A 47,018-nucleotide genomic window follows, 5' to 3' on the forward strand; every position below is an offset into this window, starting at 1 on the left:
GATCGCCTAACTCACCATTGCCATATCCTGGAGACCGGAAACGACAGCTTCCGCTTCAGGAACAGTTCGGCAAAACCCGTCAAACCCGCGAAGGAGAAAACCAAAAACTTGACCCCGACCTGACCCAGACCCATCATCCACCCGGGTCAGTTCTCAGTGGAAACCCCGGGTCAGTTCTTCGCGGAAATCAACACCAATACTGAACCAATGCCGTTCAATTTTCCATCCTTGCTTTGACATATCGAAGTAATAAGGGCATTCACGCAATGGCCGAACGATAGACATGGTTCGACGACATTCTCTCCCCCGGCCGCGGTGTCCCGTCCCACACGTATGAAGGAACATAATGCATAAATTTGGCACGTTGCGGCGGCCGTGATCGGTGTCGCTGGGCCCAATGCTCCATCCGGCAGGACAATCCTCATAGGCCTCGTAGCCCGGTCCGCCGGTCCCAGCCTCGGGGCAGGTGGGCCACGAAAACCCCCAGCCCTTCATCGCCGAGATCAAGCGATACATCGGGGGGTGACATGCTGGCACGCCTCGCCATGCCGGGTTCGAGGACGACGCGCACAAAAGCACCTCGGATCCCCACTCACTCGCCTCAACATCGTACGTGAACAACATCCACGTCGCCGCGGAGACCATTGCCGCAGTCGCGGCCAGCCCGACTCGATTCATAGGACGTCTCCTTCGGTCAGCCTTATCTGTCTGTTCGCTTCGGGCGCCCGCGCGCATCCTCGAACGGCGGTGAGATCTCGCTCTCGCGTTCGGCGAGTAGGTTGAAATCAGCGACAGGCCTCCTGGTCAGCGTTCGGTCCACCGCCTTGCGTCGCCATTCAGGCATGTCGAGCACATAGGTGGCCCACATCCCGTGCCGGGCAGAGATGGCATAATTCTGCCAGGTCAGATATTCGGCCGGCGCCGGTGAGTTCACTCGCGCCCAACCGACGCGCAGCATTCCCAGCGCCAAATCGCGACCGCGCACCGAGCAATGGCCTAAGAGCGCACCATCGGCATCATAAGACCGAACGATACAGGTCACTTGCGCGCTGCCAACCGTGCGCTTTAACCACGCTTTTGCCAGCGGCCCGCACGGCACTGGCTTGGGGATTTCGATCCCGCCGTGGCGACGAGGATCGTAGGACCATTGCGGCAGTTCACAGGCGTCGATCGAGGCCAGCCGCACCTTGTGACGGCCCGTCGGGAACCAAAGCGTTTGGCCATCGATGACAGATGTCCGGCCGGAGATTTTTGTTCTCGGGCTCGAGTCTGGAACCGATCCTGCCGCGACCGAGGACGATCCCTGATCGCGCAGGATGTCCGCCGCATGGACCGGATAGGGCAGGGCGGTCAGCAGCAAAGCCGCGACGATCGACCTGACGGCAACCGTAGTCATGGCGAGGTCCCTCCATCGTCTGCACGCTGACCGAGCAGGAGCGCCGGATGCTGGACATCGTCGAATTGCCACAGCCCGACCTTCTTTTCCCGCGCGGCCTGCTCCACCACAGCGTAGGGGATGTGATGGGGCAGGCCGCGTCCGTCGAGGGAGGCGAAGGCAAAGCCCGAGGAGATCATCAGATTAGCGAGATCGAGCCGGTCGGCGCCGATCGTGGCATAGCAGGACACAAAGACCGTTCCGGCCGATTGCCCGACCTGCGCACAAACGGGATGCGTATCTGCGATGTAGGCGGCAAAAACCGCCAGGGATGCCTCCCCGCAGTCACGACGAGCGCCCGACCTATCGGTGTAAACTGTACCACGCAGGCAGGCCTGCACGCCGAAGAGACGGAAGTGTCTGCCGCCGTCCTGCCAGCTGTCTCCGCTTTCGAGCGTCACGCCTGGTTTCAATTCGAAGTAGCCCTCCGGCAGCGCGGCCGTTGCCGGCGTCAAGCCGATAGTCAGCGACACGAAGAGGGCAGGGGACTTCATTCGGCCGCAACCCTTGGATCAGCCCACATCCCGTAGCCGCGGCGACCGATGTCCTCGGCCTCCTTCAGATCGGCTCGTGTCGGTGTCCCGTCCGATCGCTTCGTAACGCGGTGAGTGCCGAGCGAGACAAGCTGCTCCTCGAACATGTCGATCGAGTCGAGGCTGCCTGGGTAGTTGTAGTAACCGTAGCAGGTTGCGTCCTGCGCCTTCGCCCCAGTCTCGCTGACAAACGCGCGGCAGTAGATCACACGGGGCGACTGGAGCAGCGTTGCAAGTCCCTGGCGAGCGTAGTCGTCACAGGACCCCGCAAAACCCTCCTTGCGGTTGACCATCTCACCCTTGCACGGCTCGATCCCGTAAAGGTGTACCGTCAGATTCGCGTCGACGCGGAAGTCAGTAGTCGAGACCGCCTTGAATCCGGAAGCTGATACATAGCCTTTGCGCTCCGACACTTTCCCCTGGCCGTCGTAATATTCCATGACGAGGACGGTCTTCCCGGGCGCCGCGAGCGAACGGACATAGGCTTCGTCCACCGGCCCGGCCGCATAGGCCGGCAAGCATGCGCTAATCGCTGCCACGCAACCGACCGCTCGCTTCATTTGCCGTCGCCTCCAGGTTGTCACTTTGGTCGACATTGAACTGCGTCCCTCCTTTTTGCAAGAAAAATAACAATCAAATTGACATTGTTTTTTCTGTCGCCTAATCATTCCAACATCTGCTGTCACAAGGCTTTGGATGCGGACCCATGTCGACACAAGCAAAATCATCATCGATAGCGCCGCTTCTTGTCGTGACAATCCTCACGAGCATGTGCGTTGTCCCGGGCCGGCCAGCATCGGCGTCCGAACTGGCTGCACCCACACTTCTCCAGCACCAAGAGGCCTGGAAAAATCGGCAAGGGGAGGATGATTTCCCGTCCTCGGCCGACACGGTTGCCGAAGCCCGTTGGGCGCGGATGCCGGACGACTATGTGCTGGGGGAGAGTGGTCAGATCGCTCCCCAAAGCCAGGCGCCCAAGCCGATCGGCGTGCCGGTATCCGAGGCGGTCGGGCTTGGATCTGACGACAATCATTTTGATAGTGGCGTTCAGTCCGGGATGCCGGAGTGCGGGCCGTCGCCGGCAACGCCTGCTGAGATCACCAGCCTCGTCATCGAAGCGGCGCAGCGGCACGATGTCGACGCTGAATTCGCCGTCGCGGTCGTGACCGCCGAAAGCAGGCTCGACCGGCTGCGCAATTCGCCCAAGGGCGCGCGCGGACCGATGCAGCTTATGCCGGCGACGGCCGAGCGATTCGGTGTGACCGATATCTGCGATCCAGAAGAGAACATCAATGGCGGGGTCCGCTACCTCCGCGAGCTGACCGACGAGTTCCGCAATCCGCTTCTCGTCGCGGCCGCCTACAACGCCGGCGAGGGACGCGTGCGCCAGCATGGCGGCATTCCGCCGTTCAGGGAAACTCTTCGGTACGTCGCCGAAATCCTCAACATCCAGCTGGGTCTTGAGGGTAACGGCGCGGCAGCCGAACCGCATAGCGGAGCCGACAATCCGCGGCCGCCTTCGCATGGAGCGGGAGTCATCACGTCGCGCAAACGCCGCCAATGGGTCGGCGGGGTCATGCATTTTTAGCCGGAGGTCACCATGAACAACGTTTGCCATTCGCCCGCAGCTCGATCGGTGAGTCTGCCGATTGCCTTCGGCACCACATTCGCCATTTGTCTGGCGCTTGCTGAGCCGGCCCTTGCGCAGTCCTCAGGTGCTTTCGCACCGCTGGAAACCGCGGTCCAGATAATCGTCGATTTTATCACCGGCCCTTTTGGTCGACTGCTGGCGATCATCGCGGTGATTGCACTCGGCTTCCTCGCTTTCGCCGGACGCCTCTCCTGGTTCACCGCCGGCGCGGTCGTGCTGGGCATCGGCCTCGTCTTTGGCGCGCCGGCGATCGTCGACGAGATGATCGCGGCCGTAGGGAACTGAGCTATGCTCGAGTTCACCGACGAAAAGCCCCATCTGACCCCGCTCGTGATCGGCCTCACCCGACCACCCATGATGTGGGGCATCCCGCTCAACGCCTTCTACATCATCGTCGGTTTCACGCTGATCGCCTTCCTGGTCAGCACAAGCTTCTGGTCGGCGCTGATCGCGCCGCTGATCTATCTCGCTCTCTTTGCCTTCTGCAGCCGCGATATCCGGATCCTCGATCTTGCTCAGGTTGTCGGCCGTCGCACACCGCGCACGCCGAACCGGTTGTTCTGGCGCACCAACTCGTACGGGCCATGACCATGTTGAACGTCGTCGTCGAAGAGCTTGGATTTGGACGTGAGTGCCGACGCGAGCGGCCGACGTCGACTCACATTCCGTATCTTCGCCATGTCGCCGACACCGTCATCGGGCTCGAAAGCGGTGCGATCCTGTCGGTGATCAAGGTGGACGGTTTGTTCTTCCAGACCGAGGATCAGGCCGAGCTCAATATGCGTGCGGCCGTCCAGAACACACTGATCCGAGGGCTCGGTTCGAGCCGCTATTCGCTCTGGTCGACTGTGATCCGCAAGCAGGTCAAGCCCTCGATCGGCGGAGCCTTCTCTGATCCGTTCTGCGATCTTTTGAACACACGCTACATGGCGTCACTGCGCGACAAGCGCATGTTCACCAACGAACTTTACCTCACGATCGTCCGTTCCGGAATGCGTGGCGCGCTTGGCGCCGCTGAAGGATTTTCGCGGCTACTCGATCGCTCCTCCGGCAGTGAAGTTCTTGAGCAGCGCCTGCAGGAACGCGTCAACGCACTCGAAGAGATCGTGGGCAACGTCACGCGTGAACTGCAAAAGTACGGCGCGCGTCCGCTTGGCGTCGTTTACCGCGACGGCGAACCATATTCGGAACCCTGCGCCTTCATCAACACGCTGCTCACCTGCGGAGTCGCGCGCGAGATGCGCCTGCCCCGCATGGGCATCCGCAGCTATGTCGGGACGTCGCGTCTGCATTTCTCCAAGCGCACGTTGCAGGCGCAGGGTCCGACCGAGGCGGAGAACCGCTTCGGCGCGATGCTGTCGATCAAGGAATATCCGCCATTCTCCGGGCCTGGGATGCTCGACGGTCTCCTGCAGATGAATCACGAGTTCATCTGCACCCAGTCATTCACGCTTGCCGACAAGCCGATCGCCCAGGAGCGCATTTCCCGGCTGCAGCGCCAGATCCACGCCTCTGATGAATCAGGCAGCACCGTCGAGACCGATATCGATTTCGCGCTGAACAGTCTGCTCAACCAAGAAGCCGTCTTCGGCTATCACCATTTCAGCCTGTTGTGCCTTTCGCGCGACCTCGCTGGCCTCGACAAGGCAGTCGCCGAACTCGGCTCCTGTCTCACCGACATGAACATCAACTGGCTGCGCGAGGACCTCAACATGGAAGCCTCGTTCTGGGCACAGCTGCCGGGCAATCACGCCTACATCGCACGCTCCTGCATGCTGTCCAGCGCGAACTTTTCCGGCTTCTCGTCGCTGCACAATTTCGCGACCGGTTCGGTGAACGGCAACCACTGGGGGCTGCCGATTTCGATCCTCGAAACGACGTCGCAGACACCCTACTGGTTCAATTTCCATCAGCGCGACATCGGCCATTTTTTGGTTACCGGTCCGACCGGGTCGGGCAAGACCGTTGCACTGACCTTCCTGCTTGCGCAAGCCTTCCGGATCTCGCCGGAACCCCGCGCCGTTTTCTTCGACAAGGACCGCGGCGCCGAGATTTTCATACGCGCCGTTGGCGGGGACTATGAGGTGCTCCAGCCGGGCGTGGCGACCGGATTCAATCCGCTGCAGCTCGAGAACAACGCGACCAATCGCGAGTTCCTGCATCGCCTCCTCAAGGCCATGCTCGACCCGGCCGACGGCCACGGGTTCAGCCAGGAAGAAGAGGACACGCTGGAGCGGGCGATCGGCCGCATCTGCCAGGAGCCGGTCGCACAGCGCACGCTTGCCAATCTTTCCGGCCTGTTGATGGGCCGCGCGCGTTCCGACGCCAACGAACTCCAGTCACGTCTGCGTCCTTGGTTCGAGGGCGAGAAAGCCTGGCTCTTCAACGCGCCCCAGGACGTTTTGTCTTTCTCGGGCAGGCGCATTTTCGCTTTCGACATGACTCATACCCTCGACAATCAGGATGTTCGGACGCCGGCGCTGATGTACCTCTACCATCGGCTGGACGAGCTGCTTACCGGCGAGCCGGTTCTCATCTTCATGGATGAGGGCTGGAAGCTTCTCCAGGATTCGGTCTTCTCCAACTACATCGTCGACAAGATGAAAACGATCCGCAAGCTCAACGGGATCGTGGGGTTCGGCACACAGTCGGCCGCCGACATTGCCCGTTCGCCGCAATCGCACACGCTGATCGAGCAGTCCGCGACCAATCTGCATTTCCCCAACCCGCGCGCGGATGAGGAAAGCTACATCCGGCGCTTTGGTCTTACCGCCAAGGAATATGCCTTCATTCGCAATACTCCACCCGAGCGACGCACGTTCCTGATCAAGCACGGCAACGACTCCGTCATTGCCAGGCTCGACCTCGCCTCCATGCCGGACCTCGTGCGCGTGATGTCCGGTCGCAAGGAGACGATCGAGCAATGCGCGATACTTCGCGCACAGCTCGGCGACGATCCGAAAAAATGGCTGCCTGCTTTCTGTGGCTGGGAGGTTCCAGCATGATCCGGCGTCTTTCCCTCCTTCTGGTCTTTACGACATCGCCTGCTTTTGCCGATATCCCGACAATCGACAACAGGGTGCTCGACGAGCGCCAGGAGCGTGACCAGAAGACAGGTGAGATCGAGAAGGTCGACGAGGAGCGCAACGTCAGCAATCAGAGCGTCACCTGCTCCATGTACCGGCCGGGCCGAAAGGACGATCCGGTCGCAGCGGCGAATGCCGACCCGGCGATCGCCGGCCTGGTTCGTCGGATCGCGCGCGAGGAAGGTGTCGATGAGAACCAGTTCCTGGCGCTCGTCTACCAGGAGAGCCGCTTCAACCCATGCGCCAAATCTCCAGCGGGGGCGATCGGCCTTGCGCGCCGGGCACCGCGGGCGACCTCGGCGTCGATCCCTACAACATCGAGCAAAACCTTCGCGGCGGCGCGCGCTACTACAAGCAGCAGCTTCGAAAGTACAACGGCAACGTCTCGCTGGCGCTTGCCGCCTACAATGCCGGCGCGGGCAACGTGAACAAATATGGCGGCATCCCGCCGTTCAAGGAGACGCAGGGCTATGTCGCCAACATAACCCAAAAATGGCTGCCGGCCTTCGGCGGTTCCGACAAGTCCGGCATTCCGCTCAACTATGGCGGTGGCGGCGCCTATGCGGGCGCCCGGACCAGCACCATGAACGCCATGGGCCTGACCGCGGCGATCGGGGAGGGGTCCGGCGATGTCTCGTCTTGGCTGACGCAACTGGGCAGTATGGGTTCCGACACGATCCAGGACAGCTGGGATCACAATTCGGGTGCCCGCAACGCCAACATCGAGCTCATCAACCGGCTGATCCTGCTCGGAACGGCGTTCACCGATCTTACAAATTCCAGCAATGTCATGACGCTCGGAAACCTGTCCGGCACGAACCAATCAACCCGCTACGAGACGGGCAACGATGACGACGATCGGCCCGTGGCCGGCTTCTGCGACGAGCGTGAAGGCTTCGTCTGGGATGCCGGCGCGAAGGCATGTGTCCAGCGCATCGACCGCCAAGCGGACCTGCTTCTCGAGACGCAATGATGGAGATCGACATGAAACGCTCATTGGCAATCCTGACTTTGATCGGCGCCGGCATGACGCCAGCGGCAGCCGATATCCCGGTCATCGACAAGACGAACTACGCGGTGGCTCGGGATACGGCCGAAAAGACCGGCAAGATTCTCGATACGAACAAGGAGATCCTCACGACGGTCGAGGACACGCTGAAAGCCGTCACGGGTGACCGCGGCGGCGACGCCGGCCCGCTCAAGGATATCGCGATCGGCAACGGTTTTAGCGTCTCCTCCATGCCGTCCTTCGACAGCATCCTGAAGAGCGGGTTCGCTGATTTTGGCTCTCTCGATCCCAAGGTGGTGGAAGCGGCGACGCTGTTCATCGATGGCTTGCAGCTCGTGCGCTCCCTCTCCGGCAAGGATAACAGCTCGCTGGCCAGCGACAAATCCTATGAGGAGCTCATGAAAACCGTGATGGGCGTCTCGGCTCTGATCACTGGTTCACAAGCTGCCGTCGAAACGCGCCGCTCCGCGCTGGAAACCGCCGGCGGCGACATCGGCAAGGCCGAGGACATCAAGGGCTCGATCGACCAGAACACGCAGCTTCAGGTCCAGACCGGACTGACGCTGAACGAGATGATCGGTGTGCTGAATGCCGGCGTTCAGTCGCTGCACGCCGAGAACCAGCGCAAACTGGCCGACATGTCGAACACCAAAAAGGCGCTGCGGTACGAATGAGAGGGCGGCAGTGCATCTCGAACGCTCTGGTGTTCGCATTGGCCGTTATCGCCAGCGGGTGCGGCACACCGCGCGAGAAGACGGCGCCCTGCAAACGACCGGCCAATCTGTCGAGCTATGCCAGCACGGGGGACGAGTGCGGGCCGATGATCTCCGTCAATGTGGACAGGGCGGCGGCATTGGCGGCTATCCAGGACTTTGTGTCCACCGAAGAGGAGTAGGTCAGGGCAGTGGATGACTTCATTGGGGAACTGCTGGATCGAATCGACGCTTCGGGACAGAACTTCTCCCAAAGTGCCTATGAGGTTCTTGGACAGGACCTGGTGCCCCTGCTTCGCATGCTCTTCATTCTCGCCGTCCTCTTCTACGGCGTGCAGCTCCTTCTGGGAGCATCACGTCTTAGTGTCGCCGAGGTCGTGGGCAGGCAGGCGCGTGTTCTGATTATTTTCCTTTTGGTTTCCTCTTGGTCGAACTTCAACGATCTTGTCTATGACTGGCTGACCACGGTGCCGGAGGCGGCCGGCCGCGCCATCCTGGCGGCATCGGGCACCGGCGTGACCGAACCCACCAATGGGCTGTCGCAAATCTGGAAAACCGCTAACGTCGCCGCTGCGGCATTTTCGGAGCAGGCGGGATATCTCTCCGTTCTGCCAGCTTTGATCGGCATGACCATCATGGTTTTTGCCGGGTTGTTCGTCGCCATCGCGCTGGGCATTCTCGTGCTGGCCAAGGTCGTGCTGTGGGTGCTGCTGGGCACCGCTCCGATCTTTATTGGCTGCTTCTTTTTCGATGCGACCCGTAGCTATGGCATGGGATGGCTGAACCAGTCGTTGCTCTATGCGATCATTCCGCTGTTCGTCTACGTGATCGCCGCATTCCTGATCGCGGCGATGGAGCCGGAACTGACGACGATCGATAGCATTTCCGGCAATCGCGAGCTGAAGCTCAGCGACTTCGCTGCTTTCATCATGTTGTGCATCGCCGGCGCGTTCGTGCTCTTCCAGGTCCAATCCTTGGCGCAAGGCATCGTTGGGGCGTTTGCAACTGCGATCGGTCACGAGTCGCGTCGGCATGCTTATCGCGGCGTCTATCTCGGCCGCGAAGCGATTGGGCAATCGGCACGCCAGACGCAGGCGGCGGTCCATCGCGTCCAGGCCCAACTTCACGCACCACGGCAGGACGGCGCCGGTGCGTCCATGCAGCGCGCGATCACGTCAAACGGAACGCCGAGGCAACCCTGATCGGCGAGACAATGCACGATCTGACACGACAGGAACAGGGCAGGGATGGCCGAAAAATCCGAATCCGCGCTGCGGTCCTATTTCCAGCAAGGCGATATCTGGGAGCAAGAGATCATCAAGCGAGCGAAGCGCTCGGCCCGCGTTGCCTGGTTCTTCTCGATCGTCTTTGCCGGGATCGCCCTGCTCAGCCTGCTTGCCGTGGTGCTGATGCTACCGCTGAAGAGCTTCGAGCCCTATCTCGTCACCGTCGACCAGACCACGGGCTACATCGAGGTGAAGTCTGGGCTGACACGGCCGGCCAATCTCACCGAGCAGCAGGCGATCACTCAGGCCAATGTCGTGCGCTACCTCCGTGCCCGCGAAGGCTACGATCCCTACGCCATCACCGAGAATTTTGGTATCGCGGCGCTTCTTTCCGCGGACGAGGCGGCACGCGAACTGCAGACACTCTACAGCGCGGCCAATGCGCAAAACCCCACAAAAGTCTATGGCCGGCTCAAGCGGGTCCTCGTCGACATCAAATCGGTGACGTTCCCGAACGCCAGCACGGCGATCGTCAGGTTCTCCACCAAGGAACGCAGCGATGCGGAATCGATCGTCCGTCACTGGATCTCCGTCGTGCGCTTCCGCTACACCGACACCCCGGTCCGCAACGAATGGCGCTTCGAGAACCCTCTCGGCTTCCAGGTCTATTCCTATCGCCGCGATCAGGAGACGGTTACGCCCGGAGATACGCAATGAGGGGCCGCTCCTGGGCCGTGATGCTCATGCTGTGCGGTTCTTTCTGGCCGGCATTTGCCGCGCAGACCCCGAAGGGCGGTTCTCTCGATGCGCGGGTGACGAGCGTCACCTATCAGGAAAACAACGTCGTCCAAGTCTTCGCGACCTATGGCATCTCAACGATGATTATCTTCGACGAGGACGAGAAGTTCGAAACGATCTCGCTCGGCGACACGGAAAGCTGGCAGGTCGTCCCGGCCGAGAAGGGCAACATCCTCTTCGTCAAGCCGATCACCAAGGACGTCGTGACGAACATGAACGTCGTCACCGACAAGCGCATCTACTATCTCGAGCTCCACGATTTTGCGCCCGAAGCCGGCCGCAAGGTATTCGGAATCCGCTTCCACTATCCGGAGAAGAACCTCAACGCCGCCTTGCGGCAGGAGGCCGAACAGCGAGCTGCCTGGCCGAACATCTCCGGCATCGACAAAGCCAACGTCAACATCGACTATTCGTTCTCTGGAGACGCCCGGCTGAAGCCGCTGATGGTCTTCGATGACGGCAACAAGACCTTCTTCAAGTTCGACCGCCGCGTCCCGGCGATCTTCGCGGTCAACTCGGATTTCTCCGAAACGCTTCGGAACTTCCGCAGGGAAGGGGAGTACATCGTCGTCGATGGGACGGCGACCCAGTTCACGCTGCGCGACGGCCACCAGTGGATCTGCATCTTTAATCTCAGGAAGCCGGATTTCGCAGCACCCGACGCCGCAATCCTCGGTCCGGTCGAAGATGACAAGGCCAAACGCCGGCGTCGGAGCGGAAACTGATGAAGCGCTCCCCTGAACTCGAGGCCCTTGGTCAGAGCGACGACCCCATCATTGCCGACAATGCCGTTCGTCGGAAGCAACTGGTCGGCGGCGCGGTTCTCGTCCTTCTGGGCCTGGTCGCCGGCTATATCGTTCTTGCCGGTCGGCAACCGCCGGTTCGCGACATGCTCGACGGCGACGAGGAGTTCACGACGACGACGTTCCGTCCTCCATCTTTCGTGCGGGAGGGCGAGCCGAAGCCGGAACCGCCGGCACCGGAGATTGTCCAAATCCCGCCGCCACCGCCGCCACCGCCTCCTGCCGAAGAGCCCGATACGACCGAGTTCGACGTTCCACCACCGCCTGTTCCCGGCGCATCACCGCCTCCGGAAGCTGTCCAAGCGCCGGCCGACGAATTTCCCGAGCGATACCGCTCGAAACTGGTTGTGGTCGACAATGCGTCCACCGGCGAGCAAAACAACTTGACCGGAAACCAAGGGGAGGGGCTGACCGTTGCCGGTGAGGATCGCAGCAGCAAGTTTCTGGCCGCGGCAGCCAGCATTGGGGACCGAAGCGCCAAGGCAAAAAAGATCGAACGCATCGATGCGATTGTTCCTGAGGGAACGCTGATCCCCGGCATCCTCGAGACGGCCATCGTCAGCGATCTGCCGGGCCAGGTGAGGGCAATCGTTTCGCAGGACGTCTACTCCTTCGACGGCCGGCGCATTCTGATTCCAGCCGGCACGCGCCTTATCGGCGAGTATCAGTCTGAGATCACCCGCGGCCAGACGCGGATCTTCGTGGTCTGGACCCGAATGCTGCGTGACGACGGCGTGTCGGTCCGTCTCAACTCGATTGGCGCCGACAGCCTGGGCCGTGCCGGTCTGTCCGGGCGCGTCGACAAGAAGTTCCGCGAGCGCTTTGGGGCGGCCATTCTTCTGTCGATCGTCGGCGCCGGCGCCAGCTACCTGACCGGTTATGGCAGCGAGGCCGCCGCCGGAGACAGCGATGACGCGCAGGACGCGGAGGAGCTCGCCCGTGAGACGCTCGCGCAGACATTCTCCGACATGGCCAACCAGGCATTGGGAGATTCCCTGCGAATTCCGCCAACGATCAGCGTCAGTCAGGGCGAGCGCATTTTCGTCTTCGTTCGCCACGACCTCGATTTTTCCCCCATGTACGAGGATCCTGTCACCGAGGCACTGAGGGAGATCCGTCGTGAACGCGGTCTCAACTGAGCTTGCCTCCGACAATCGGCACTATTTCCTCTATCGGGCGCTCGCTCCTCTGAAGGCGTTCCTCAACGCTCGCGATGTCGTCGAAATCTCGGTCAACCGACCGGGTCAGGTCTATGTCGAGCGTCTCGGCACCCCCCATATGGAACTTCACGAGGTCCCGCTTCTCACGACGGCCGAGATCGTCAATATCGGCGAACGCGTCGCGGCGAGTACAAACCAGTTCGTCAGCCCGGCAAATCCTATCCTCAGTGCCGCACTGCCCACCGGCGAGCGCATTCAGGTCGTCTTGCCACCTGCGGCACCCGATGGCGGCACGCTATCGATCCGCAAGCAGGTCATCAGCAACTTCACCCTGGACGACTATCGTGACCAGGGATCGCTCGATCAGGTGACGGTTGCCGTCGGGGGCTTAAGCGAGACCGATGAAGCCTTGATCGAACAGCTGTCAGCCAAGGACATCTACGGTTTTATTCGAACGGCCATCGTCAATCGCGTGTCCATCCTCATCAGCGGCGGCACGTCGAGCGGCAAGACGACGTTCCTCAATGCCTGCCTCAAATCGGTCGACCCGCATGAGCGGATCATCACGTTGGAGGATACGAGGGAGCTCTTCCCGCCGCAGAGCAACGCGGTGCATCTGCTTGCCTCCCGCGGCGACCAGGGAACCGCCAGCGTGACGATCCAGTCCCTGCTGGAGGCATCGCTACGCATGCGGCCCGACCGGCTTTTTGTCGGGGAGGTCAGGGGATCGGAGGCATTTGCGTTCCTGCGGGCCATCAATACCGGTCACCCAGGCTCAATGTCGACGGTCCACGCCGACACGCCGCTGGGCGCCTATGAGCAGCTTGCCATGATGGTCATGTAGTCGGGTCTGTCGGCCGCCTACCCAAAGGCGGATCTGATCTCCTACATCCAGAGCGTCATCCCGATCGTGATCCAGTTGCGCAGGGAAGGGGGGCGACGCGGCGTCTCCGAAATCTTCTTCGCGCGCGGCCGCACGGATGCGCCATGACCGGGTCGCTGCGCGCCTTCTATCTCGGCTTTTGCCTGACCGTCGCCTTTGCCGTCTGGCTGTTGGCCTATGGTCTGGGTTTGCAGTTGCTATATGGCGATGGTCGGATCCTGCAGGCGACGATCACGACGAATCCGTTTGCACCATTCCAGCAGCTTCTCACCTATGGTGACAGCGGCGTCCTCCGCGTTGTGGCGCTTGGCGCTTTGGTGCCAGCGGCTGTTGTCGCGGGGATCGTCGCGTATGCAGGCCTTCGGCCGAATGCGAGCCCGCTCGGAGACGCCCGATTCCAGACGACAATGACACTCCGACGAGCCGGTTGGTTCAGGAGGAAGGGGAAAATCCTCGGCCGGTTTGGGCGCCAGCTCCTTCGCGTCGACGACGATCGGCACCACCTGATCATCGGGCCTACACGCTCGGGGAAGGGGGCCTGCTACGTCGTCCCGAACGCACTTTCGCATGAAGGCTCGATGATCGTCACCGATTTGAAGGGCGAGGTCTTCCGCAGCACGGCCGGCTATCGCAAGTCGAAAGGCAACCAAGTTTTCCTGTTCGCGCCGGGATCGGAAAGGACGCACCGTTACAACCCGCTCGACTTCATCCGGCCGGATCGCGGCGACCGTACCACGGACATCCAGAACATGGCCGCGATCCTCGTCCCGGAAGTTACCGAATCCGAGAATTCGATCTGGCAGGCCACCGCCCAGCAGGTCATCGCCGGCGCAATCAGCTACATCAACGAAAGCGTCTACTATGAAGGACATCGCACACTCGGCGAGGTCACGTCATTCTTCAACAATGGCGCAAACCTCCAGGCGATGATGACGCTGATCAAGGAGCGAGAACCCTACCTGTCTCGCTTCACGATGGAGAGCTTCAACGCTTACGTCGCTCTATCCGAGCGCGCCGCCGCTTCTGCGCTCCTCGATATCCAGAAAGCCCTTCGGCCATTCCGCAACGAGCGCGTCATGGCAGCGACATCGGTGACCGACATGGACCTGCGCGCTTTGAAGCGCCGTCCAATCTCGATCTATCTGGCTCCCAACGTCACCGACATCACGCTGCTACGGCCGCTGCTCGCATTGTTCGTGCAGCAGGCTCTCGACGTGCTGATGCTCGAGCATGCGGAGCGTTCGATCCCGGTCTACTTCCTGCTCGACGAGTTCCGCCAGTTGAAGAAGATGAGCGAGATTACGACCAAACTGCCTTACGTCGCCGGCTACAACGTCAAGATGGCCTTCGTCATCCAGGACCTGAAGAACCTGGACGAGATCTATGGCGAGACATCCCGGCACTCGCTGATGGGTAATTGCGGCTACCAACTGGTCTTCGGCGCCAACGACCAAGTAACGGCGGAGGCCGTGTCAAAGGGCTTGGGCAAGCGCACCGTGCGCTACAAGACCGAATCCCGCACGATCGAGCTGATGGGTCTTCACCGCCGCACCAAGGTGGAGCAACTGCGGGAGCGCGACCTCATGATGCCACAGGAAGTGCGGCAGATGCCGGGAGACAAGATGGTCATCCTGGCCGAGGGGCAGGCGCCGATTTTCGCCGACAAGCTGCGATTCTTCCGGACAGCGCCGTTCCGGGAGATGGAGAGTTTCTCACAGGCCCATGTGCCGGACGTGCCGGCAACCGAGTTCCTGCCACAGCGGCCGGTTCCGGCGACGACCGTGGCGTATGCTGGTGTAGATGCCGGGACCGCCGACGTTGAAAGCAAAAGGGGCGAACCGGAGAAAGGGATAAAGCCTGTCGGCAAAAATGCATCTGCTGCCTCGGGCGCCGCAGTCAGCGGTCGTGACAGGCAATCCTCAATGCCTGCCGTCAAGAGGAGTTTGACAAGGACGGGCCGTTCGGGCCGCGATGCGCCTCACGGGCTCGACATGGACTTCGCAAGGGCTGCCCTGCGCTTGAAGACGCTTACGACGACCGCGGCCAAATCTGGAAGCCAGTGCGGCAGGTCGAACAGCTGGGCGCGCATATTCGATGAGACCATTCCTGACGAAATGGAGATTGCCGAGGCGGGTGTCGGTTGACAGTCCTGTGCCTGCCCATTGAAAAGCTGACGTAGCCAATATATATTCCGATGCGTCGGAAGAATTAATTGGGAGCGCCTCATGCCCGCAGTTGCGGAAATGCTGAAGGCAACGGAGGCTGCGGTGGTCTCGCGCGTCAGCCTGCGCGACGTCAATCGAGTGATCGACGAACGCATCCTGCCGGATGCCTTCGTTTCGGTGGACAACGGCCGACACGTCCTGGCGGGAGCCTGCTCCTTCATCAGCTTCTATTTCGAAAGTGCCAAGCGCCTGACACCGGAAGAACGACTATTCGCCATTAGGACGTTCGAGCCGAAGCTCGCGCGCGCCAGATCGCTTGCATGGACAGCGTTGTTGAAAGAAGACTGGACCATGCGCGACGACTTCCTCACGATCGACCTCGCGCCATTCCTGAAGAGCGCAAGCGAGCGGCTGTCGGATCTTTCGGCCGCCCGCGAACTCGTCACGACCTCGCAGGACATTCTCGGTGGCACTCCGGTCATTAAGGGCACCCGTGTTCCGGTCTATGATGTCGCGGCATCCGTCAGCGCGGGGCATACCGTCGAGCGCATACTTGAGGCCTATCCCGGCATTGATGCCGGGAAGGTCCGGCTTGCGACAATTTATGCGGACGCGAACCCACCACGCGGGCGGCCTCGTGCAGCCACCGACCTTCCGGAGGGCTCCGTCATCATCCGCGATCACCGCGTCCCGCGTCTCAGGAAGGCGGGATGAAGCTCCTGATCGACGAATGCCTCAGCCCGGAACTGACCAAAATCGCGCATGAGAGGGGTTATGGCGAGGCCAGCCATGTCGTGTGGCTCGGCCTCGCCGGCCTCAAGGACTGGGAACTCAAACCAATTATTCTCAACGGTGACTGGACTTTCGTGACCAAGAACTCCGCTGATTTCCGGGGACCGAAGGACAAGCCCGGCACCAAGGGACAATATGCGGATGTTGCCATCCATGCGGGACTTGTCTGCCTCAATGGCCCGCCTGGCATGGATCTCGATATGCAAGTGGAGCTTTTCGAACAGGCTCTGCGCGAGCTCGATCACGATGGGGATCTTGTCAATCAAGTCCTCGAAGTGACACTTGAGGACGCGGAGACGCTGCGCATTATCCGCTACGCGCTTCCAAAAGAGTGACCGGCTACGGATGCGTAGCCGGTCACTTTATTTTTTAAAATCAATAACTTAGTTCCATAAGCTATGTTATGCGACTTTTTGTTGTAGCAGCTATATAGAGATGCGACACTTGAGCAATTTAGAGATGCGACAGTCCCCGACTTTCACAGCTCTGAAGGCTCGCCAACACGAAGCTGGAAAGGAAGGCTGTCGACTTCACAACGCCGGCGTGGGACCGAGCGTATTGCGGAGCCGCCATCCCTTTGATCACGTTGTCGCAAAACGAGCTCAATCGTCTTGAAGCCATCCAGAAGATCCGCGATCGTCGGCTTACCGTCGTTCGGGCAGCTGAGGTTCTGAACCTCAGTCGAAGTCAGGTGCATCGGCTCTTGCGGGCCTATGATCAGAATGGTTCGAGCGCTCTGACTTCGAAGAGACGCAACCGACCAAGCAACCGGCGACACGCTGAGGAGTTCCGCAATGCCGTGCTGGACCTGGTGCGTGATTACTACAGGGATTTCGGGCCGACCCTCGCAACAGAGAAGCTACTCGAACGACATCAGATCGCGGTCAGCAAAGAGACGCTACGCCAATGGATGACGGAAGCCGGCATCTGGACGTCGCGTCGGGAGCGTAAGAAGCAACTGCATCAGCCGCGCGGCCGGCGCGATTGCTTCGGCGAGTTGGTACAGATCGACGGCTCGCATCATTGGTGGTTCGAGAACCGCGGCCCCAAATGCGCCCTGCTCGTCTATATCGACGACGCCACCGGCAAGCTGCTGCATCTGCGCTTCGCCGGTTCCGAGAACACGTTCGACTATCTAATCGCCACAAAGATGTATTTGCAGGAATGGGGCAAACCGATTTCGTTCTACAGCGACAAGCATGGGGTTTTTCGCACGACGCATGGATCCGAGAAGGATCGAACGACCGGCCTGACGCAGTTCGGTCGAGCGTTATACGAACTGAACATCGATATCATCTGCGCCAACAGTCCTCAGGCCAAAGGCCGTGTCGAACGGGCCAATCAGACGCTACAGGACCGACTTGTGAAGGAACTGCGTCTGCGCGGTATCAGCACGATCGAGGCGGCCAATGCCTATGCGGCCGAATTTGCCGCCGATTTCAACGCCCGCTTCGGCAAGGAGCCACGTAATCCGAAGGACGTGCACCGCCCCCTTGCAGACCATGAGAACCTGGACGGCGCCATGTGCCGCAAAGAGTTCCGCACGCTGTCGCAGGCCCTAACGCTACGCTATGACAAGGTGCTGTTCATCCTCGAGCCGAGCGTCTTTGCGAAGAGTCTGGCGGGCAAGAAGGTCGTCGTCTGCGACTATCCTGACGGTCGGCTTGAGATCATGGAAGGCAGCACCTCCCTGCCCTACAAGACATTCGACAAGCTGCGCTCAGTCCACAGATCAGAGGTCGTCGAGAACAAGCGCCTTGATGAGGCTCTTTTGATGGTGGCCGAGATGCAGGCCGGCCGCGACCTTCAGCGCAGCCAGCACGGGCCGCGCCGCACGGGCCAGGCGAACCATATGTTCGGCATTCCTGACGGTAGCGAGAGCAACGGTTATGTTAAGCGCGGCAGGAAGCCTGGCAGGCGGACGGATTTTATAAACGATCCTGCTGTCATCGCACGGCGGGAGCAGGCGCTGGCGAGGCTGGCTGCTGCCGAGTGAAGCGGCTTTCAAAGCTAGAGCCCAGAGAAGTTCGACTGGATCGCCCCCGATCGGGCTGAGCAACCCCGACCAGCGGCGCCCGATCGGGCGCTCACGTTAGCGCCAGGAAGGTGGGTTCGCCGTCGATGCGACATTTCTACTTTGCAGAGATTGGACCGCCCTGCCCGACCAATGTCGCATTTCTAACTTGCTAAGCCTGTCGCTTCAGTAACTTGCCAGAACAAGGGTTGCTGCATACTGCGGCCTACCATCTCCGGTAAATAAATCTGTGGCTGCGGTTCGCGAACCCAACATGGCGCGATGCCATCACAGGCGACGGTGCTCTTGCATTCTCGGCAATTTGCCTTAGATGTGATAGGCAGATTGCCGGAGATCGAATATGGCCACGTCAACCGCCGTCATTGAAAATGTCGTCCGCAAACTCGGTGGGGCGCCTATCCTGGGCACCGATATCCGCTCGCAGGCCGATCTCGCGATGGCTGTCCAGCGTCGATTGCCGCTGGCTTCGCTGAAAGGGCTCTCGTCGGCAGGACTGAGCGAGCAGGAGATCGAGCGGTTCGTCATCCCGCAGCGGACGAGGCGTCATCGCGCCGAAAAGAACCAGCCGCTCACAATTGAAGAATCCGACCGTGCCGTTCGCCTGGCGCGGATCCAGTCGCTTGCCGAAGGGACCTTCGCCGACGCCGCCAAGGCCAATCTCTGGCTGCGCAAGCAGCTTGCGGAACTCGGTGGAGAGATGCCGCTTAGCGTCGCGCAGACCGAAGCCGGCGCGCGCGTGATCGAGACGATTCTTGGCAAGATCGCCTGGGGCGCCGCCGCTTGATGCGGCTCTGGCGGCTTTCGGGCGACGAGTTTGCTCGCGTTTTCGACGGTGGTTACGGATTGCGCTTCGACGGCCGGTGGAACACGGTCGGCCATGCGACGACTTATGTCTCCACGTCGCCGTCGCTGTGCGTCCTCGAGAAGTTGGTGCATGTAGAAGATCCGAATTTGCTTCCTGCGCTCGACATGGTCGAATACGAGGTGCCGGATACCGCGCCGGTCATGCGGCTGACGCTGGACGACCTGCCGGGTGACTGGCGCAGGTGGGAATCAGAAACGCAGCGGATCGGCGACCAATGGCTCTCCAGCCTCGAAGCCGCTGTGCTCTTCGTCCCGTCTGCGATCGTACCCTTGCCCGACAGCCCCGATGAGAATGCGATCATCAACCATCGCCATCCGGCGGCCTTGACAATACAGATCGCAAGGTCGCAGCCCTTCGATCTGGACATTCGACTGTTCTAGTGGACCCGATACTCGACTAGGGGCACACGTGGCGGCACCGCTGCACTAGGTCGCTCCGCAGGGCTGCCTGCGTCCATTTCTTTACGCGGACGCCGTCACACCTGCCGGCATCATCGAAAACCGCGGCCGCCGCTGCGCGCGAGCCCGGTGGATTTCCTGTAAGCACTCATTATACTGCGTCGCTGTTTACTGCGCACTATGTTCCGTCTCAGTTATGAAGCTGAGGACGGTGGTAGCGCAAAACCTGCGACGGATGCGCTACGGCAAAGGCATGTCGCAGGAGGAATTGGCCGCACAAGCCGGCCTGTATCGAACCTATGTCGGCCATCAGGAGCGTGAAGTCCATTCTCTCACCGTCGACATGCTGGAGAAGTTGGCAGAGATCCTCGACGTTGCCCCGACCGACTTCTTCATCGATCCGCCACCGCCGATCCCAGACCGTCCCGCGAGAAAGCGAAGACGGCCGTGATCCCGTGGACGTTGTCCTGGGGCACCGTCTGTTCACCCGACGCCAGTCGCTCGGCATGAGCCAGCGGAAGCTGGGGGAGCTCCTCGGCGTCAGCTTTCAGCAGATTCAAAAATATAAGCGTGGGACGAACCGGATTGCCGTGACCACATTGGTGCGTGCTGCCACGGCACTGAACGCACGCATGTCGTTCTTCTTCGAGGGCCTCGGCCCTGAGGTCAAGAAATCCGTGCAACCCCTGTTACATGGAGGCGATATCTTGGTTGCGCAGGCGCTGGCAAGAATTGAGGATAGCAAGGTCCGCGCAGCGTTTCGAACCCTCATTCGGGCATTGGCACAGGAGTGACTATCGGGCGGCCGGCGTTCGCGACCTCTCCCGGCTATGCCTGCGAGATTGCCCAGCCCGATGCGTCGATCGTGATGACGTCGCTTGCCGCGTAGCGATTGTTGGTGAGAGCCATGCGGGTCACGCTTTTCCCGTGCTCGACCTTCTGCCAGTAGCCAGCGCGAGGACGTGCTATTTCCGCACCGTCACAGGCCCTGGCGATGTGTTGGTCGCGCACACCGGACTGCCGGGCAATCTCCGTTATGGGGCATCGACCAGACCAGATCGTGCAATTGCTCGCGGGTCATTTTCATCGACTGTCCCTCAGACGCTCCCCGTGCCTGATCTAGCCCAACACGAGCTCTCTGATGGGAGCCATCCAACGATCGGCCCTATGGTAGAGATCGACAATCCACGCTTCGACTTTACCAAGCTGGGGACCGAGATAGATGAGGGGAGCTATCACCAGAAAGGCAAGCAAGAGCCAGGTCCCTGGCCAGCCGCTATCTTTTTCCGACAAATCCTCCGGAGGAGGACCGTACTTGTATGCCCAGTTGTCATTCTTCATGACCGACTCCTACCTCTCGCGATCGTCGCGATCGCGGTCTTGTCGCTCATCGAGTTCCAGTTCGATCTGACGAAGACGCGGTACATGCTGCTGCGGTGGATCCGATCTGGCAAGTTCCGCGTCGAGGGCCGGCTTCCGTTCGGCGGAGCGGTCATCGGGATGCCGGGTTCGTTGCTCGGACGGCATAGTCGCCTGCTGTTCGATGATCTGGTCATCGTGCTCGGGCGTCGAACGACCCTCCCGACCCGGATCGCGATGCTGCTCGGATTCGGCAGCACCCTGGAAACCAACTGGTGCGCCATCGGTCCGGCGATTTGCGCCCGGATCGAATGAAGGAGCTTCCTGATCGCCGTCCTGGCCCCTGTCGCTTGGCGCTTGCTCTGCGCGTCGTAGCTCGACTTGATCGATCGTAAGCCGCAGCTCCTGATCCGATTTCGCGGCCTCGCGCATATACTGGTTGTCGCCATCGATCGCCATTTCGGCAGCCCTGTTGATTTCCCGCTCGAAACCTGCCCGGTAGCTCGCTGTGAAGGACTGCGGCAGCTCGCCCGCTTCGATCCGCTCAAGCCCATCGCGATAGTGACTGACCTGAACGAGAACCTCGTTCGCTGTTTCGACCGCCTCCAGTCCGAACCGCGCCACGGCTGCATTCCACTGCGCATTGGCGTCTTCAAACCGATCGTCAACGGAGCCGCGCGGTTCCTGCCCGCCCTCGCGGTCGACCTGGCGTTCGGTGAGCTCGAGATACTCCCGGCGGATATCGACCACCTCGCGCGCTGCCGCGGCGATCTCGTCGAAGTCGGCACGATCGGTATCGTCGAGGGTCTGCTCCACGGACGAAAGGACCGCTTCAACACGATTCTCGTAAGCCTCGAACTCCGGACGCGTCATCACTCGCATCTGTCCATCCTCACCGTTTACGAACTCGGTCAATGCTATCATATTGGTTATGTTTTTGACAGGTTCGTTTGCGTTTCGTACGAAAACACGCTCATTTTGAATGTCACCCGTTGTTGCTTCCAAGCGACCACTCTGAAGCATTGCAAACGCGCCCTCGCGCGTGCCGCCCGCCTCACTGGCAAGATCTCTCCAGGCCTCGGCCGCTGCCGCCGCGTACTGCCGGCTGCGGTCCGTGGTTGCGAGGTTGATGTCGTTCGCGCGCTTGGCCCGATAGCGGCCATGAGCGGCTGAGCTGGTCCCTTCGTGCTCGGTGCGGCCACGATAGCTGACCGGCCGTACCTGGTTGCGCGTGTACGCCGGTGCGCTGGCAAACTCGCGACGGTCGGTCAGCTCCATGTCGATGCCCTGCTCGCGCGCCTTTTCGGCCATCACGGAACGCCAGTCCCGGAACATCTGCGGGCTGGTGACGATCCTGTCGCCGGTCTCCGAGCGCATCGTGACGATCGCATGGGCATGAATGTGCGGCCGCTTGCCGCCCTCGGCCGCTTCCTTTGGATCGAGCGCCGGATCGTGAACGGCAAACACGTAGCGATGTCCGGCGAACTGTTCGCCGAGGAATTCTCGCACAGCAGCTTCGAAGGCCGCCCCATCCGTTCCGGCTCTCGCCGAGACAATCAGGTGCATGACGTCCCTGCCCTTGCGGCTGTGCAATTCCTTGCGCCATTCCTTCTGGACGAGATCGCCGGCTTGTGTGGCGTCCCGATCAGCTTGCCAGTGTCGTCGCGGACCCCTCCCTCCGCTCCAGCAATTATCTCGCGAACACGTGCCGTGCCCCATTCCACCCCATTGCCATAACAGTGAAACCGGAAGCGCGCCTCGACATCCTGCCCGGCATCGGAACCATCAAAGCGCTCCTGAATGATCTCCGCGGCTTTGCGGTCGCCGGTCAGTCGCTCACCCTCCTTATCGCGCAAGACGACGACACCGGAGACATCAAGCTCGTCCGGAGATCTCGCCCGCGCGGTGTAGACGAAGCGTCGCTCGCCAAATCCCGACAACAGGATTTCGCGCAGCTGGTCGTCCTGGTCGACGTCATCGCGGAGTGATGCCGTATCGACCGAGACGTGGAACGCAGCCATGTCCCGGCTGGCGGCGCGATTGTCGAAGAGATGCTCCCACTCTGCCCGCTGTTCGGCGAGCGCATCCTTGCCGAGCACACGCTCGCCGCGCTCATTCTCGACCGCGAGTTCCCCGCCGCGGGAGGTATAGCTCATCATCGCCCCGGCGCGCGCGCCGCCACCATAGGAGGCCAACTTGACCACGGCCGGTTGACCGCCGCGCGCCAGCGCGCCAAAGCGCGTACGCATCGAGCGGCCGGCCGCTCCCACGCCACCCCCCGACCACTGCGCGCCGTTTCCACCCTGCCGCCGCCGCGCTCGGCCGAAGCCGCCCAGCCCCTCATCGCCGATCCGCGCCGCCCCTCCCCTTCGCGGCTCTTCCCAGTCACTCTTTGCGGTTTGGCCGAGCTGCATCTCGTGCATCAGCATGGCGCGTCGGCGCTCCCATTCCCGCTCGAAGGCACCGGGGAAAAACTCCATCAGGCGCCCTCCCCGCGTCGGGCTGCAGCTGAGCGCCGAGTCATTTCTGCGAGCTCGGCAGCGAGCGTGGTCGCAACGCTGTGCGCATCCCTTATGCTCCCTGCGAAGTCGCCCTCGCTCGGTACTAAGCCGGTGTTGATGGCTCGGGCGATCTGATTGAGATTGCCGCCGATGGCCCGCATGCCGTCGGCAAGCAGGGCGAGCACCAGTCGATCCCCCTCCCCGAGAAACGGTCGCACGCCAGCGCCCTCCATCGACAGCGACCGGACAAAGGCCGAAACGGTCATCCCCGCAGCGCGCGCGGCCGCCTCCAGCGCATCGTACTCGGCGGAAGAGAAGCGAATATGCGCCACCCTGTCCTTCCGTTTCGACGCTTCGGGAATGCTGCGAACCGTCACCAGCCACACCTCTGATCGTCGTTGTTGCGGCCGCAGGCCGCGGATCGAGGGCCTGTCCCTCGATCGTCAGGAAAAACGTATCACGTTTTTCCGTATCCTGCCGACACTAATGGTAGAGATTTATTCCGCTTTTGCGGTTATGCGCATGTTTTCGATATCAATATGATTGTGTTTTTCCATGTTCGTGTGCTTCTATATCGATGTGAATCCACGTGCACACGATCATGGATTCATGTGTGAGTAGAAACACATTTTCATGGGAGATGAGCCGATGACCGTCGTGATCGCCGCCATCAACGGCAAGGGAGGCGCTGGGAAGACGACCGCGCTGATGAACATCGCCGGTGAATATGCCCTGCGGGGCGGACGGGTCGCCATGATCGATATGGATGCCCGCAACAACCTCATGAAGTGGTGGTCGGATTGCCAGGAGAAGGACAGCCAGCCCGAGGGCATCGAAGCCTATAGCCACAAGACGGCACGAGGGCTGGAGCGATGGATGGAGGACAATGCCGGTGCATTCGATCATGTCTTGATCGACACACCAGGCGAGGACACATCGATAGTCGACCCGGTGATTGCAGCTGCCGATCTTGTGATCTCGCCGATCCAGCCATCAAAACGCGAAGTGCTCGGCGCCATCGACAGTTTCGAGAATGTGCTGCGCGTCAATCAGGCGCGGGGAAAGACCTGCCGGCACGGCGTCCTGCGGACCCGGATCACGGTGACGGTCCGGCACACTGAACTCTACCGAAAGATCAGGCCGATCATCGAGGACACGGTCGGAACCTACCTGTTTCGCACCGAGGTGTTCGAGCGCAATGTCTATAAGGACATCCACAACGGGATCGGCACGCTTCAGATGCAGGAGGTGACGGAGGCGATCGCCAAAGCGCGGCTTGAGACGCAGGCGCTGGTTGCGGAAGTCGACGAACTGCTCGCGAACGAGGCGGTGTCGGGACGCGCGGCATGAGCGGGAAGGAGAGCCTGTCGCTGGACGAATTCGCCACCGCGCCGCGCCGTCAGCGTCAAGCTGCAAGTTTGACCGCGGATCACGCCGGGGATGCAAGCCTCGCTACTCCGCAGAGTGCGCCGGCATCGGTAGCGATAGAGGATAGGGGGAAAGGCGCGGCATCCACCGAGGCGAGCAAGGCCCTGCGGCAGATGAAGCGGGAGCGGATGAAAGGCTCGAGCCACCTCGTGAATGTCAATCTGGATCGCGACATGAAGCGACGGCTGAAGCTGGCCTCCTTCAACATGGAAACGTCCATGCAGGCCCTCATGGAGAAGGCCATTCGACAGTATCTGGACGCCAATGGATTCTGAAAGAAGGCCCGCCTCGTTTGGAGTACGCCTTGAGTCGAGTTGATGTCGTGTCGGTATCCCTGCTAGGAACACTGTCGATTTGGCTCTAAATTTTGGGGTTTGGAGCCAGCATAGGAATTTTCCCGTCTCTTTTGGCGGGGTTGGGGCAGCAAGCGATACAAGCGAGCCAGGCAATGGCCATCAAGGACGTACAGGCTTACATCGACAGGCATGGGCTTGTCGAAACGGAGGATTCTGAAGTCGACAAGCCGATCTGGCGCAAGCCGGGATTTGGCGGTGTTCGCGGTCTTCTCGAAATCGAGGAGGAGCTGAGCCGCTTCCTGCGCGAACGGCGAGATGCGCAAAACCTGAACCGCGAGCAGGTCGGCATGATGGTTGGCCTGCATCAAGAGATTTACGCACGACATGAGCGCGCCGGGGCCAAGCTCAGGGTGGCGCGGCTGCTGCATCTGGCCGAATTGCTCGATTTCTCGCCGATCGAGGCGATTTACGCAGCTGAACCGCAGTTCTTCGGCGAGACCGAGCAGGAGGCGGAGACCAGGTACAAGCTGGTTATGCGCATGCTGGACCTCCCGGCGGCGACTGCACAGAACCTGCTCAGACTGGTCGAGGAACTGTCGCCCGACACCGGGGCGGAGAACGCTGCGAATCCGCCGGACACGAAGCGTCGGGGCTGACGGGACGCGGAACAGACCCTATCGACCGCAAGACGCGTGCGACATGTCACGCCGTCTTCTGATTTGGAGAAAATAGAAGATCGAGGCGGCTTGCGCCGCATCGATCTTGGCCTCATGAGCGGCCGGGCACTGCGAAAACCTCGTCCCGATTGGCCCCGGTGCTTTCCCACCACGCCGCCTCGGCTTCAGCCTCGCTGTAGTAGACGTTCTCGACGCTGAACCGTACACCGCTGATGTCCTCGATCTCGGCGATGATTTTTGCGAGACCGCAGAGCTTGTCCGCTGGCACCGGCACCACGATCGGAATGTCGCTGTCTCGACGATGCCATTCCCCGGTGTTGAAATCGAAATATTCGTTCGTGAGATCGTCGACCAGATACTCGTCCAGCAGCGCAACCGGCTCAATCAGCCACGTTTCATACCAGGCGGTCTGGTAGTGGCGCAGATCGTAGAAGGCATCCTCTTCGTCCTCGGTGCCGCGCGATGCGACACGTGCCCGGTCCGCCGCGAGGATATTGCGTTGCGCTTGGATCATCTCGGCGAGCTTTGCTGCCAGCCTGTCGTGGACGGCGCGAGCCCGTTCGGTATCACAACCAAGGCGGTTGGCGAGGACTAGGATGCGCAAACCCGACAGCTGCGCGATAAGCATGAGAGTGTTGTGTGCCATGTCATGGTCTCCTTCATCTTGATGACGGAGGCCCGCGACGGGCAAGTCGAGCATCGGGTCAAGGAGCGCGGAGCGACCGCCGGAGGCGGCAAGCGGAGGAGCCGATTTTTTGTCGGCGCCCTTCTTCAGGGCGGCGGCAAAAAATTGGAGGGGCCGCGCGGTCCTTGAGGCGATGGGAGCGGACAGTACACTGGGACGTCAGAGAGATAGAGACCCGCATCCCCCTAGGGGATGCGTCCATATCCGGCGACCAGCCGGCGGGGTGCGCGAGGGGTTGCCCCCTCGTGGCATCCGGGGCCGGTCGATCCGGTCCCGGATGCCACGCGAGATGGGGGCGTTACCCGAATGGGCGGAGACCGCTTCCGGGCTCCGTGAGCGAAGCGAATAGCACCCGGTCGGCCGCAGGCCGGCTCGCCCTGATATCGCGCTGCCGACCGATGCATCAAATGCTTGAATCGATCCGGTCGAACCGATTCACAGAACTCGTTGGACAGCATGCACCACGCGCGCGACATTGCCGTCATGCAGAACGAAGATGTGATCCATCTCCATCGTATCGATCCCGCCCGAAACATGGCCAGGTTCTATCGGCTGTCATCAGCACCGAGCCTGTTCGGCGACATCTGTGTCGTACGCGAATGGGGACGGATTGGCCGGCCGGGTCGGATGCGCATCGACCTCTATGAGAAGGTCCAGGAGGCCGCTGCCGCGCAGCATGTGTTGGAACGGGCGAAACGGCGGCGCGGCTATCGGGACGTGCACGCGGTGGGATGACGTTCGAGGGTGGCGCTCAAGCTGGCGAAAAAAGGGCCCACGCCGGAGGTTGTCCGGCGCGGGCCTCTTTTTCTTGCTTGCGGCTACTTCGACTGCAGGTGTCGCAGCAATGCGGCGAGCGGACCGTCATGCGGCGGCCGGTCGGCCTCCGTTGCGAAGTGTGCGGCCAGTGAACCGGAGCTCTCGACCGGGAGCGGCATGAAGTCAAAACCCTTGGCGAGCGCCGCAACATGGAGCGCGTCGAGCGTTTCGTATTCGCGGTCGCTGGTGCCGAGCCACAGAGCGAGATCGTCGTCGGTCTCGTCCGGGAACGCCTGCAGGAAGAAGGTGCGCAGTGGCGGATCGTAGCCGATGACGGCGTCCGGATCGAAGCGCTCGTCGCCGGTGGCGGTAACGGTGATGGTGTAGCGGCTCATCGAAGCCTCCTGATCGTGGGGAACGAAAAGAGAGCCGGCCCCTCGCGGGGCCGGCTCGCTGCGGTTCACTGCGGGTTGTTCCAGAGGATCACCTTCTTGTTCTCGTCGCCGCCAGGGGCGGGAGCGAGGTTGCCGAAGATCACGCCGATCTCGGGGGCTTCCAGCTTGACCGAGAGGTATTCCTCGCCCGAACGCTGGGAGATGCGATGCCACCCGGCTCCGATCTCGAAGCCCGTGCGCTTGTTGACGATGCGGTAGTCGGGAGCATCCTCGCGGGTCTTGTTGGCGTTCGGGATCAGGGTGATCGGGGCGTTGACCCGCAGCGTGGCGAACACGCCTTCCATCGAGCCGTCGGCCTTGGCGGTGAGGTTTGCGATCGTGGTGGCCATGGTAGTTCTCCTTCGGTTGCATCGGGACCATTCCCGATGGCGCCAAAGGAGGGGGCCGTCCTGCTGCGGTCACTCGGCAACAAATTCTGGAAAATTCTATTTGCCGAAGCCGGCGGGCCGCACTTTCGAAGGGCCCCGCTTGCGGGAAGGAAAGTGCCCTGGCCCGCAACAAGAAACCGAAATCGAATTTTCCTGAATTTTTGCCGAGCGTACCCCCAACGGGGGTTGATCGCAAAAGCAGGCGGTCCACTACAAAGGCGACATAACCACGGGAATGGTCCGGATGTGAACGAAGGCGATGCCTCCGGCCACCATCGCCGATCCTTCACGCCAGGCGCAGCGGTCGCGGTCAAGCGTTCGCCTCGCCTGCGGCTCTGCCCTTCCATCACCTTGCCGCACCCGACGCCCGACCCGCCTAGGAGTTCCCTGCCCCGTCTTCCGTCACCCGCCGGTTTCGCGGGTGGAGCCGGCTGGTGATGCTCAATACCAACATGGGGCGAGGGATTCGCCGGCCAAGCGTGCAGCCGAGATGGCACTCCGTGATCCGCAACCGCCCTGCCCTTGGCGCGACGGACAGGTGGGATATCCCTGAGCAATGTCTGCGGATCGCACGGGTTGGCCTCGTCTGGGGCCGGCTTCGAAGCAACCTCGCAGATGATCGCCGCGGCGGCATAGGCGCCCGGCTCCGGCCGCTCGCTAAGGCGGTCACGACGGCTCCCCACGATCAGGCTTCCAGGGCAGGGTGTTCATCCGCCGTCAAGCGGGCTTCGACGTGGTGGCGAACATCCGGGCCGGCATGGTGGAGCATGGCGCGCCAGTCCGCGACGGTATGGACGGTTCCTACCGTGCCGCGCATCGTGTCGTATACGACGCAGGGACTGCCGATGATGGCCAGGCGCAGCACGTTGAGGCAGGTGCCGGGCGAAATGCCGTCCCACACCATCAGGCCGAAATCGGCGCGGTTAGCCATCTCGCGGTCTTTTTCGGCGTGGACCGCAAAACCCTTCGCGCCGGCCGGCGGCGGAATGTGGTAGGCAGCCCAGTCCCCGAGATTGTTGCGGGGTTCGGCCCGGGCATGGAAGACGCCGACATGCTCATAGTTGTAGCCTGCCAGCAGTCCCTGCATCTCGGCGTCCGCGCCGGGTGCATCGCCGATCAGCACGCCATGCTCGGCCGCGACGATCGCGCCGATCCGTTCGATTGCGGGGACGGGCAGTTCGAAGATGTCGCGTGAGCCGCCAAAGAATATCATCGTCATGGTCGCTCTCCTTTCTAAGCGCAGCTGCCCCGTCCCAGCCTTCCTCTCCCCCTCTCCCGCGCGGGTGCAGTTCACACGGTTAGTTTCGTGCTTGGCGTGGCGGCTATCCGGCGTCGCGCGCGGGCGAACCCGACCGCACGCGGCCGGGTTGGGTGACGCGAACAAGAGGAAACCGGCGCTCACGCGCCGGCCCCCGTGAACCGCCAGACCGGGATGCCGAGGCGGCGGGCCTTGTCGGCCAGGTTCTCGGTGATGCCGGAGCCGGGGAAGACGATTAAGCCGTAGGGCATGACCGACAGCAGCTGGTCGTTGCGGCGGAACGGCGCGGCTTTTGCGTGGCGGTTCCAGTCGGGCTTGAAGGCGATCTGCGTGACCTTGCGGTTTTCGGCCCAGCAGGCGGCGATGCGTTCGGCGCCGCGCGGGCTGCCGCCATGCAGCAGCACCATGTCAGCGTGCTTCTCGCGGGCCTTGTCGAGCGCATCCCAGATCCGGTCGTGATCGTTGCAGTCGAGGCCGCCGGCGAAGGCGATCTTGGTGCCCGCCGGCACAAGCACCGCCGTCTCGGCGCGGCGGCGGGCGGCGAGGAAATCTCGGCTGTCGATCACCGCCGCGGTCATCGACTGATGGCTGACCTTGGAGCCGGTGCGCGGGCGCCATGCCGAACCGGTCTGCGCCTCGTAGAGGTCGGCGGCCTCGTCGCGCATGATTTCGAGGACATTTCGGCGCTCGATATAGGTGATGCCTTCGGCGGTGAGCCGTTCCAGTTCGACGGATTTCACCTCGGAGCCGTCCTGCTCGTTCTGGCTGGACCGCTGTGCCTCCTCATTGCGGTCGAGGCTGCGAGCGATGCGCTCGGCGGCCCGGTGAAAAACGTTGGTGAAGGACCAGAGCAGGTCGTCGAGGTCGGGTTCGAGCCTGGTGTCGCCGAGCATGCCGGCGAAGGTCTCGACGATCCCGGCGAGGCCGGCCCGGATCACCTCGTCGTCGGGCAGCGGGCGGGGATCGGGCTCGTCCTGATGCGGACGGTGGCCGTACATCTGCAGTTCGAGGATGACGCGATCGGTCGGCGAGGAGGCGTGGTAGGGCTCGTAGGTGTCGTCGAAAGGAAGCTCGTAGGTCATGGCTGTCTCCGTCGGTTGTGGCCGCGCCCATCGCGGCCTGACAGCGAATCCCGGCCGCGCCGCGGGCGCGGCCGCACCGAAGGCCGGAGCGGAGCGGAGGACGGCGCAGCCGTTGCGGCCGTGACCGGGGGGTGGCAGGGATCGCCTCTCAGGCAGGCCGCGGGCGCGGCCTTTCCGACGGACTGCCGCCATGCCTGCGAGATTTTCTGTGACGCCGCCCCTGCCCGCCTGCCGGCCACTTGCCGACCCTTGGGCCGTTCATCCGGACGGAGGCAAGAGCCCGGCATCGTCCGGGAGCAGCTGATCGCTGAGCCACACGGCGAGAGAAACGGGGCCGAGGTGGCGGAGATCGTCGTTGAAGTCGCCGAGCTGCGGGCGTAGCACCATGGCGAGAATGCCGGCCTCGCCGGCGCGCTGGCTGAGGCGTTCGATGCCATGCCGTCCGGCGGCGTCCGCATCGGCGGCAATGTACAGGCGCTGACATCCGGGCGGGAAGGTCAGGCCGGAGAGGTGATTGGCCGAGGTTGCAGCGGCGACCGGCAGGGCCGGCATCACGGTGTGGAGCGCGGCCATCGTCTCGAAACCTTCACCGGCCGCCATGACCGGAACTGAAGAGCCGGGCTCGAGGCCTAGCCAGATGGCGTTGCCGAGGAGATTTCCGAGCGAGCGCCGCGGATCGGAAAGCTGCGCCTTGCCGGCGCCGTTCGGGTCCAGCCACGTGCGTTGCAGGCCCGTGATGCGTCCGTCGAGCGAAGTAACGGCCGCGACCAACGCCGGCAGGGTCTGCGTCTCGCCGGTGACAAGATCGCGGTAGTAGCAGCCGGGGTGGAAGCGCAGGTTGCGCTCGCGCGCGGTCAAGAGGATGCCGCGACCAGCAAGATAGCGTTCGGCCAGAGTGCCGGCGATAGTCTGAGACATGGCGAAAAGGCGACGCGCGGCGTCGGGGGAGCCGCGTGCCGCGGCAGGCTGCTGCGTGCGAGGTTCCTGCGGCTGTGGCCGCGGCATGGCCAGGAACCGTCGTGCTTCATCGGCAACATCGCGGAACTCGATCAGCCCGCAGCTTTCGCGGATGACATCGAGCAGATCGCCGAATTCTGACGTCGCCTCGTCCACCCATTTGCCAGCTGAGCCCTTGGCATTGGCCTTCAGGCGCACATGCATGGAGCGGCCGCGCGTGTTGCGGACATCGCCGACGATCCAGTGATTGCCGGAGCGATTGCCGTTGGAGAGATATTCGCGGCACACCGCCTCGGCGTGATCGCCAAGGCGGCGTGCCAGCTCGGAAGCCGAGCTGGTCATGGTCGCCTCCTATCAAGCCGCCGCCGTGCGGTCGCTGACGCCGACGAGGGTGTGGCGATCGAGAAGCGAGGCAAGCATGGCGGAGCCCTGCCCGGCCGTCGGAATGAACAGCCGAAGCTTCCAGGAGATGATTTCGGAGATCAGGCCCAGCGCCTTGAGGCGCGGCACCATCGCGTCGGTAAAGCCGATCAGCTCGACGCGCCAGTCGTTCATGATGCGGCTACGGCGCACGACCAGACCATCGGCGAGCTGCAAGCCAATCCGTCCGTCGACCAGCCCGGTCCAGGCGTCCTCCGGCGCCAGCGTCGGCACATAGTCGATGCCGAGATTGCGCAACATGGTCGCGACCAGCGTCGGCGCGAAGTGGCGGCCGATAATGCGCTCGCCGGCATCGGTCTGGATCCGATAGACCTGGCAATCATGGTCCGGCAGTCGTCGCCAGATCGGCAGCAGCAGCCCGGTGACGATGTGGAAGGTGCTGATCGTGAATTCGGGCACGGCGACGACTTCTGCCTGCCAGAGTTCGCAGAACAGTTTGCGGTCGGCCGGCTGCCAATGGGTCTCGGCCAGCGCATCGAGGCCGAAACGCAGCTCGTCGGTCGGCCGCAGCAGCCGTACGCGGTGCTCTATCGCGCCGTCGTCGAGCATAAGGCTGGCGGTCGGCAGCTGGATCGCCGCGCGGTTCGACCGCGTGTTGACCAGCAGAACCGACTGCGGCTCGGCGCGCACGATCGCCAGTGCATCGGGCAGGCCGAGCGGCCGAATGCGGTCCTTGCGTGCAACAGTCAGCACATGCGACTGCGCGCCGGAAACCGGATGCGTATAGATGGTCCGGCGGTCGGTGACCGTGATGCTTTCCGCAGTGATCGTCTCAACGCCCTTGTCATAGTTGCCGGCTGCGATGGCGCCCTCGACTTTGGCCGCCATCAGCTGCTCGAACACTTCAAACAGCAGATTCTGGGTTTCGCTGCGCAGCGCCAACAGCCGGTTGAGCCAGGTGGTGATCGGCGGCAACTCGTCGCGCAACCCGCCTTCGTCGGTGGTCAAGGACAGGCCGGTGACCGCTTCGAAGGTCGTCAGCGAGCAGCCCTCGATCTTGCCCTGGTGCAGCAGGTAATAAAACTGCCGGAGCGCCACGCGGGCATAGGGGCTTTCCAGATTGTCCTCGGACCGGAACAGCCCTGCTCCGCCTGTCTGGCGCTGGCCGCGCGTGATCGCACCCAGCGTGTCGAGCCGTCGTGCAATGGTCGACAGAAAGCGCTTGCCGGCCTTCACATTGGCGGCCATCGGCCGGAACAGCGGCGGCTGCGCCTGGTTGGTGCGGTGGGTTCGCCCAAGACCCTGGATGGCATTGTCGGCGCGCCAGCCGGCTTCGAGCAGATAGTGCTTGCGTAGTCGCTGATTCCTGGCGCCGAGATCGGCATGGTAGGAGCGGCCGGTACCCCCGGCGTCGCTGAAGATCAGCACGCTCTTATTGTCATCCATGAAGCTTTGGGTCTCGGCGAGGTTGGCCGAGCTTGGGCGGTTCTCGACCGCAAGCCGGTCGATACTGTCGCGGCCAGTTTTCTTGACGATGCGGCGCGAGCGGCCGGTCACCTCGGCGACGATATCCGTCCCAAAATGATGGAGGAGCTGGTTGAGCGCACTGCCGATCGGCGGCAGCGAGGCCAGCTTTTCGATCATCTCGTCGCGCCGGCGTACAGCCTCCCGGCATTGCACCGGGTTGCCGTCTTCGTCATGCACCGGCCGCGAATAGACGTTCCCCTCCGCGTCCGAGTATTCCTCGAACAACTGCGTCGGGAAGGGGTGTATCAAGTACCCTCCTACATACTCCCTCGGAGTGACATCCACGTGGAGGTCCGACCATTCCTCGGTGGAGATTTCTGCCAGCCGGCGTTCCATCAGGGCCTCGCCGGTCGAGACGATCTGCACGACAGCCGAATGACCGTCGGCACGGTCCTGCTCGATCGCGCCGATCAGCGTCGGCGTCATCATCGAGGTGATGAGGTGGGAGAAGAAGCGCTGCTTGGTGCTCTCGAAGGCCGAGCGGGCCGCCGCCTTGGCATTGCGGTTCAGCGTGCCGGTTTCGCTGGTGATGTTGGCCGCCTCGAGCGCAGCGGTCAAATTGTTATGGATCACCTGGAAGGCGTCCGCATAGGCATTGTAGATGCGGATCTGCTCTTCGGTCAGCGCGTGCTCCAGGAGGTCGTATTCGACGCCGTCATAGGAGAGTGAACGTGACGTGTAGAGCCCGAGCGATTTCAAATCGCGGGCAAGCACTTCCATCGCAGCGACGCCGCCATCCTCGATCGCCGCGACGAACTCGGCCCGGTTGGCGAACGGAAAATCATCGCTGCCCCAGATGCCGAGGCGTTGGGCATAGGCTAGATTCTCGACGGCGGTGGCGCCGGTGGCGGAGACGTAGACGACACGGGCATCAGGCAGCGCATGCTGAAGCCTGAGGCCTGCCTTGCCCTGCTGCGAGGGTGCGACGTCGCCGCGCTCGCTTTTGCCTCCCGCGGCATTGGCCATGGCGTGGGCTTCGTCGAAGACGATGACGCCATCAAAATCCTCGCCGACCCAGTCGATGATTTGCGCGATACGAGACTTCTTGCCGTCGCGTTCCTGGGAGCGCAGCGTCGCGTAGGTGGTGAACAGGATGCCTTCGGCAAGGCGGATCGGCGTGCCCTGCCGATAACGGGAGAGCGGCTGGACGAGCAAGCGTTCCTGGCCGAGCGCCGACCAGTCGCGCTGGGCATCTTCTAGCAGCTTGTCCGATTTGGAAATCCAGACCGCACGGCGACGGCCCTGCAGCCAATTGTCGAGGATGATGCCGGCGACTTGCCTGCCTTTGCCGCATCCGGTGCCGTCGCCCAGAAACCAGCCTCGGCGAAACCGAACAGCATTTTCTGCACCTTCGTGTGCGGCCGACACGACATCGCAGGTCTCATTGACGCTCCAGGCGCCGGCGAGATGACCGGAATGGGCTTCGCCGGCATAGATGACGCTTTCGATCTGCGCATCCGAGAGCAGGCCCTCGTCGATGATTTGATCAGGCAGGAACGGCCGATAGGACGGCTTTGGCGGCGCCACTGCAGCCATGGCCGCGGACTGGACGAGCGGGGTCGGGTGCGGTTTAGCGAGCGGGATGTGGATCGACTGCAGCGCATAGGGCTCGTAGATCGTGTCGGTGAGCCGACCACCCTCTTCCGGAATCCAGTCGCGCAGTTCGTAGGTCAGGGGAACCGCAGCTGTGTTGGCTGCCATGACCGGACGGATGGGCCTCGCCCGGGCAACCGACGGAACTGGCCGCGTGCTCTTCGCGACAGCCGATACCGCGATCGGAGCAGCTCCGGCTACAGAGCGCGCGGCCATCTGTCGGGCGGCATTGCGCAGGATGCCGTTCGATACGGCCCCGATCGAATCCGGGAAGCCCCCCGATGTGCGGGGTGGCAGGTCGGAGATCCAGGAGAGCAGCGTCTCGACGTCAGTAGCCTTGCCGGGCGAGGCTGCGAACGAGGACGGATCGGACGCTGGTGTCTTGTCGATGATGGTCAGGCGGGTTTCCGCCGTTGTGCCATGCCGAGCATAGATGCGGCCGTCGATCGCGGCGGTGAAGACCACCCTGCCCTGCTGCTGCAGCCGCTCGAAGGCGGCCCGCCATTTGGGGTTTTCGGGAGAGAGGCATGTGCCGGTGATGGCGACCAGGCGGCCGCCGGTGCGCAGTCGGGCGAACGCTGAAGAGACGTGCCGCCAGGCTGCATCGGCGACATGGCCGTCGACGAAGGCGCCGACGGTGAAGGGCGGGTTCATCAACACCATGGACGGTTCGACCGCTGGAACGAGATGATCGTCGATATGGGCTGCATCGTGACGGGAAATTGGAACCCGTGGAATCAGCAGGCCGAGTAGGTCGGCGCGTGTCGCAGCAAGCTCGTTGAGCGCGAGTGAGGCCCGGGCAATCTCGGCATGGACGGCGAGAAGGCCGGTCCCGGCCGAGGGTTCGAGAACGAGGTCCGATGAGGAGATGGCGGCGGCTTGCGCGGCAACGAAGGCGAGCGGTATCGGCGTCGACAGCTGCTGCAGGGCTTGGCTCTCGTCGGAGCGGCGCGTGTGGGTGGGAACGAGTTCGGCAATACGCTTCATCATCACCAGCGCTACCTGCGGTGACGATGACCGGGTCAGGATGGCGGAACCGAAGCGGCGGAAAAACAGGACCTGCGCGGCCTCGAGCGCTTCATAGGCGTCCTTCCAGACCCAGAAGCCTTGCGCATCCGTCCCGCCGAAGCTGTCGGTCACGGCAAGGCGCAAGTCCGCAGTGGTGATGGGCTTGCCCTGTTCGAGGAAGGGAAGTAGCTGGACCGCCGCCTGATGTATCGCGTGAGCGGTGTCGATAGGGCGGGATGCCGGCGTAGCAAGGGGAGCGGCCGTGCGGGCGGCGGCCGACGTGGTCGTGACGATGTTCATGGAAATGTCCTTCGAGCGAGAGTGTCCGCCCCGCCGGCGCACACTCTCCGCCCCGGCAAGGCCGCACTCCTCCCGGCCTCGCTCTTCCTCCAGCGGCATGGACGAAGAAAACCGGCGAAGGGCTTCTGGAAGGCGGTTAGCTGTCGCCTTTCCCACTCGGTCCGGACCACGGTGGAGCGTCCGGCGAGATGCCGCGCGCTTCAACCGGCGGCCGGTTATGCCGTCCAGATCGAAGAAGCGGCTAGGTGATGAGGAAGGGTACGACAGGGGCGCGTTTCGGCCGATCGGGCGCGGTCGACAATGAAGACCTCGTCCGTATTGGCCTCAAACAGCATGGGGATGCGGTCGCCGACCGCGACGCACTCGTTGATCCAGTGTCGATCGATATCGCGGAATTTTGCGGCGGGACCGGGCCGGACATAGACGATGGTAAAATGCGACAGCGTCTCGCCGATGGGTGCGGCGTAGAAATATTCCTTCACCTCGATCGCGACACCGCCGGTGCCGTAGGAGGTCGAGACCGTATCGCCGGGTCGCACCAGATCGGCGACGGTCGGGGAGCCGGGCGGTGTGCGACGGTACTGGCGTCTATCCGGAACGCCAAGGTCGGCGGTGTAGGTGGAGTGGGCTTCCCAGCTCGGCTTATTCGCCGGCGGCGACTGTTTACGATGGTTCCGCATCGTTGCCCGCTCCCCTCCTCGACCGTGCGCGGACTGCCGGCATGCGGCTGTCAATCTCTTCGTCGGTCATATCCTCCAAGAGCTTGAGGGTGGTGCCCTGCTCCGCGACGTAGGTTGGGATGGTCCGCTTTCCGTGATGTTCCGGCGGCCAGGCATCGGGATTGGTCTCGCCGGCGATGCCTCTGAAGTCGGCATGTGTGGCAGACCAGATCGCCTCGAGCTTTTCCTCACGCGTCATGCTGTCGACAGCGCCCGTCTCATGGGCGATGATTGCTGCTCGCATGGCATCGGGGCTGCGTTTGTCGGTCAGATCGCAGAAGCCGTGATACCATCGTTCGCGGCCACGGATCCTGATCGCGAAGAAGACGCTGGTGATATTGCCGGCCTTGTATTCGGACATGCCGAACATGCCGGTTCGCTGAAACAGCGGCGGCAACAGACCGAGCATGAAATGGTATTCGCCGGCCTCGATCTCGAACCATTCCGACGCGTAGGGCATCCCCGACAGGGGATCGACGCCTGGCGTATCGCTATGGCGGTTGAAGAGGGCAAACATCTGCTCGCGCGTTGCGATGCCCTCGAACACTTTTCGGAATGGGGGATGGGTGGACATGATATGTCTCCGGAATAGCCCAGCCTCCCGCCGTGCGGTGGCGCGGCGGAAGACGGTCGGTGGATGTGGGAGTCGTTGAGCCGTTTCAGGCGGCGCGGCGGTCGGCGGACTGTGCGGCGTCTCGTCGGACACCGGTGATGGCGCGGACGGCGGCGGCGAGCGCCGGAATGTCGTCAAGCATGGTCAGCGCGACGAAGTGATTGGCGCCGCCGGTATAGTCCGTGCGACCCTTGCAGGTACGGATCAGGATACCGTGCCCCGACGACATTCCGAATTGGCCGACCTGGATGTAGACGGCGGTGTGATGCAGGGTCACTTCACCGGAAACGGCGATGCCCGCCTTATTTGAACGAACGTCATAGCTACCCGGCGGCAGGGCAAGTTCGGCGGCTAGCTTCTTCAGCCGCGAGCGGGCTGTCGTGTGGAAACGTCTTTTCTGCTGCTCGTCATAGGAGCAGCTTCTTATCCAGTCGAACATGTCGATCTCCATGAAACGGGACAGGCCCGGCGATCGCTTGCGCGACCCCGAGCCTGTCGATGGTTGGTCTGTGAGGTTTGAAAGTCAGGCGGCTGAGCGGCCCTCCATGACGTCGGCGCCGACCTCGTCCGCGGTAACCTCTTCGAGATAGGCGCGGCTGTACGGATTGTTCGCGAGCCAGCGCTCGGCCGCCTCGCGGTTCAGGGCTAGATGCAGCAGCTCCGGGCTGTCACCGAGATCCTGCAGCACGCGGACCATGCCGATCGAAGGACGTTCGACGATCTCGAAACGGAGGTCGCTCTCCACAGAGTAGGTCCGACGGACAGAGACAACGACAACGCCGGATTCTCCGAAATCCCCTTCATGCAGTGCAAAGCACGCTGGCGAGCTATAGGTAATGCGCGTTCTCGGAGGTTCTTTCTTCACGAGGCGGCCGGTGCCGTTGCGGCTTTCCCAAGTGACCAACTTTTTTGTGAAGCGCGCCGGTGGTTTCGGGCTGGAGTCAAAGTACCGAATGACACTTCCCAGGCTGGCGCAATCGAAAATTGTATGGGCTGACATGTGGATCTCTCCATGTCGGAAAACGAAAAAGGGCCCGGCGACGATGCCGGGCCCGGTGCGAAGCGGGAGACCGATTACTCGGCGGCCTCGAGGTGGTCTGTGTCCTAGCCGACGACGGACGGTTCCTCCGATGCTGGATCGGCGAGGAAGGCCGGCAGCTCGGCGGCATCGCCGTCGAGAGCCGTCTCGTCCGTCACATCCTCGGTGACGGTTTCGCCGGCGTCGACCAACGCGTCGTCACCAGCGAGGCGTAGCGGCTCGGCCAGCCAGTTCGACCCTTCGAGCAGACGCGCGGCCTCACGAGCCATCAGGTCTTTCTTCATGTGATCGATCAGCTGCGCGGAATCCTCGCCGCGGGCCTCGCGCACCGCCTGGACGATCCGGGCCTTGGTGACGCGGCCGAGATAGTTCTCGACGGTCGGTTCCCAGCCGGCCGTCACCATGTCGAAGCCGAGCGTGGATGCGAGCGCGTCGGCATGGGCAAGCGCACTAGGCCGCTTGTTCCAGGGCTCGACGACGGCATTGAGCGAGAGGGAGACACAGTGCGCGAGCAATGCCTTGCGGCTGGCTTCGTCGAGGCCGAGCAGGAAATCCCACAGCTTGTCGCTGTCGGGCATATCCCGGTCCCATGCTTCGTGACGCTCGGCGATCTCTTTCGCCCAGGGGGTCTCGGCGAGACCCTGGACCTGGCCAAAGCTGTTGCTGACCATGGTGACCTCGAGGCAGCTGTCCTTGGCGAAGCGGTAGAACACCTGCAGCACGAGGGCATGGAGAACGGTGACGAAGGCTATGTCGACGTCGCTCGCCAGCGCGTTGCGCAGCGCCAGCGTCTTCTGCGCGGTGAGATCGAAGACAAGCCGTTCCGGCAGGGGCTTGATGCCGTCTTCCTCGGGCTCCTCGGCTGCGTCGGATGCACCGTTCGTCGACCGGCCGTTGACGACGACACCCTTAGTGCCATCCTGGTCGGACTGCGACGCGTCGCGATCGCCGTGGCCGGCCTCTTCGTCATCGTCATCCACCTCGGCCCGGGGCTCATCCTCGGGACGGACGAAGCCGGCCTCGACCTGCAGCTGGCCGTTGGCGCCGAGCGTCACGAACGCGCCGGCGATAGCCTTCTGCACCGGATCGTAGGCCTGGGGACGGTCGCTCAAGCCGTCAAGCTCGGCGCCGAGCTGATCCAGCTTGTCCTCGATCTCCTGATCGGCGTCCTCCATCTCGGCATATTTGGCGTCGAGCGCATCATACTCGGCCTTGACCGCGTCGTAGCGGGCGATCTCCTCGGCGCTCATTTCCGCCGGTTCGGCATAGATGCGCCGCATGCCGGAGGTATGCCCGTACGGGAAGCTGATCGCCGCCTCGACCCACTTCCAGCCGTCGCCGCGGATGGTCTCGGCGTCGAGCTTGAGCTTGTCGAAGACCAACTGCTCGAGGAGCGCCGCATCCTGGAACCACCCGCCGGAATCCTGCTCGAACAGGTCGCGCAGGATGACGCCGCCGGCAGCCTCGTATGCCTCGGCTCCGACATAGACCGCTCGGCGGTCGTCGGCGCGAACCGTCGTCTCCGTCAGCAGGCGCCGGATGTAGTAAGGTTCCTGCATATGCGGATTGCCGGAAATGCGCTCCCAGACCTGCTCCTGCCGGGCATGGTCGTTGGAGATCGAGAAGGCCATGATCTGCTCGAGGCGGATTTCGTCCTTCTCGTAGAGGTCCAGCAGCTTTGGCGAGACTGAGGCGAGCCTCAGCCGCTGCTTGACCGTCGCCGCCGACACGAAGAAGCGGGCAGCGATCTCTTCGACATCGAGACCCTGCTCCTTCAGTGCCTTGAATGCACGAAACTGGTCGAGCGGATGCAGGTTCTCGCGATGCACATTTTCGGCAAGCGAGTCCTCTTCGGCCGACGTCGTCCCGCTACGGTTGACGATGCAGGGGATCGGCTCGTTCTTTGCTAGGCGCTTCTGCTTGACCAGAATGCCGAGCGCGAGATAGCGGCGGCCGCCGGCAGGCACTTCATAGGTGCCGGTCTCCTCGCCGTCTCCATCGAGGACGGGACGGACGTTCAGGCTCTGCAGGAGCTTGCGCCGGCCGATGTCCCCGGCAAGCTGCTCGATGGTGACGCCGTCCTTCACCCGGCGGACATTTTCCTGCGACAGGACAAGCTTGTCGTAGGCAATGTTCTCCGAGGGGTTCATTGCGATCTTCTGAATGGCGCTTTTAGCCATGGTCAGGTCTCCATGACGGGCGGCCCAGGGTCTCTCCCCGAACCTCCAAACCCGTCAGGAACCCTCCCCTCCGCCCTCTGCCTCTCGCGGCCGCCGCGCCGGCGCCGACCGGCGGCCTCAATGCCGTTCGGCGACATCGACCCGTCCAGATTTGCGCAGCGCCTCGAGCAAGCGGGCATGATCCATGAGGATGTGGATCAGCGCCTGGCGATCGACGGTGACTGACTTGCTGGTGCTGCGCGTGCGATCGTGCCGCTCATGCAGGACTTCGAACTCTTCCATGGTGGTGTAGAGCTGGAGAATGGGACGACTGCTCATGGCGCGATCCTCCGATTGGCCGGGATAGGCACGGTGTCGACTTCGGGGATATTCCAGATCTCGGCGCCGGCGGCAGCGTATCGGGCGGCGACGGCGTGCAACGGCGCATAGGAGAGGCCACGCCAGGGGGCCGCGTCGGGCTCACGGCCGACGGCGACCAGCGGGCCTCGCAACGTCAGGTGCACTACGATGTCGAACGCCACACATCGGCTGTCGATGACCGGCAGTCCGGCGGCGATGCACTGGGTCTTGATCGGCTCACAGCCATAGCCGGACAGCATCGCGCCGTCGCGATAGTGGAGCGTGAAGCCGCCGCGGCCGATGAAGAGGTGGCCACCTTGGGTCGCCAGCGCGGCGACAATGTCGGCGGAATAGTCCGGCGTGGATTGCTGTTGCAACATGAGAGGATCTCCGCGACGGCTGGCGGGAGGGATCGCCGCCTAGAAAGCCGTCATGGCAAAAGCCACCCCCTCGACCGAGGGGTTGGCTGGAAATCCGGTCGATGCTGCCGCTTACAGGGGCGTAAAGACGGGACGCTGGGCGCTGACCTGGTATTTTTTGCGAAGCGCCTCGATCGCGATATTCTGACGCTCGATCTTGCGTCGCAGCCGCTCGAGATCGGCCGCGGCATTGTCGGTCAGTCGATCGAGCATGCGAAGCTAGGTTTCCTCGTCCTTGCCCGTCCAATTGGATATGCGGCGGTTGTAGCGACGCATTTTCGGGCGGCAGTCGATCGTCTCCGTCTCCGCACGATCGCGCAGTGACCGTTCAAGCTCACAGAGATTGTGGCGTGTGTCGCGCAGGCTCGCCTCCATCCGGGTCAACGCCGTGCAAGCTTGAGGATGGCTCATCATGGCGTGCTACCTCTCCGTTCGTGGGTATCATGGTCTTGACGCGGCGTACGACGACAGCTCGGGTGTCGGCATCCTGGGCGAGGCGGCGGATCAGCTCGAGCTCGGCATCCGAGCAGTCGCCACGCACCTCGAGATCAATCCAGTGGCCGGCCCGGCCGACATGGGAGTCGCGCAGCCGGTGACCCGAGGATGTGTAATAGCTCTCATGCGGATCGTTGAGTCGCACACGGGTCCGGAGGAACAGAATTCCGTTACCGAGATTGCCGCAGAACAGGAACTCGTCCGCGGGGGTAGTCTTCGGGCCACCGCCGATTTTGCGATGGCCGATCTGGCGAAACGCGTCGTCGAATTTTTTGGGGTTCGGCGTCGTGCGGGCGGTAAGCTTGCCGTCAAAAACCCAGGGTGGCCGGTACGGGTCGACCTTACCAACTGCGATCTGGTGCAACAGGTCGAGCAGATAGGCGGGGTCCGCCGGATACGGGCAACCCCGCCATAGTTTTCGGACGGTGTTGCGAAGATCGTCGGGTAGCGCGAACAGCCGCGCACGAGCCTTGTGCCAACCGGCGGCGCGCAGTGCACGCTGTTCGTGTTCACGCTCGTCCCACCAGACATGGCGGCGGGCCATTTCTTCGTCGACGCCATGTTGCCCCGCGGCAATCATCTCCGCGAAGAGCGGCAGCGCCTCGCGTTCGAGGCGCTGCTTGCGCTTGAAGGCGGCGCGTTTGCGGGACGTGTCGCGATAGGGCTCGGGTTTTGGCCAGGGACGGAAGCGCATCAGGTTCCCTCCCCGCGTCTTGCCCGCGCGGCGTTCGAAAGGATGCGGATGGCCGCGGGTATGTTGCCCGTCTCATGGGCGGCTTCGGCATAGGCGGAGATCGGGAACGCGCCGGTGAAGAAGACGTCACGTTCGATATGCATGCCGAACGGCAGCTCAAGCGTGGCAAGCTCTTCGAGGCTGAACGTTCCGAGCTCCGGACAGCCAAGATCGGTGAGACCGAAGCACGTGTCGTTGTCCGCGTCGAGCTCGGTCGCGAGCCAGGTGCCGATGCCGACCGGATTGAAGAATTTGATCACCGGCACATGGTCGCGGTCGCTCTGACGACCATTGGCGAGAAGCTGTTCGCGCAGGTCTGGCGTCAGCAAGGGCATGGGAGTTTGGGAAGTTTCGTTCATCGGCTTGCTCCGCGACGGGCGGCCACAATTCCTGTGCGACCTCCTGACCCGTCACGACGAAAGGCGCCGTCCTCCTGGCTGTGAGGTCGGCGCCTTCGAGTGGTGATCGGGAGGCCGACGGTGCGATATGGGATCGCCGGTCTGGGCAGGCTCAGTGGACGAGATCGAGGAGCTTCTTCGCCTTGCCTTCCATCTCGAGGCGGACATCCTGGTGCTGCTTGTCGCGTGCGACGCGCGTGATGCCTTGGACAAAGTCGAACACGGACGCCGGCGGATGGCCCTCGTCGGTGAGCACGGCGTCGATGATCTTGGTGGTTTCGGCCTTGGAGAAGCCGCGCTTGCGCAGGAATGTCGTGCGATCGTAGTCGTTTCGGGCAACGACGCGCTCGCGCGCCGCCTTGATGCCGTTGACGAAGGGTATCGGCGAGGATTCCGCGAACTGGATCAGGGCCGGTTCGGCTTCGAGCGCAAAGCGGGAGGCGGCATATTTGGAGTGCCGGATGATGATTTCCTGGAAATCCTCGACCCCCCAAAGATTCCGATTTTGGCACACGGCGCGCAGGTAAAAACTTGCAATTCCTAGGGTTTTAGAGCCGACTTCGCTGTTCCAGGCGTAGAATCCGCGGAAGTATAGATCGGGTTCGCCGTTCGGTAGCCGCCCGGCTTCGATCGGATTCAGATCGTCGACGAGGAAGACGAAAATGTCACGGTCCGACGCATAGAGCGTCGTCGTGTCCTTCGAGATGTCGACGTTGGGATTGTAGATGCTGGTCGACCAGTCTAGAATGCCGGGCACTTTCCAACGTGTGTCGCCGGTGCCGTTGCCGGCGATCTTTTGGACGGCGTCGACCAGTTCTGAGTCGAATATTCTGCCGTAATCCGGGCCTGTTACCGCTCGAAGCTCGAGGCGGCCGTTCTCGATCTCCAGCGTCTTGACCTTTTCGGCGCGATGCGTGGAAAGGCCATACTGCAGATTGATGCCGGCAAGCGCGGCTGGCAGCTGACGCAGATAGGTCGCAGGCGCACCGACCAGGCTGGCGAGCTGACCGAAACTCCAGTGCGTCGGCGCGACCGGAGCGTGGGCATCGGGCAACATGAGCGTCAACCGTTCGGGATTGTCGCGAGACGCTTCGACCCGAATGGCCTCGCTCTCGACGATCCGTGTCTTGCTGCGTTCGGACCGGCGCCTCACCGCATTGTTGAGGTCGGTGAGCGACAGGTAGCGCTCATCGTCCGACCGATTGAACCATTCCGACGACACGCGACCGATGCGCTGGCCACGGCTGACATCGACCTTATAGCCGTTGGGCGTCGTGCGTGACGGCGCCAGAATCTCCATATGCGTCATGATCGTTCTCCGCGACGGGCGCCGGGAGCCTCTCTCCTGACCTCGGCCCGCCGCCGCATCCCGGCCTCCCCTCTCCCTCTTGATGCGCCAGCCGGCGCGCGAAGCGCGCGGGCGCCGCGGCGGCGCTCCCTCGACTGTTCAAGGTTGCGTCGCCGCCGAAACCGTGAATCAATGAGACAGGGGATGCGGCGGCGTCCGGAGCGATGGAGGCAATGCGACGATTCAAACTTGCTGAGCAGGTGATCGAAGAAACGGCGCCAGACCTTCAGCCCGTGTTAGCCTACGCTTACCGTAAGCGCGTTCGACCGCTCTGCCTGTGCAAAGAACCAGGGCTCGCAATGTATATCGCCCAGGTCGGAGAGCAATACATTGTCAAACGCATGCCGATGTCAGGTGGCGGGCACGATCCGGCGTGTCCATCCTACGAGCCGCCTGACGAACTGTCCGGTCTCGGCGTGTTGATGGGAAGCGCAATCCAGGTCGATCCGGAGAGCGGGATGTCGGCACTGAAGGTCGCTTTCAGTCTGACGAAAATCGGCACACGGGCTGCGCCAGGCGTTGGAGCCCTCGCAAACGACACCATAGCCGGCGACGCAAAGAAACTCTCTTTGCGCAGCGTGCTCCACTATCTCTGGCACCAGGCCGAGCTGACTGCCTGGACCTCAAAGTGGGCTGGTAGGCGTCACTGGTGGAATATTCGTTGGCACCTGGTCGAGGCTGCGAGCCAGATGATGGTGAAGGGCGGGCCGCTCAGCGAGATTCTCTTCGTGCCTGAACCGTTCCGGACGACTGACAAGACCGCGATCGAGCAGCGCCGGACCGCGGCCCTGGTCCCGGCACTTCCGCCGAAGGGCGGGCCGCGGAAATTGATGATCCTGGTGGGCGAGGTCAAGGATTTTGCTCCGACACGCATCGGCCACCGATTGATCGTCAAGCACATGCCGGACTTTCCGCTGCTGCTGAACGAAAGCTTGTATTCGCGTCTGAAGGGTCGCTTCGAGAACGAACTTGCGCTGTGGGACGCGGACGGGGCATCTCACCTGATGGCAATCGCGACGTTCGGGTTGACGCCGGCGGGCCTTGCGGTCGTCGAGGATATGGCGCTGATGGTGGTCGCCGAAAACTGGGTGCCCTACGACTCCGCATACGAGAAGAGGGTGGTGGACACACTGGCCAAGCTGCGTGATCGCAGCGTCAAAGGGTTGCGCTACAATTTGCCGGCAGAGACACCAACCGCCTCTGCGATGCTGCAGTGTCAATCGCAGCCGGTCGCACTTTATGTGGTCCCGCCTTCGGCGGACAACGCTTACGAAGAGGCATTGGAGGAGCTGATCTCGTCACGGCCGGAAATCGGTGCCTGGATCTGGCGCACGTCGGAGGGCGAGATCCCTCCCCTGCCCTTCCGATGAGCTTCGACTGGCTTAGCTGTCAGTGGATTCCGGATCGACGGGCAAGTTTCGGCTGTGGTCGGGACGCGCGACCAAGTCGACCTCTGCATCACTGAAACCGAATTTCTTCATCATAGCGCGATGCTCGCTGGAGCCCAGGTAGACCAACAAAGCCTGGTCGATTTCCTGCCTGAAAGCATCGTCGGATTTGCTGAAAGCGAACGATCCGAATGCTGGCTCCTTCTCATCGCATCCTATGACCACAACTGCCCACTGATTGTCGGGATTTCGGTCGAGGAATCCGCTATGCGCTCTGGCGACACTCGCATAGGCATGAGCTTTACCGTCCGCTACCGCTCGAGCGGCATCGGCATAGGTCTCGAATACCAGGATGTGACGGTCCGGGACACCGAGATCAACTGCAAAGCGGTGCTGTATCTGGTCGCGTATGACAGCGAGCTTGCACCCGTCAGCTCTTACAACCGACCTGTATCCGGTCAGTCTCAAGGGATTGCCTTTCTACACCAGCAGCCCATCGGGCAGCGCCCAAATTGGCCTGCTGAAGGCCGCTATCCGCCGGCGCTCCTCATTCGCGAAAAGACCGGTGGTCATCCGCCAACGCCCCTCGGTCAACCCCGGAAGGAGCTGCCGCGTTGGCCTGATCGGCGATCTCGCCTTTTTGCGTTGCGGTATGGAATTGTGCGTTGCAATATATGCTGCACGGAGTATGATCCCGCTATCGGCCATCTACTCCTCCCAGATGCGATGCCGATGCTGGATGCGACGCACCTCCTCCCGCTTCGTGTTCGATAATCGAGCCCGCTGCCACCTCCTCCCGGCAGCGGGCTTCTCTTTTGGGGCAGGGTTTGTCAAGCAGACGGGACTTGCTCCGTACATCCAAGGGCGCACGGAACCATTCCGTGCTGTCGGTGGGCGCGCAGTGCCGCCTGCTGTCGATCTCGCGGTCCTCGTTTTATTACGAGCCGCAGGGCGAGTCCGAAACGAACCTCGCCCTCATGTTGCTGATCGACAAGCAGTTCCTGGAGACCCCATTCTACGGCGTCCAGCAGATGACCTGGCACCTGCGCAACGAGGGCCATGCCGTGAACGTCAAGCGCGTCCGGCGGCTGATGCGGCTCATGCGCCTGATGCCGATCTTCCAGAAGCCGGCCACCAGCAGGCCCGCGAAGGGGCACAAGACCT

Annotated in this window: 52 protein-coding genes and 2 pseudogenes; 28 read left to right on the top strand and 26 right to left on the bottom strand. The window is 62.5% G+C overall.

What is annotated here, in order from left to right; genetic code table 11:
• The coding region (locus ABMA59_RS32980; RefSeq protein WP_349007100.1) for an ATP-binding protein at nucleotides 1–123 on the top strand (123 nt) is incomplete at its 5' end.
• Between the two features lie 577 nt (nucleotides 124–700).
• On the opposite strand, the gene ABMA59_RS32985 is transcribed toward ABMA59_RS32980, so the two are convergent.
• From ABMA59_RS32985 to ABMA59_RS32995, 3 genes are read right to left on the bottom strand one after another with little or no spacing between them, the layout of a single operon-like run.
• Nucleotides 701–1,396, bottom strand: a complete 696-nt coding sequence (locus ABMA59_RS32985; RefSeq protein ID WP_349009607.1) for a thermonuclease family protein — start codon at nucleotides 1,394–1,396, stop codon at nucleotides 701–703.
• A complete protein-coding gene (locus ABMA59_RS32990) occupies nucleotides 1,393–1,929 on the bottom strand; it encodes a thermonuclease family protein (RefSeq protein ID WP_349009608.1) in 537 nt (178 codons plus the stop codon). Before ABMA59_RS32990 ends, ABMA59_RS32985 begins: the two co-directional genes overlap by 4 nt.
• A complete protein-coding gene (locus ABMA59_RS32995) occupies nucleotides 1,926–2,528 on the bottom strand; it encodes a hypothetical protein (RefSeq protein WP_349009609.1) in 603 nt (200 codons plus the stop codon). Before ABMA59_RS32995 ends, ABMA59_RS32990 begins: the two co-directional genes overlap by 4 nt.
• A gap of 356 nt (nucleotides 2,529–2,884) precedes the next feature.
• Here ABMA59_RS32995 and ABMA59_RS33000 point away from each other — a divergent pair, with 356 nt between their 5' ends.
• From ABMA59_RS33000 to ABMA59_RS33095, 20 genes and pseudogenes are all read left to right on the top strand, one after another.
• The gene (locus tag ABMA59_RS33000) at nucleotides 2,885–3,556 is read left to right on the top strand and encodes a lytic transglycosylase domain-containing protein (RefSeq protein ID WP_349009610.1); all 672 of its coding nucleotides are present in this window, start codon (nucleotides 2,885–2,887) and stop codon (nucleotides 3,554–3,556) included.
• Between the two features lie 12 nt (nucleotides 3,557–3,568).
• Nucleotides 3,569–3,904: a TrbC/VirB2 family type IV secretion system protein gene (locus ABMA59_RS33005; RefSeq protein ID WP_349009611.1), complete on the top strand. Its 336-nt coding sequence runs from the start codon at nucleotides 3,569–3,571 to the stop codon at nucleotides 3,902–3,904.
• A gap of 3 nt (nucleotides 3,905–3,907) precedes the next feature.
• The gene (locus tag ABMA59_RS33010; RefSeq protein WP_349009612.1) at nucleotides 3,908–4,207 is read left to right on the top strand and encodes a VirB3 family type IV secretion system protein; all 300 of its coding nucleotides are present in this window, start codon (nucleotides 3,908–3,910) and stop codon (nucleotides 4,205–4,207) included.
• Between the two features lie 2 nt (nucleotides 4,208–4,209).
• Nucleotides 4,210–6,624, top strand: coding sequence for a VirB4 family type IV secretion/conjugal transfer ATPase (locus tag ABMA59_RS33015; protein WP_349009650.1), 2,415 nt, complete (start codon nucleotides 4,210–4,212; stop codon nucleotides 6,622–6,624).
• Nucleotides 6,621–7,678: pseudogene (locus ABMA59_RS33020) on the top strand (lytic transglycosylase domain-containing protein). The gene ABMA59_RS33015 and the pseudogene ABMA59_RS33020 overlap by 4 nt, the downstream one beginning before the upstream one ends.
• Before the next feature lie 11 nt (nucleotides 7,679–7,689).
• The gene (locus tag ABMA59_RS33025; RefSeq protein WP_349009613.1) at nucleotides 7,690–8,388 is read left to right on the top strand and encodes a type IV secretion system protein; all 699 of its coding nucleotides are present in this window, start codon (nucleotides 7,690–7,692) and stop codon (nucleotides 8,386–8,388) included.
• Nucleotides 8,385–8,609 carry a hypothetical protein gene (locus tag ABMA59_RS33030; protein ID WP_349009614.1) on the top strand — a complete coding sequence of 75 codons (225 nt, stop codon included), beginning with the start codon at nucleotides 8,385–8,387 and terminating at the stop codon, nucleotides 8,607–8,609. Before ABMA59_RS33025 ends, ABMA59_RS33030 begins: the two co-directional genes overlap by 4 nt.
• 9 nt (nucleotides 8,610–8,618) lie before the next feature.
• The gene (locus ABMA59_RS33035; RefSeq protein WP_349009615.1) at nucleotides 8,619–9,629 is read left to right on the top strand and encodes a TrbL/VirB6 family protein; all 1,011 of its coding nucleotides are present in this window, start codon (nucleotides 8,619–8,621) and stop codon (nucleotides 9,627–9,629) included.
• Between the two features lie 45 nt (nucleotides 9,630–9,674).
• Nucleotides 9,675–10,370 (top strand): VirB8 family type IV secretion system protein, encoded by a 696-nt coding sequence (locus ABMA59_RS33040; RefSeq protein WP_349009616.1) that lies wholly within the window; start codon nucleotides 9,675–9,677, stop codon nucleotides 10,368–10,370.
• The gene (locus ABMA59_RS33045) at nucleotides 10,367–11,176 is read left to right on the top strand and encodes a TrbG/VirB9 family P-type conjugative transfer protein (protein ID WP_349009617.1); all 810 of its coding nucleotides are present in this window, start codon (nucleotides 10,367–10,369) and stop codon (nucleotides 11,174–11,176) included. Before ABMA59_RS33040 ends, ABMA59_RS33045 begins: the two co-directional genes overlap by 4 nt.
• A complete protein-coding gene (gene virB10 / locus ABMA59_RS33050; protein WP_349009618.1) occupies nucleotides 11,176–12,393 on the top strand; it encodes a type IV secretion system protein VirB10 in 1,218 nt (405 codons plus the stop codon). The genes ABMA59_RS33045 and virB10 overlap by 1 nt, the downstream gene beginning before the upstream one ends.
• Nucleotides 12,374–13,405, top strand: a pseudogene (virB11, locus tag ABMA59_RS33055) (P-type DNA transfer ATPase VirB11). Before virB10 ends, virB11 begins: the two are co-directional and overlap by 20 nt.
• Nucleotides 13,402–15,441: a type IV secretory system conjugative DNA transfer family protein gene (locus ABMA59_RS33060; RefSeq protein ID WP_349009619.1), complete on the top strand. Its 2,040-nt coding sequence runs from the start codon at nucleotides 13,402–13,404 to the stop codon at nucleotides 15,439–15,441. Before virB11 ends, ABMA59_RS33060 begins: the two are co-directional and overlap by 4 nt.
• An 81-nt stretch (nucleotides 15,442–15,522) precedes the next feature.
• The gene (locus tag ABMA59_RS33065) at nucleotides 15,523–16,176 is read left to right on the top strand and encodes a DUF433 domain-containing protein (protein WP_349009620.1); all 654 of its coding nucleotides are present in this window, start codon (nucleotides 15,523–15,525) and stop codon (nucleotides 16,174–16,176) included.
• Nucleotides 16,173–16,589 (top strand): DUF5615 family PIN-like protein, encoded by a 417-nt coding sequence (locus ABMA59_RS33070; protein ID WP_349009621.1) that lies wholly within the window; start codon nucleotides 16,173–16,175, stop codon nucleotides 16,587–16,589. Before ABMA59_RS33065 ends, ABMA59_RS33070 begins: the two co-directional genes overlap by 4 nt.
• 236 nt (nucleotides 16,590–16,825) lie before the next feature.
• Nucleotides 16,826–18,250: an ISNCY family transposase gene (locus ABMA59_RS33075; RefSeq protein WP_349009651.1), complete on the top strand. Its 1,425-nt coding sequence runs from the start codon at nucleotides 16,826–16,828 to the stop codon at nucleotides 18,248–18,250.
• Between the two features lie 379 nt (nucleotides 18,251–18,629).
• The gene (locus ABMA59_RS33080) at nucleotides 18,630–19,073 is read left to right on the top strand and encodes an antitoxin Xre/MbcA/ParS toxin-binding domain-containing protein (protein ID WP_349009622.1); all 444 of its coding nucleotides are present in this window, start codon (nucleotides 18,630–18,632) and stop codon (nucleotides 19,071–19,073) included.
• Nucleotides 19,073–19,534 carry an RES family NAD+ phosphorylase gene (locus tag ABMA59_RS33085; RefSeq protein ID WP_349009652.1) on the top strand — a complete coding sequence of 154 codons (462 nt, stop codon included), beginning with the start codon at nucleotides 19,073–19,075 and terminating at the stop codon, nucleotides 19,532–19,534. Before ABMA59_RS33080 ends, ABMA59_RS33085 begins: the two co-directional genes overlap by 1 nt.
• 253 nt (nucleotides 19,535–19,787) lie before the next feature.
• On the top strand, nucleotides 19,788–20,003 hold the full coding sequence (locus ABMA59_RS33090; RefSeq protein ID WP_484534588.1) for a helix-turn-helix domain-containing protein: 216 nt from the start codon (nucleotides 19,788–19,790) through the stop codon (nucleotides 20,001–20,003).
• A 4-nt stretch (nucleotides 20,004–20,007) separates the two neighbouring features.
• Nucleotides 20,008–20,346: a helix-turn-helix domain-containing protein gene (locus ABMA59_RS33095; protein ID WP_349009624.1), complete on the top strand. Its 339-nt coding sequence runs from the start codon at nucleotides 20,008–20,010 to the stop codon at nucleotides 20,344–20,346.
• 34 nt (nucleotides 20,347–20,380) lie between these two features.
• Here the strand turns inward: ABMA59_RS33095 and ABMA59_RS33100 are convergent, their stop codons facing one another.
• The 5 genes from ABMA59_RS33100 to ABMA59_RS33120 form a co-directional block, all read right to left on the bottom strand.
• The gene (locus tag ABMA59_RS33100) at nucleotides 20,381–20,563 is read right to left on the bottom strand and encodes a hypothetical protein (protein WP_349009625.1); all 183 of its coding nucleotides are present in this window, start codon (nucleotides 20,561–20,563) and stop codon (nucleotides 20,381–20,383) included.
• Nucleotides 20,564–20,671: 108 nt separating this feature from the next.
• Entirely contained in the window at nucleotides 20,672–20,893 is a 222-nt protein-coding gene (locus tag ABMA59_RS33105) for a hypothetical protein (RefSeq protein ID WP_349009626.1), read from the bottom strand.
• A 9-nt stretch (nucleotides 20,894–20,902) separates the two neighbouring features.
• Nucleotides 20,903–22,477, bottom strand: a complete 1,575-nt coding sequence (locus tag ABMA59_RS33110; protein ID WP_349009627.1) for a hypothetical protein — start codon at nucleotides 22,475–22,477, stop codon at nucleotides 20,903–20,905.
• Entirely contained in the window at nucleotides 22,468–23,391 is a 924-nt protein-coding gene (locus ABMA59_RS33115; protein WP_349009628.1) for a hypothetical protein, read from the bottom strand. The genes ABMA59_RS33110 and ABMA59_RS33115 overlap by 10 nt, the downstream gene beginning before the upstream one ends.
• Nucleotides 23,391–23,789, bottom strand: coding sequence for a plasmid mobilization protein (locus ABMA59_RS33120; RefSeq protein ID WP_349009629.1), 399 nt, complete (start codon nucleotides 23,787–23,789; stop codon nucleotides 23,391–23,393). Before ABMA59_RS33120 ends, ABMA59_RS33115 begins: the two co-directional genes overlap by 1 nt.
• 271 nt (nucleotides 23,790–24,060) lie before the next feature.
• On the opposite strand from ABMA59_RS33120, the gene ABMA59_RS33125 reads away from it, so the two are divergent.
• From ABMA59_RS33125 to ABMA59_RS33135, 3 genes are all read left to right on the top strand, one after another.
• The gene (locus ABMA59_RS33125; protein ID WP_349009630.1) at nucleotides 24,061–24,762 is read left to right on the top strand and encodes a ParA family protein; all 702 of its coding nucleotides are present in this window, start codon (nucleotides 24,061–24,063) and stop codon (nucleotides 24,760–24,762) included.
• A complete protein-coding gene (locus tag ABMA59_RS33130) occupies nucleotides 24,759–25,115 on the top strand; it encodes a hypothetical protein (RefSeq protein WP_349009631.1) in 357 nt (118 codons plus the stop codon). The genes ABMA59_RS33125 and ABMA59_RS33130 overlap by 4 nt, the downstream gene beginning before the upstream one ends.
• A 173-nt stretch (nucleotides 25,116–25,288) precedes the next feature.
• The gene (locus ABMA59_RS33135) at nucleotides 25,289–25,792 is read left to right on the top strand and encodes a helix-turn-helix domain-containing protein (protein ID WP_349009632.1); all 504 of its coding nucleotides are present in this window, start codon (nucleotides 25,289–25,291) and stop codon (nucleotides 25,790–25,792) included.
• Nucleotides 25,793–25,904: 112 nt separating this feature from the next.
• Here the strand turns inward: ABMA59_RS33135 and ABMA59_RS33140 are convergent, their stop codons facing one another.
• Nucleotides 25,905–26,459, bottom strand: a complete 555-nt coding sequence (locus tag ABMA59_RS33140) for a hypothetical protein (RefSeq protein ID WP_349009633.1) — start codon at nucleotides 26,457–26,459, stop codon at nucleotides 25,905–25,907.
• A gap of 495 nt (nucleotides 26,460–26,954) precedes the next feature.
• Between ABMA59_RS33140 and ABMA59_RS33145 the strand changes: the two genes are divergently transcribed.
• Nucleotides 26,955–27,233 carry a WGR domain-containing protein gene (locus tag ABMA59_RS33145; RefSeq protein WP_349009653.1) on the top strand — a complete coding sequence of 93 codons (279 nt, stop codon included), beginning with the start codon at nucleotides 26,955–26,957 and terminating at the stop codon, nucleotides 27,231–27,233.
• An 83-nt stretch (nucleotides 27,234–27,316) separates the two neighbouring features.
• On the opposite strand, the gene ABMA59_RS33150 is transcribed toward ABMA59_RS33145, so the two are convergent.
• The 17 genes from ABMA59_RS33150 to ABMA59_RS33230 form a co-directional block, all read right to left on the bottom strand.
• On the bottom strand, nucleotides 27,317–27,649 hold the full coding sequence (locus tag ABMA59_RS33150; protein WP_349009634.1) for a hypothetical protein: 333 nt from the start codon (nucleotides 27,647–27,649) through the stop codon (nucleotides 27,317–27,319).
• Nucleotides 27,650–27,714: 65 nt separating this feature from the next.
• Nucleotides 27,715–28,038 (bottom strand): DUF736 domain-containing protein, encoded by a 324-nt coding sequence (locus tag ABMA59_RS33155; RefSeq protein ID WP_085462449.1) that lies wholly within the window; start codon nucleotides 28,036–28,038, stop codon nucleotides 27,715–27,717.
• 724 nt (nucleotides 28,039–28,762) lie between these two features.
• Nucleotides 28,763–29,296, bottom strand: coding sequence for a hypothetical protein (locus ABMA59_RS33160; protein WP_349009635.1), 534 nt, complete (start codon nucleotides 29,294–29,296; stop codon nucleotides 28,763–28,765).
• A 179-nt stretch (nucleotides 29,297–29,475) separates the two neighbouring features.
• The gene (locus ABMA59_RS33165) at nucleotides 29,476–30,417 is read right to left on the bottom strand and encodes a DUF2493 domain-containing protein (RefSeq protein WP_349009636.1); all 942 of its coding nucleotides are present in this window, start codon (nucleotides 30,415–30,417) and stop codon (nucleotides 29,476–29,478) included.
• A gap of 258 nt (nucleotides 30,418–30,675) precedes the next feature.
• Nucleotides 30,676–31,716 (bottom strand): DUF7146 domain-containing protein, encoded by a 1,041-nt coding sequence (locus ABMA59_RS33170; protein WP_349009637.1) that lies wholly within the window; start codon nucleotides 31,714–31,716, stop codon nucleotides 30,676–30,678.
• A gap of 12 nt (nucleotides 31,717–31,728) precedes the next feature.
• Complete coding sequence (locus tag ABMA59_RS33175) at nucleotides 31,729–36,183, bottom strand: strawberry notch-like NTP hydrolase domain-containing protein (RefSeq protein ID WP_349009638.1); 4,455 nt, start codon at nucleotides 36,181–36,183, stop codon at nucleotides 31,729–31,731.
• A gap of 215 nt (nucleotides 36,184–36,398) precedes the next feature.
• The gene (locus tag ABMA59_RS33180; RefSeq protein ID WP_349009639.1) at nucleotides 36,399–36,863 is read right to left on the bottom strand and encodes a hypothetical protein; all 465 of its coding nucleotides are present in this window, start codon (nucleotides 36,861–36,863) and stop codon (nucleotides 36,399–36,401) included.
• The gene (locus ABMA59_RS33185; protein ID WP_349009640.1) at nucleotides 36,847–37,476 is read right to left on the bottom strand and encodes a DUF1419 domain-containing protein; all 630 of its coding nucleotides are present in this window, start codon (nucleotides 37,474–37,476) and stop codon (nucleotides 36,847–36,849) included. The genes ABMA59_RS33180 and ABMA59_RS33185 overlap by 17 nt, the downstream gene beginning before the upstream one ends.
• Before the next feature lie 85 nt (nucleotides 37,477–37,561).
• A complete protein-coding gene (locus ABMA59_RS33190) occupies nucleotides 37,562–37,954 on the bottom strand; it encodes a hypothetical protein (RefSeq protein WP_349009641.1) in 393 nt (130 codons plus the stop codon).
• An 84-nt stretch (nucleotides 37,955–38,038) separates the two neighbouring features.
• Complete coding sequence (locus ABMA59_RS33195; protein WP_349009642.1) at nucleotides 38,039–38,515, bottom strand: hypothetical protein; 477 nt, start codon at nucleotides 38,513–38,515, stop codon at nucleotides 38,039–38,041.
• 104 nt (nucleotides 38,516–38,619) lie between these two features.
• The gene (locus ABMA59_RS33200; protein WP_349009643.1) at nucleotides 38,620–40,734 is read right to left on the bottom strand and encodes a ParB/RepB/Spo0J family partition protein; all 2,115 of its coding nucleotides are present in this window, start codon (nucleotides 40,732–40,734) and stop codon (nucleotides 38,620–38,622) included.
• A 117-nt stretch (nucleotides 40,735–40,851) separates the two neighbouring features.
• Nucleotides 40,852–41,052 carry a hypothetical protein gene (locus tag ABMA59_RS33205; RefSeq protein WP_349009644.1) on the bottom strand — a complete coding sequence of 67 codons (201 nt, stop codon included), beginning with the start codon at nucleotides 41,050–41,052 and terminating at the stop codon, nucleotides 40,852–40,854.
• Entirely contained in the window at nucleotides 41,049–41,453 is a 405-nt protein-coding gene (locus ABMA59_RS33210; protein WP_349009645.1) for a hypothetical protein, read from the bottom strand. The genes ABMA59_RS33205 and ABMA59_RS33210 overlap by 4 nt, the downstream gene beginning before the upstream one ends.
• 111 nt (nucleotides 41,454–41,564) lie before the next feature.
• Nucleotides 41,565–41,705, bottom strand: coding sequence for a hypothetical protein (locus ABMA59_RS33215; protein ID WP_349009646.1), 141 nt, complete (start codon nucleotides 41,703–41,705; stop codon nucleotides 41,565–41,567).
• Between the two features lie 121 nt (nucleotides 41,706–41,826).
• Nucleotides 41,827–42,681, bottom strand: coding sequence for a hypothetical protein (locus ABMA59_RS33220; protein WP_349009647.1), 855 nt, complete (start codon nucleotides 42,679–42,681; stop codon nucleotides 41,827–41,829).
• Nucleotides 42,681–43,055 (bottom strand): DUF2958 domain-containing protein, encoded by a 375-nt coding sequence (locus ABMA59_RS33225; RefSeq protein ID WP_349009654.1) that lies wholly within the window; start codon nucleotides 43,053–43,055, stop codon nucleotides 42,681–42,683. The genes ABMA59_RS33220 and ABMA59_RS33225 overlap by 1 nt, the downstream gene beginning before the upstream one ends.
• Nucleotides 43,056–43,230: 175 nt before the next feature.
• Nucleotides 43,231–44,427: a DUF932 domain-containing protein gene (locus tag ABMA59_RS33230; protein ID WP_349009648.1), complete on the bottom strand. Its 1,197-nt coding sequence runs from the start codon at nucleotides 44,425–44,427 to the stop codon at nucleotides 43,231–43,233.
• A 212-nt stretch (nucleotides 44,428–44,639) separates the two neighbouring features.
• Between ABMA59_RS33230 and ABMA59_RS33235 the strand changes: the two genes are divergently transcribed.
• The 3 genes from ABMA59_RS33235 to ABMA59_RS33245 all read left to right on the top strand — a co-directional run.
• On the top strand, nucleotides 44,640–45,836 hold the full coding sequence (locus tag ABMA59_RS33235) for a DUF1173 domain-containing protein (protein WP_349009655.1): 1,197 nt from the start codon (nucleotides 44,640–44,642) through the stop codon (nucleotides 45,834–45,836).
• Between the two features lie 54 nt (nucleotides 45,837–45,890).
• Entirely contained in the window at nucleotides 45,891–46,628 is a 738-nt protein-coding gene (locus tag ABMA59_RS37415; RefSeq protein WP_425476025.1) for a hypothetical protein, read from the top strand.
• 107 nt (nucleotides 46,629–46,735) lie between these two features.
• The coding region (locus ABMA59_RS33245; RefSeq protein ID WP_425476026.1) for an IS3 family transposase at nucleotides 46,736–47,018 on the top strand (283 nt) is incomplete at its 3' end.

The sequence above is a fragment of the Mesorhizobium yinganensis genome, from assembly GCF_040081985.1.
Lineage (GTDB): Bacteria > Pseudomonadota > Alphaproteobacteria > Rhizobiales > Rhizobiaceae > Kumtagia > Kumtagia yinganensis.

What these genes read in the sequence shown, in the direction of transcription:
- ABMA59_RS32985 (WP_349009607.1), bottom strand. Translation starts at nt 1,396, where the DNA reads ATGACTACGGTTGCCGTCAGGTCGATCGTCGCGGCTTTGCTGCTGACC.
- ABMA59_RS32990 (WP_349009608.1), bottom strand. Translation starts at nt 1,929, where the DNA reads ATGAAGTCCCCTGCCCTCTTCGTGTCGCTGACTATCGGCTTGACGCCG.
- ABMA59_RS32995 (WP_349009609.1), bottom strand. Translation starts at nt 2,528, where the DNA reads ATGAAGCGAGCGGTCGGTTGCGTGGCAGCGATTAGCGCATGCTTGCCG.
- ABMA59_RS33000 (WP_349009610.1), top strand. Translation starts at nt 2,885, where the DNA reads ATGCCGGACGACTATGTGCTGGGGGAGAGTGGTCAGATCGCTCCCCAA.
- ABMA59_RS33005 (WP_349009611.1), top strand. Translation starts at nt 3,569, where the DNA reads ATGAACAACGTTTGCCATTCGCCCGCAGCTCGATCGGTGAGTCTGCCG.
- ABMA59_RS33010 (WP_349009612.1), top strand. Translation starts at nt 3,908, where the DNA reads ATGCTCGAGTTCACCGACGAAAAGCCCCATCTGACCCCGCTCGTGATC.
- ABMA59_RS33015 (WP_349009650.1), top strand. Translation starts at nt 4,210, where the DNA reads ATGTTGAACGTCGTCGTCGAAGAGCTTGGATTTGGACGTGAGTGCCGA.
- ABMA59_RS33025 (WP_349009613.1), top strand. Translation starts at nt 7,690, where the DNA reads ATGAAACGCTCATTGGCAATCCTGACTTTGATCGGCGCCGGCATGACG.
- ABMA59_RS33030 (WP_349009614.1), top strand. Translation starts at nt 8,385, where the DNA reads ATGAGAGGGCGGCAGTGCATCTCGAACGCTCTGGTGTTCGCATTGGCC.
- ABMA59_RS33040 (WP_349009616.1), top strand. Translation starts at nt 9,675, where the DNA reads ATGGCCGAAAAATCCGAATCCGCGCTGCGGTCCTATTTCCAGCAAGGC.
- ABMA59_RS33045 (WP_349009617.1), top strand. Translation starts at nt 10,367, where the DNA reads ATGAGGGGCCGCTCCTGGGCCGTGATGCTCATGCTGTGCGGTTCTTTC.
- virB10 (WP_349009618.1), top strand. Translation starts at nt 11,176, where the DNA reads ATGAAGCGCTCCCCTGAACTCGAGGCCCTTGGTCAGAGCGACGACCCC.
- ABMA59_RS33060 (WP_349009619.1), top strand. Translation starts at nt 13,402, where the DNA reads ATGACCGGGTCGCTGCGCGCCTTCTATCTCGGCTTTTGCCTGACCGTC.
- ABMA59_RS33065 (WP_349009620.1), top strand. Translation starts at nt 15,523, where the DNA reads ATGCCCGCAGTTGCGGAAATGCTGAAGGCAACGGAGGCTGCGGTGGTC.
- ABMA59_RS33070 (WP_349009621.1), top strand. Translation starts at nt 16,173, where the DNA reads ATGAAGCTCCTGATCGACGAATGCCTCAGCCCGGAACTGACCAAAATC.
- ABMA59_RS33080 (WP_349009622.1), top strand. Translation starts at nt 18,630, where the DNA reads ATGGCCACGTCAACCGCCGTCATTGAAAATGTCGTCCGCAAACTCGGT.
- ABMA59_RS33085 (WP_349009652.1), top strand. Translation starts at nt 19,073, where the DNA reads ATGCGGCTCTGGCGGCTTTCGGGCGACGAGTTTGCTCGCGTTTTCGAC.
- ABMA59_RS33090 (WP_484534588.1), top strand. Translation starts at nt 19,788, where the DNA reads ATGCGCTACGGCAAAGGCATGTCGCAGGAGGAATTGGCCGCACAAGCC.
- ABMA59_RS33105 (WP_349009626.1), bottom strand. Translation starts at nt 20,893, where the DNA reads ATGAAGAATGACAACTGGGCATACAAGTACGGTCCTCCTCCGGAGGAT.
- ABMA59_RS33110 (WP_349009627.1), bottom strand. Translation starts at nt 22,477, where the DNA reads ATGCACCTGATTGTCTCGGCGAGAGCCGGAACGGATGGGGCGGCCTTC.
- ABMA59_RS33115 (WP_349009628.1), bottom strand. Translation starts at nt 23,391, where the DNA reads ATGGAGTTTTTCCCCGGTGCCTTCGAGCGGGAATGGGAGCGCCGACGC.
- ABMA59_RS33125 (WP_349009630.1), top strand. Translation starts at nt 24,061, where the DNA reads ATGACCGTCGTGATCGCCGCCATCAACGGCAAGGGAGGCGCTGGGAAG.
- ABMA59_RS33130 (WP_349009631.1), top strand. Translation starts at nt 24,759, where the DNA reads ATGAGCGGGAAGGAGAGCCTGTCGCTGGACGAATTCGCCACCGCGCCG.
- ABMA59_RS33135 (WP_349009632.1), top strand. Translation starts at nt 25,289, where the DNA reads ATGGCCATCAAGGACGTACAGGCTTACATCGACAGGCATGGGCTTGTC.
- ABMA59_RS33140 (WP_349009633.1), bottom strand. Translation starts at nt 26,459, where the DNA reads ATGGCACACAACACTCTCATGCTTATCGCGCAGCTGTCGGGTTTGCGC.
- ABMA59_RS33145 (WP_349009653.1), top strand. Translation starts at nt 26,955, where the DNA reads ATGCACCACGCGCGCGACATTGCCGTCATGCAGAACGAAGATGTGATC.
- ABMA59_RS33150 (WP_349009634.1), bottom strand. Translation starts at nt 27,649, where the DNA reads ATGAGCCGCTACACCATCACCGTTACCGCCACCGGCGACGAGCGCTTC.
- ABMA59_RS33155 (WP_085462449.1), bottom strand. Translation starts at nt 28,038, where the DNA reads ATGGCCACCACGATCGCAAACCTCACCGCCAAGGCCGACGGCTCGATG.
- ABMA59_RS33160 (WP_349009635.1), bottom strand. Translation starts at nt 29,296, where the DNA reads ATGACGATGATATTCTTTGGCGGCTCACGCGACATCTTCGAACTGCCC.
- ABMA59_RS33165 (WP_349009636.1), bottom strand. Translation starts at nt 30,417, where the DNA reads ATGACCTACGAGCTTCCTTTCGACGACACCTACGAGCCCTACCACGCC.
- ABMA59_RS33170 (WP_349009637.1), bottom strand. Translation starts at nt 31,716, where the DNA reads ATGACCAGCTCGGCTTCCGAGCTGGCACGCCGCCTTGGCGATCACGCC.
- ABMA59_RS33175 (WP_349009638.1), bottom strand. Translation starts at nt 36,183, where the DNA reads ATGAACATCGTCACGACCACGTCGGCCGCCGCCCGCACGGCCGCTCCC.
- ABMA59_RS33180 (WP_349009639.1), bottom strand. Translation starts at nt 36,863, where the DNA reads ATGCGGAACCATCGTAAACAGTCGCCGCCGGCGAATAAGCCGAGCTGG.
- ABMA59_RS33185 (WP_349009640.1), bottom strand. Translation starts at nt 37,476, where the DNA reads ATGTCCACCCATCCCCCATTCCGAAAAGTGTTCGAGGGCATCGCAACG.
- ABMA59_RS33190 (WP_349009641.1), bottom strand. Translation starts at nt 37,954, where the DNA reads ATGTTCGACTGGATAAGAAGCTGCTCCTATGACGAGCAGCAGAAAAGA.
- ABMA59_RS33195 (WP_349009642.1), bottom strand. Translation starts at nt 38,515, where the DNA reads ATGTCAGCCCATACAATTTTCGATTGCGCCAGCCTGGGAAGTGTCATT.
- ABMA59_RS33200 (WP_349009643.1), bottom strand. Translation starts at nt 40,734, where the DNA reads ATGGCTAAAAGCGCCATTCAGAAGATCGCAATGAACCCCTCGGAGAAC.
- ABMA59_RS33205 (WP_349009644.1), bottom strand. Translation starts at nt 41,052, where the DNA reads ATGAGCAGTCGTCCCATTCTCCAGCTCTACACCACCATGGAAGAGTTC.
- ABMA59_RS33210 (WP_349009645.1), bottom strand. Translation starts at nt 41,453, where the DNA reads ATGTTGCAACAGCAATCCACGCCGGACTATTCCGCCGACATTGTCGCC.
- ABMA59_RS33215 (WP_349009646.1), bottom strand. Translation starts at nt 41,705, where the DNA reads ATGCTCGATCGACTGACCGACAATGCCGCGGCCGATCTCGAGCGGCTG.
- ABMA59_RS33220 (WP_349009647.1), bottom strand. Translation starts at nt 42,681, where the DNA reads ATGCGCTTCCGTCCCTGGCCAAAACCCGAGCCCTATCGCGACACGTCC.
- ABMA59_RS33225 (WP_349009654.1), bottom strand. Translation starts at nt 43,055, where the DNA reads ATGCCCTTGCTGACGCCAGACCTGCGCGAACAGCTTCTCGCCAATGGT.
- ABMA59_RS33230 (WP_349009648.1), bottom strand. Translation starts at nt 44,427, where the DNA reads ATGACGCATATGGAGATTCTGGCGCCGTCACGCACGACGCCCAACGGC.
- ABMA59_RS33235 (WP_349009655.1), top strand. Translation starts at nt 44,640, where the DNA reads ATGCGACGATTCAAACTTGCTGAGCAGGTGATCGAAGAAACGGCGCCA.